General features: G+C 69.8%; 44 protein-coding genes and 1 pseudogene. 34 read left to right on the top strand and 11 right to left on the bottom strand.

The window, feature by feature from the left end; all coding sequences use genetic code 11:
• Nucleotides 1-379, top strand: a 379-nt coding sequence (locus tag OXN85_03455; protein ID MCY3599017.1) for a hypothetical protein, incomplete at its 5' end; no start/stop codon positions are given.
• Nucleotides 380-448: 69 nt separating this feature from the next.
• On the opposite strand, the gene OXN85_03450 is transcribed toward OXN85_03455, so the two are convergent.
• Genes OXN85_03450 through OXN85_03435 form a run of 4 tightly spaced genes read right to left on the bottom strand, consistent with a single transcriptional unit; the run spans nt 449 to nt 4,130 of the window.
• Nucleotides 449-1,330, bottom strand: coding sequence for an outer membrane beta-barrel protein (locus OXN85_03450; GenBank protein MCY3599016.1), 882 nt, complete (start codon nt 1,328-1,330; stop codon nt 449-451).
• Between the two features lie 27 nt (nt 1,331-1,357).
• Nucleotides 1,358-2,683, bottom strand: a complete 1,326-nt coding sequence (locus OXN85_03445; protein ID MCY3599015.1) for an SPFH domain-containing protein — start codon at nt 2,681-2,683, stop codon at nt 1,358-1,360.
• Between the two features lie 7 nt (nt 2,684-2,690).
• Nucleotides 2,691-3,257 (bottom strand): hypothetical protein, encoded by a 567-nt coding sequence (locus tag OXN85_03440; GenBank protein MCY3599014.1) that lies wholly within the window; start codon nt 3,255-3,257, stop codon nt 2,691-2,693.
• A gap of 12 nt (nt 3,258-3,269) precedes the next feature.
• The gene (locus OXN85_03435) at nt 3,270-4,130 is read right to left on the bottom strand and encodes an NmrA family NAD(P)-binding protein (GenBank protein ID MCY3599013.1); all 861 of its coding nucleotides are present in this window, start codon (nt 4,128-4,130) and stop codon (nt 3,270-3,272) included.
• A gap of 530 nt (nt 4,131-4,660) precedes the next feature.
• Between OXN85_03435 and OXN85_03430 the strand changes: the two genes are divergently transcribed.
• Together OXN85_03430 and OXN85_03425 are read left to right on the top strand one after the other, a co-directional pair.
• Nucleotides 4,661-5,920, top strand: coding sequence for a hypothetical protein (locus OXN85_03430; protein ID MCY3599012.1), 1,260 nt, complete (start codon nt 4,661-4,663; stop codon nt 5,918-5,920).
• Nucleotides 5,917-6,561: a thioredoxin domain-containing protein gene (locus OXN85_03425; GenBank protein ID MCY3599011.1), complete on the top strand. Its 645-nt coding sequence runs from the start codon at nt 5,917-5,919 to the stop codon at nt 6,559-6,561. Before OXN85_03430 ends, OXN85_03425 begins: the two co-directional genes overlap by 4 nt.
• 52 nt (nt 6,562-6,613) lie before the next feature.
• On the opposite strand, the gene OXN85_03420 is transcribed toward OXN85_03425, so the two are convergent.
• The 3 genes from OXN85_03420 to OXN85_03410 all read right to left on the bottom strand — a co-directional run bounded on the left by OXN85_03420 (nt 6,614) and on the right by OXN85_03410 (nt 8,704).
• Entirely contained in the window at nt 6,614-7,360 is a 747-nt protein-coding gene (locus tag OXN85_03420) for an MBL fold metallo-hydrolase (GenBank protein ID MCY3599010.1), read from the bottom strand.
• Nucleotides 7,357-8,235, bottom strand: a complete 879-nt coding sequence (locus OXN85_03415; GenBank protein ID MCY3599009.1) for an MBL fold metallo-hydrolase — start codon at nt 8,233-8,235, stop codon at nt 7,357-7,359. Before OXN85_03415 ends, OXN85_03420 begins: the two co-directional genes overlap by 4 nt.
• An 85-nt stretch (nt 8,236-8,320) precedes the next feature.
• The gene (locus tag OXN85_03410) at nt 8,321-8,704 is read right to left on the bottom strand and encodes a PIN domain-containing protein (protein MCY3599008.1); all 384 of its coding nucleotides are present in this window, start codon (nt 8,702-8,704) and stop codon (nt 8,321-8,323) included.
• Between the two features lie 429 nt (nt 8,705-9,133).
• Between OXN85_03410 and OXN85_03405 the strand changes: the two genes are divergently transcribed.
• Genes OXN85_03405 through OXN85_03380 form a run of 6 tightly spaced genes read left to right on the top strand, consistent with a single transcriptional unit; the run spans nt 9,134 to nt 15,946 of the window.
• Nucleotides 9,134-10,072, top strand: a complete 939-nt coding sequence (locus OXN85_03405; protein ID MCY3599007.1) for a tripartite tricarboxylate transporter substrate binding protein — start codon at nt 9,134-9,136, stop codon at nt 10,070-10,072.
• Nucleotides 10,065-10,580, top strand: coding sequence for a tripartite tricarboxylate transporter TctB family protein (locus OXN85_03400; protein MCY3599006.1), 516 nt, complete (start codon nt 10,065-10,067; stop codon nt 10,578-10,580). The genes OXN85_03405 and OXN85_03400 overlap by 8 nt, the downstream gene beginning before the upstream one ends.
• A gap of 10 nt (nt 10,581-10,590) precedes the next feature.
• Nucleotides 10,591-12,165 carry a tripartite tricarboxylate transporter permease gene (locus tag OXN85_03395; protein MCY3599005.1) on the top strand — a complete coding sequence of 525 codons (1,575 nt, stop codon included), beginning with the start codon at nt 10,591-10,593 and terminating at the stop codon, nt 12,163-12,165.
• A complete protein-coding gene (locus OXN85_03390) occupies nt 12,162-13,565 on the top strand; it encodes an MmgE/PrpD family protein (protein MCY3599004.1) in 1,404 nt (467 codons plus the stop codon). Before OXN85_03395 ends, OXN85_03390 begins: the two co-directional genes overlap by 4 nt.
• Nucleotides 13,562-15,538: a CocE/NonD family hydrolase gene (locus tag OXN85_03385; GenBank protein MCY3599003.1), complete on the top strand. Its 1,977-nt coding sequence runs from the start codon at nt 13,562-13,564 to the stop codon at nt 15,536-15,538. Before OXN85_03390 ends, OXN85_03385 begins: the two co-directional genes overlap by 4 nt.
• Nucleotides 15,539-15,541: 3 nt before the next feature.
• Nucleotides 15,542-15,946 (top strand): DUF1761 domain-containing protein, encoded by a 405-nt coding sequence (locus OXN85_03380; GenBank protein MCY3599002.1) that lies wholly within the window; start codon nt 15,542-15,544, stop codon nt 15,944-15,946.
• Between the two features lie 22 nt (nt 15,947-15,968).
• Here the strand turns inward: OXN85_03380 and OXN85_03375 are convergent, their stop codons facing one another.
• A complete protein-coding gene (locus tag OXN85_03375; protein ID MCY3599001.1) occupies nt 15,969-16,226 on the bottom strand; it encodes a hypothetical protein in 258 nt (85 codons plus the stop codon).
• 157 nt (nt 16,227-16,383) lie between these two features.
• On the opposite strand from OXN85_03375, the gene OXN85_03370 reads away from it, so the two are divergent.
• The 5 genes from OXN85_03370 (at nt 16,384) to OXN85_03350 (ending at nt 20,112) form a co-directional block, all read left to right on the top strand.
• On the top strand, nt 16,384-17,829 hold the full coding sequence (locus tag OXN85_03370; GenBank protein MCY3599000.1) for a M24 family metallopeptidase: 1,446 nt from the start codon (nt 16,384-16,386) through the stop codon (nt 17,827-17,829).
• A gap of 14 nt (nt 17,830-17,843) precedes the next feature.
• The gene (locus tag OXN85_03365; GenBank protein MCY3598999.1) at nt 17,844-18,473 is read left to right on the top strand and encodes a hypothetical protein; all 630 of its coding nucleotides are present in this window, start codon (nt 17,844-17,846) and stop codon (nt 18,471-18,473) included.
• A 31-nt stretch (nt 18,474-18,504) separates the two neighbouring features.
• Nucleotides 18,505-19,065: a TlpA disulfide reductase family protein gene (locus OXN85_03360; protein ID MCY3598998.1), complete on the top strand. Its 561-nt coding sequence runs from the start codon at nt 18,505-18,507 to the stop codon at nt 19,063-19,065.
• Nucleotides 19,066-19,123: 58 nt separating this feature from the next.
• Nucleotides 19,124-19,639, top strand: a complete 516-nt coding sequence (locus tag OXN85_03355; GenBank protein MCY3598997.1) for a GNAT family N-acetyltransferase — start codon at nt 19,124-19,126, stop codon at nt 19,637-19,639.
• Between the two features lie 263 nt (nt 19,640-19,902).
• A complete protein-coding gene (locus OXN85_03350) occupies nt 19,903-20,112 on the top strand; it encodes a cold shock domain-containing protein (protein ID MCY3598996.1) in 210 nt (69 codons plus the stop codon).
• Nucleotides 20,113-20,187: 75 nt separating this feature from the next.
• Here the strand turns inward: OXN85_03350 and OXN85_03345 are convergent, their stop codons facing one another.
• Nucleotides 20,188-20,631, bottom strand: a complete 444-nt coding sequence (locus tag OXN85_03345) for a hypothetical protein (protein ID MCY3598995.1) — start codon at nt 20,629-20,631, stop codon at nt 20,188-20,190.
• A gap of 220 nt (nt 20,632-20,851) precedes the next feature.
• Between OXN85_03345 and OXN85_03340 the strand changes: the two genes are divergently transcribed.
• The 3 genes and pseudogenes from OXN85_03340 (at nt 20,852) to OXN85_03330 (ending at nt 24,804) form a co-directional block, all read left to right on the top strand.
• Nucleotides 20,852-22,951, top strand: coding sequence for a S9 family peptidase (locus OXN85_03340; GenBank protein MCY3598994.1), 2,100 nt, complete (start codon nt 20,852-20,854; stop codon nt 22,949-22,951).
• A 125-nt stretch (nt 22,952-23,076) separates the two neighbouring features.
• Nucleotides 23,077-24,321: an FAD-dependent oxidoreductase gene (locus OXN85_03335; GenBank protein ID MCY3598993.1), complete on the top strand. Its 1,245-nt coding sequence runs from the start codon at nt 23,077-23,079 to the stop codon at nt 24,319-24,321.
• Nucleotides 24,322-24,414: 93 nt separating this feature from the next.
• Nucleotides 24,415-24,804: pseudogene (locus OXN85_03330) on the top strand (DUF4143 domain-containing protein).
• Here the strand turns inward: OXN85_03330 and OXN85_03325 are convergent.
• Nucleotides 24,801-25,430, bottom strand: coding sequence for a DUF2911 domain-containing protein (locus OXN85_03325; GenBank protein ID MCY3598992.1), 630 nt, complete (start codon nt 25,428-25,430; stop codon nt 24,801-24,803). The pseudogene OXN85_03330 and the gene OXN85_03325 overlap by 4 nt on opposite strands.
• Nucleotides 25,431-25,579: 149 nt before the next feature.
• On the opposite strand from OXN85_03325, the gene OXN85_03320 reads away from it, so the two are divergent.
• The 11 genes from OXN85_03320 to OXN85_03270 all read left to right on the top strand — a co-directional run bounded on the left by OXN85_03320 (nt 25,580) and on the right by OXN85_03270 (nt 33,444).
• Nucleotides 25,580-26,080: a nuclear transport factor 2 family protein gene (locus tag OXN85_03320; protein ID MCY3598991.1), complete on the top strand. Its 501-nt coding sequence runs from the start codon at nt 25,580-25,582 to the stop codon at nt 26,078-26,080.
• Nucleotides 26,081-26,105: 25 nt separating this feature from the next.
• Complete coding sequence (locus OXN85_03315; GenBank protein ID MCY3598990.1) at nt 26,106-27,299, top strand: aminotransferase class I/II-fold pyridoxal phosphate-dependent enzyme; 1,194 nt, start codon at nt 26,106-26,108, stop codon at nt 27,297-27,299.
• Nucleotides 27,296-28,246: a pyridoxal-phosphate dependent enzyme gene (locus OXN85_03310; protein ID MCY3598989.1), complete on the top strand. Its 951-nt coding sequence runs from the start codon at nt 27,296-27,298 to the stop codon at nt 28,244-28,246. The genes OXN85_03315 and OXN85_03310 overlap by 4 nt, the downstream gene beginning before the upstream one ends.
• A complete protein-coding gene (locus OXN85_03305; GenBank protein MCY3598988.1) occupies nt 28,243-28,887 on the top strand; it encodes a hypothetical protein in 645 nt (214 codons plus the stop codon). The genes OXN85_03310 and OXN85_03305 overlap by 4 nt, the downstream gene beginning before the upstream one ends.
• A gap of 3 nt (nt 28,888-28,890) precedes the next feature.
• Nucleotides 28,891-29,526, top strand: a complete 636-nt coding sequence (locus tag OXN85_03300; protein MCY3598987.1) for a hypothetical protein — start codon at nt 28,891-28,893, stop codon at nt 29,524-29,526.
• 1 nt (nt 29,527) lies between these two features.
• Nucleotides 29,528-29,650, top strand: coding sequence for a hypothetical protein (locus OXN85_03295; GenBank protein MCY3598986.1), 123 nt, complete (start codon nt 29,528-29,530; stop codon nt 29,648-29,650).
• Nucleotides 29,651-29,685: 35 nt separating this feature from the next.
• Nucleotides 29,686-30,525 carry a metallophosphoesterase gene (locus OXN85_03290; protein MCY3598985.1) on the top strand — a complete coding sequence of 280 codons (840 nt, stop codon included), beginning with the start codon at nt 29,686-29,688 and terminating at the stop codon, nt 30,523-30,525.
• A gap of 103 nt (nt 30,526-30,628) precedes the next feature.
• Entirely contained in the window at nt 30,629-31,303 is a 675-nt protein-coding gene (locus tag OXN85_03285) for a hypothetical protein (protein ID MCY3598984.1), read from the top strand.
• Nucleotides 31,296-31,766, top strand: a complete 471-nt coding sequence (locus OXN85_03280; protein ID MCY3598983.1) for a sulfurase — start codon at nt 31,296-31,298, stop codon at nt 31,764-31,766. The genes OXN85_03285 and OXN85_03280 overlap by 8 nt, the downstream gene beginning before the upstream one ends.
• Before the next feature lie 50 nt (nt 31,767-31,816).
• A complete protein-coding gene (locus tag OXN85_03275) occupies nt 31,817-32,731 on the top strand; it encodes an alpha/beta hydrolase (protein MCY3598982.1) in 915 nt (304 codons plus the stop codon).
• Complete coding sequence (locus OXN85_03270; protein ID MCY3598981.1) at nt 32,728-33,444, top strand: gamma-glutamylcyclotransferase; 717 nt, start codon at nt 32,728-32,730, stop codon at nt 33,442-33,444. The genes OXN85_03275 and OXN85_03270 overlap by 4 nt, the downstream gene beginning before the upstream one ends.
• A gap of 33 nt (nt 33,445-33,477) precedes the next feature.
• On the opposite strand, the gene mazG is transcribed toward OXN85_03270, so the two are convergent.
• Nucleotides 33,478-34,329, bottom strand: coding sequence for a nucleoside triphosphate pyrophosphohydrolase (gene mazG / locus OXN85_03265; protein MCY3598980.1), 852 nt, complete (start codon nt 34,327-34,329; stop codon nt 33,478-33,480).
• Nucleotides 34,330-34,394: 65 nt separating this feature from the next.
• Between mazG and alr the strand changes: the two genes are divergently transcribed.
• From alr to OXN85_03235, 6 genes are read left to right on the top strand one after another with little or no spacing between them, the layout of a single operon-like run.
• Entirely contained in the window at nt 34,395-35,567 is a 1,173-nt protein-coding gene (gene alr, locus OXN85_03260; GenBank protein ID MCY3598979.1) for an alanine racemase, read from the top strand.
• The gene (locus OXN85_03255) at nt 35,564-36,010 is read left to right on the top strand and encodes a cytidine deaminase (GenBank protein MCY3598978.1); all 447 of its coding nucleotides are present in this window, start codon (nt 35,564-35,566) and stop codon (nt 36,008-36,010) included. Before alr ends, OXN85_03255 begins: the two co-directional genes overlap by 4 nt.
• Entirely contained in the window at nt 36,007-37,239 is a 1,233-nt protein-coding gene (locus OXN85_03250; protein MCY3598977.1) for a hypothetical protein, read from the top strand. The genes OXN85_03255 and OXN85_03250 overlap by 4 nt, the downstream gene beginning before the upstream one ends.
• Nucleotides 37,239-38,432: a hypothetical protein gene (locus OXN85_03245; GenBank protein MCY3598976.1), complete on the top strand. Its 1,194-nt coding sequence runs from the start codon at nt 37,239-37,241 to the stop codon at nt 38,430-38,432. Before OXN85_03250 ends, OXN85_03245 begins: the two co-directional genes overlap by 1 nt.
• Nucleotides 38,433-38,439: 7 nt before the next feature.
• Entirely contained in the window at nt 38,440-39,849 is a 1,410-nt protein-coding gene (gene miaB / locus OXN85_03240) for a tRNA (N6-isopentenyl adenosine(37)-C2)-methylthiotransferase MiaB (protein MCY3598975.1), read from the top strand.
• Nucleotides 39,843-40,214 carry a hypothetical protein gene (locus OXN85_03235; protein MCY3598974.1) on the top strand — a complete coding sequence of 124 codons (372 nt, stop codon included), beginning with the start codon at nt 39,843-39,845 and terminating at the stop codon, nt 40,212-40,214. Before miaB ends, OXN85_03235 begins: the two co-directional genes overlap by 7 nt.
• Nucleotides 40,215-40,464 lie beyond the last annotated feature (250 nt).

Raw genomic sequence — 40,464 nt, 5'->3', positions numbered from 1 at the left:
GATCGGCGTCCCCCCGGCCACGTTCCAGCCGGTTCCCGTGTTTGAACCGGGCGCCTTCAACCCGGGCGCGTACCCCACGCAGATGCCGGAACTGCTCGGAGGGCGAGGCACGATCTCGCACATCGCCGTCGTGGATTCCCATCTCGTCGTGGTGCATGGTCGTTTCGGTTACCCGGAGGCCGGCGGACCCTTCGGGGCGTATCACTCCTCGTTGGACATCTACGACCGGCACACGGGCCGCAAGCTGGTCGAGAAGGTGCCGTTGCCGGAGGATTCGCGGGTGCTGGGGGGTGGCAGGCATCTGTATCTTCTCCTGAACAGCAGTTTCCCGCCGTGGCGCATCGCAAAACTCAGCCCGCGCGTGGAGAAGCCAGGTTGACACGCTCGACATCCCTTACGTCGTGCGCTACGAAATCGTGCGCTAGGGAGGCCGCGTCGGTGGCCGTGACTAGAGGTCGTATCTCAGGCTGAGGGTCACGGTGAACGCGCTCGTGTCGCGCGTTTCCACGGTGTATACGATGCGGGAACCGCGGCCCACGGTGGAGTCGTGGCTGCGGAGTTGGTCCCACTCGCGAGGGTCGCTCTCGAACGGGCCGAGCGCCTTCGCGTAGCGTATCCGGGTTCCGACCGTGAAGCGATCGGCGACGCGGTAGTCCACGCCCGCCAGCGCCTGGACGCCGAACATGGTGTCGTGGAGCACCGCTGAACCCAGCGTCGTGGTCCCGGCCAGCTTCGCGCGGAGCACAGGATCCTCGAACGTGGCGATCCGCGTCGGGTCGTTGTTTCGCTTCCACAGGCTGAAATAGTCGACGGCCATGCGCTGCACACCCGCGCCGACCCCCAGGTACGGCGTCAGCCGCGCACCGCCCGAGCCGAGATCGACGGCGAGGTTCGTGAACACGCCGTGTGCGCTCACGTCGCCGGCGCCGCCGATCGCCCGCTCCAGCTCCTGGTCGGCCTTCTGGGCGGTCACCACATCGCCGATCTCCGTCGGCGCATAGTCGTGATACGCCGCGGCGCGGTACCGGTACTCGGCCTCGACCCGGAACCTGCCGAACCGGTATCCGGCCGCGATTCCCGTCGCCATCCCCCTCGTGCCGCCTGATTCGTTCGCCCACTCGGTCGGGGGCGGCGGGGTGTCGCACTCCGATCCCGTCTCCACCCCATCGGGGTTGATGAGCAGGTCGCAGCGCGTGCCCCAGTCGTTGTCCGTGCCGACGAGCCGCATGGCCGGAGCGAGCGTGAAGCCCAACTCGGACCCGACGTACGGCTGCGCGGCGACCTCGCTGGCCGCCAAGGCGAGCGCCAGCGCAAGGATGGCTCCTCTCATGGATCGTCCCTCGTGAGGGTTCCGGGCCTAGGCGGGCGGAAGCTCGGGGGCTGAACCGTCGCCGCTGTCCGCGTCGCCGGAACCCACCGCGCGCTGGAGGACCTCCTGGATGTCGAGGCCCAGCACGGACGCGAGTCCCTCCATCGTTCCGTAGGCGCCGCGCACGCGCTGGTTTAGGGCGTTGGATACGCCCTCTCCCTTGCCGCCGTCCATGACGACGACGCGGTCGATGTCCACGCCTTCCACGGCGCCAACGGCGATCTCGAGCAGTTCGGGCAGCTTCTCGGCCATGAACACGGCGAAGGCGGCCTCGCCTCCGGTCTGGACCTCGGCGTAGAGCCGCTTCAGGACCTCGACCTGGGCCTTTCCGCGCTCCAGGATCGGGGCCGCCTCGGCCTCCGCCCGCGCGAACGCGGCCATCTTCTCGGCCTTGGCGGGCTCGATCACGTCCGCCCGCAGCCGCTGCTCCTCGCGCTCCACGCGCTTCATCTCGAGGATCTTCTCGGCCTCGACCTCGGCCTCCTGCGCCTTCACGCGCGCGATCTTCTCGGCCGTGTCGCCCTCGCGATGCAGTTCGGCCTTGCGCACCCGCAACTCGTTCTGGGCCTCGGCGACCTTGATCGAGGCCGCGGCCTCCCGCACCTCGGCGCGCCGCCTCGCCTCGGCCTGCGCCTCGCGCGTGTCCGCCTCCGCCTGCGCCTCGGCGATCTCCGCCTGCCGGATCGCCTCGGCCGACTTCTCGCGCCCGATCGCGTCGAGGTAGCCGCGCTCGTCGCTCACGTTCTGGATCTTGAGCACGTCGAGGTGGAAGCCGAGCGACGCCAGGTCCTCCCCCGCATCCTCCGCCAGCGCCTTGGCGAAGCCCAGCCGGTCTTCGTTCACGGCTTCCGGCGTGAGCGTGGCGAGCACGCCCCGCAGGTTCCCCGTGAGCGTGTCCTGGGCGAGTTCCCGAACTTCCTCCTCCGTCTTCCCGAGCAGGCGCTCGACCGAGTTGTTGAACACCCACTCGGGCTCCGAGGCGATCTTCACGTTGGCGATCGCCTCCACGCTGAGCGGGATGTTCCCCTTCGAGAAGGCGTTGTTGACGGAGACCTCGATGGGGATGGTCTCGAGGTTCATGTGCTGGACCGTCTCAATGATCGGGATCCGGATTGTGCGCCCGCCCGAGATGGAGCGGTAGCCGACGGCCTGGCCATCGGTCAGCATGCGGTTGCGGCCGGTGATGACGGCCGCGCGGTTGGGGGGAACGATCACGATCAGGTTTTTGATCGTGATGATCGCCACGAGTACGACGACGAAGAAGACGCCCGCCATGACGACGGGGGCGGCCAGGAGATTCAGAAAGTCTTGCATTTCGACCTCATTCCTCCAGTGTCATGTCCTCGGGGTCCATGGGCACGACATCCGCGATGCCGTCTGTCATGCGCACGACGACGACCGACTGTCCGGCGCGCAGCGGCAGGTCGTCCGGGCAGGTCGAGTCCATGCGGGCCCGCACCCTGAACCGGCGCTCGCCGCGCGACACCTTCACCGTACCCGCGCTGTCCGGCGCTATTTCCATCGTGACTTCGCCCGTCAATCCGGCCAGCGAACGCTCTCCGAGCGCGGTGCCGGCGCCCGAGCGCCTGATGTAGCGGAAAGCGGCGCCGATGAACGCCCCGGAGGCCAGTCCCGTGACGCCGGCGATGGCGGCCGTGACCGCGGGACTCGTGAACCAGTGCAGGATGGCGCCGGTCGCGCCGAACCCGAACATGGCGTAGACGATCGTCCGCAGCGAGAGGAGTCTCGCCACGTCGGCCGCGCCCCCCGCGTCCAGGTCCGCGTCAACATCCACGTCGATGTCCATGCCGTCCAGGAAGTCCCCGAACACCGACAGCGCGAGGAAGCCCCCGCCCACGAGAAGACTGAAGATGTATATCGTGAACATGTGTCGACCTCCTCAGCGCCAGGCGGCGACCGTCTCCCGCACGAAATCCTCGAACACGCGCGGCGCGTGGCCCAGCACGTGGCTCATCGTCGCGAAGTCCTCCTCCGTCGCGATGAGCCCGTCGGAGAGGAAGTACTCCGACATGGTCCGCAGGTCCCTCACGAGCCAGTCCGGCAGGCGCCGGGCCGCGCGCGCCTCCCACGCGTCGAGGTCGTCGCCTACGTACTCGATCTCGCGGTCGAGGTGTTCGCTCCACGTGCGGGCGACATCCGCGCTCGTCAGGAGTTCGGGTCCGACCACCGGATGCCGGATCCCCTCGTGGCCGTCGTCGAGGAGCGCGTTCACGGTGGCGTCGGCGATGTCGCGGACGTCGACCCGGTGCAGTCCCACGCCGCCGAGCGGTGCGGGGTAGACCCCGGCTTCGAGCGACCGCTTCAGCCACAAGTCGTTCTGGAAATAGTGGTTCGGTTCGATCGTCGCCCACGGCACGCTGGAGACCTCGAGCGCGGCCAGGATCTCCATCTTGCTCGCGAAGTGGGGGATGTGGGGCGCCGCATGCGCGCGGTGCGCGGAATGGAAGACGATCCGCTCGACGTCGGCCTCCGCGGCCGCACCGACGGCCCCGATGCCGAGTTGCGCCTCCCGCGGGTGGAGCGCCGTGAGGAGGTGCATGCGCGACACGCCTTCGAGCGCCGGCGCGAGCGTGTCGGGCCGCTCCAGATCTCCCTGCACGAACTCGACCCGTTCGTCCGACGTCCCGGCCCGGTCCGCCGAGCGCGTCAGGCACCGGACCGATACGCCGCGGGCCACCAGGCCCTCGACGACCCGACGCCCGACGGTCCCCGTCCCGCCTACGCAAAGCACATCCGCCATCCACGCCCTCCTGTCGTCCCGCGATTCCGTGAAGTTCCGACGATACGTGGCCTGCGGAGGGGAGGCGAGTGCCGTCCGGCGTGACTCCTGCCAGCCCCCGGCCGGCCCCCGGCCGCGAGCGAGTTGATAGCCCGTTGATAGCCGGCCGGACTCTGGAGGGTGAATCTCGGAAGGCACGGGACGGAGGGTCCGTCCCGGAGGGTCGCGACGAGCGCGCCAACGACCATGGCGGCCGCGATCCGGCCTTCCGGCGACCCGGGAATGGGAGGGGACGATGAAGACGACGAAAGCGGGACGCTGGGTACTCCTTGGCTTCAACCTCGTGCTGGCCACGGCCATCCTGGCGCAACCCGGCCGGGCCGCGTCCGCGCGCGCCGACGACTGCCAGACGGACTGTATTCGAGATTGGTCGGACTGCGTCCTGGACGGTGAGTGGGGCTGCAGTTACGAAGTCAACGAATGCCTGCGAGGATGCTTTTTCCCCACTTGGGGTCCTCCTTCGGATCCCCATCTCCTTTGAGGACGATGACATGAAACTCCGTGCAGCGGGGGCCGGGGCGCGGCCCCGGCACTGGACGACACTCGCGGCGGCGATGCTGGCCGCCGCATGTCTGGCAGAGGATCGCCGTACCGACACGGCCGCCTCGGCGGATCCGGGAACGGACTTCGGAGCGGACCCCGCGCACCTTCGCGCGGGGCCGCTCCGCCTGCGGCTCGGAAGCGCGTCCGGGGATGGGCGGACGGATTTCCACGACATCGCCGGCGTGGTCGTGGACCGGCCGGCCGGTGTGCTGGTCGTCGCGAACCGGGGCGACGCCACGCTGCGCACGTTCACGCTCGATGGGGCGTGGCGCGAGACCCGCGGCGGCGTGGGCGGCGGTCCGCGTGAGTTCGGCGAACTGACGGCGCTCTTCGGATACCGCGGCGATTCCGTGGTCGTCTACGACGAGGCGCGGGGGGGCGCGTCCGTCTGGCCGTACACCGGCGCGGGTGTGCGGCGCGTCGGGATCCCGATCCCTCCGGGGGACACCCTGCAATCCCCGCGCTTGCACGGCGCCTTGGATGACGGCCGGCTGGTGTGGGCGGTGGCGAGGCCCGACCGACGCGTCGACGAGATGGGCGAGTCCCATCCCCTGCAGATCGTCATCTTCCTGACGTCGGCGGCGGGGGCGGGCTTCGCCCCGGTCGCCGAGACCACGGGAACCCGCGTCTTCCGCTATCCCGGAGATTCGTACATTTCGGGCCGCATTCCGTTCTCGCCTCAGCCGTTTGTGCTGCCGCGCGATTCCGTCCTTCTGTTCGGGTCCACGGCGCGTCCGCGCGCGGAGCGGGTGACGAGTAGCGGCACGCCTGTGGCCGCGATCGATTTCTCCCTCCCATCGATGCCCGTGTCCGCGGCGGACCGGGACATGGCGCTGGCTCCCCTCCGCGCCGAGATGGATCGTCTCCTGCCGGCCCAACTGCAAACCCGCATGGCGGCCACGCTCGACGTGTGGGCGGTGCCCGACTCCTTCCCACCGCTGGGGAGCGTGATTGCGGGCGCCGACGGACGCGCCTGGGCGACCGGTTACCGGCCGCGAACGGACGCCCCGCGCGACGAAGACGAGATCTCGATCTGGAGCGTGTACGCCGGGCCGGGAAGCCCCGCCGTGAACGTCGAGTTTCCCGGCGGCTTCGATCTGCTCTGGGCCGACGAAACGGAGGCGGTCGGGGTGGTGCGGGACGAGCTGGATGTCGAACACGTCCTGATCGCGCCGCTGCCCGCGGGCGCGAGGGCACCGGGGACGTGAAGCGACCCGGGATCCACGACATCGGTCTGTGGGTGTGCTTCCTACTCCTCGCGGTGATCGCCTTCCGTCCGTCGGGGGTGGTCGGCGGCCGCCTGCGGGAGTGGGGGGCCGAGCGGCAGGTGCTCGCGCTCTATCGCGAGGAAGGGAGACAGGCCGCCGCGGGTCGAACAAGTGTGCTCGGCAGCGGCGATGCCCCGCAGACGATCTTCGAGTTCAGCGACTACCTGTGTCCCTTCTGTCGCTCATCGCACGAGACCGTGAACGGGTGGGTGGCGTCGGGTGAGGCCAGGGTCGTGCTCGTTCACGTGCCCCTCTCGGACCGTTCGGCCCAGGCGGCGCGCGCGGCGATCTGCGCGGAGAAGCAGGGAGCGTTCGCGCGCATGCACGACTACCTGATGATGAACGAAGCTTGGGAGACGGGAGACGTGGACTGGGAGTCGGTCGCGATCGCGGTGGACGTTCCCGCGGGAACGCGTCTCGTCCGCTGTCTGAACTCGACCGCGACCACCGAGCGCCTCGCCCGCGACGCCGCGCTCGCCGACCGCTGGCGGATCACCGCGACCCCGACATTCGTGTCGGAACACGCCCGAATCGTCGGCGCCGCCTCCGAGGGCGATTTGGAGAAGCTGCTCGACCGGTGAGAACGTGTGCGCGGAGGCTCGGTGAATCGGGAGGACGTCGCTCGACCCAGGCTTATTCCGATGATCCGCAGGAAGCTGCGATTCGGGTCAGGGCGTCGCTCAGGTCGGCCATGTAGCGGTCCACGTCCGCCTCGGCGATCGGTGGGCCGTGGATCGGCGCGATCCAGGCCGGGGGATGCCGCTCCAGCATCGCGTGCAACGCATCCATGACCCGGTTCGGGTCCGCATAGCGCAGCCAGGGCAGCGTCTGGGCGTGGAACTCGTGTACGCCCTCCGCGCGTCCGTCCTCCGGGATCCGGCCCCAGTCGATGTCGCAGGCGCCGGGGGGGTGGAGCGACCCGAAGCCGTCCGCCACGAACAGGGTGCGCGAGGATTCGTCGTAGACCCACGTCGTGTGGTTGCGGTCGGCGAGCGGGGGGTCGAGCACCACGAAACGCCGGCCGAGGACGTCGGTGACGTCACCGATCTTGGTGCGGCGCGCGTACGGGAGGCCCTGGAGGTCCGGGTCCCCGCAGGAGGCGACGATCTCGAAGTCGCCCCAGTCGCGGCGAAAGGCGGGAATGTTGCCCGAGTGGGGATAATCGGAGTGGGACAGGATGATGGCGCCGACGCCCCGCCCGGCGGTGGCGTCGCCGATCCGGTCCGAGAGGCGCTGCCGGTGGTGGAAGGAGCCGGAGTCCATGAGGATCGCCCCCTCCGGCGCCTCGACGAGGTAGACGGAGATGTGGATGTGGCCGTTGCTCTCCGCGAAGCACTCGTGGACCCAGGAGACGCCGTCGCCCAGGCTGATCGCACTCACAGGACGCCCCCGCGCCCGCTCGCGGCCACCCGCCGCACGACCTCGTTCATCCGCTCGTAGTACGGGGCCGCGTCCTCCCCCGGGATCGGGAGTCCGTGCGCCGGCGCGAGCCCGTATCCGGCGAACTGCACCGCGAGCGCGTCCGTCGCCGCCGTCACCTTCTCCGGAACGACGTACTGGAACCAGAACATGACCCGGCTGTGGAACTCCTCGAGGCGCCCCACGTCCACCACCGTGTCGATCTCGTCCGTGCGCCGCAGGGACTCGCCGCTCTGGTGCGGGAATCCCATCCAGTCGACCGTGAAGAGCGTGCGGGTCGTCTCCTCGCTCATCCACGTGTGGATCGCGGCGTCGAGGAAGGTCGCCTCCGGGAAGCGGACCCGGAGCCCGCCGAGATCGATCTCGTCCTCGGGTCCCACCTTCATCGCGTCGTCGAGGTGGTACAGCGCGTGCGTCTCGCCGGTCGCCGGCGCGACAAGGCGGCAGTCCGGATAGCGCCGCAACACCTGCATCGTATTCCCCGCGTGCGGTACGTCGGGATGCGAGAGGGCGAGGTAGTCGAGCGACCGCCCTTCGAGCAGTTCCTCGAGCGCCGGCAGAAGGATGTGGCCCGAGGCCGGTGAGAGCGTATCCCAGAGCAGCGTCCGCTCGCCGGTGAGGAGGTACGCGTTCTGCGGGACGTAAAGCTCGTTCCCGGGCCTGTACCAGTCCGCGCCGCTCTCCAGCACCGCGCGCGCGATCCCGGCCCGGTGCCCGCCGCACTCCTGGATCCAGTGGATCCCTGGCCACACGTCGCGCCGCCAGCCAGCCTCCGTTCTGGCGGCCGGTGTCGGGGCCGCAGTTGGCGTCATGGTGTCGCTTCCGGGTTCGCTCATGCGGGGCAGTCTACCGAACGCCTACCCGGCGCGACCAGCCCGCCCGGCGTCCCCAGCCCGTCCGTCGCCTGTGCGATGGCGCTGGCTAGTCGAGCCGAAACCCCAAGGACGCCGCGACCTCAGCTTGGCGCTGGTCAAGCGTGATGAAGGTCACATCCTCCGACTCCCGCGCCATGTACAGGGCACAGGCAACATGCCAGAGATCCGCGCCTCGGAGGTATCCCGCCCTCAGCACCGATCGCAGTTCAGTCGACAAGGCCCGGTTCGGCTGTACCCAGCGGAAGGCCGATACGACGCTCTCCGGGACTGGCCTACCCTCCCTTGTACAGGCGGACCGCAACTCGGCCTCCAGGAGATTCGACGAAGTGACGTAATCGAAGCCGTCGATTCGACGGGCAATGCCGTCCGAGCCCTCTTCGTCAAACGCGATGGCAATGATTGCGGAGGTGTCGACGTAGGCGGCCCTCATTCACCGCGGTCGGCCAGAAACCGCTCCAGCGCCCCCGGCACCCGTTTGCCGGGCTTCATGGGTTCCCGATGTTTGGGAGCCGGGGTTAGGGCTCCCTGCCTCTCCAGCTCCGCAAGGCGTTTCTCGAGACGCGTGGCCCGATCACGAAGGGGTCGGATCTCGGCCACCGGGTCTCCCCGGTAGGATATGGTCACGGTTCGGCCCTCCCTCACGTGGCGTAACACTTCGGAGAAACGGGCCTTCGCCTCATAGGTCGAGTAGAGCAGTTCCATCCGTTCAGAATAACTAGTCAGACCAGTTCCATCAATGGATTCCCGCCGCCCCGTGGCCCGTCCTCGATGAAGACCTCACATTCCCTCCATGAATGTCAGAGGATGGTCTACGCCATCATCCGGACGTCAACTCGCGTTTACCGCGGCGGGTCTGGCCGTGGCGTCGGTCGCAGCGGTCGGTTGTTCGACCTCCGGGGAGGAGGCGGCGTTTCCGAGCCGGACGATCGAGATCGTCTCGTGGGCGACGCCGGGCGGACCGACGGACCTCCTCTCGCGAGCGCTGGCCGAGGCTGCGCCCCCGCACTTCGATGGCCGGCGCGTCACCGTCATGACCCGGCAGGGCGGGGCGGGCGCGGCCGGCATGCAGTACCTGCAGGGACGGGAGGGCGACCCGCACGTGCTCGGCGTCTTCACGGCGAGCGGCACCGTGAACATGGCGACGGGGCGGATTCCGTTCGCTCCCGGGGACTTTACCCCCATCCTCCGCATCCAGATCGACCCCTTTCTGATCGCGGTGCGGGACGACAGCCCCTTCCACACGCTCGGCGACCTGTTCGAGGCGGCGCACGCCCGGCCGGGCGAGGTCTCGGTGTCGGGGTTCGGGGCGGCGTCGGCCCACTTCCTCGGGTTCGCCCGCTTGAGGGCCGCGGCGGAAGACCCCGACGTGCGATGGATCGCGTACGAGGGGTCGGCCGACGCCGTGGTGGCGGCGCTCGGCGGGCACACGGATGCGGCGCACACGAACTACAACATCGTGCGTGAGCACCTGAGGGCGGGGACGATGCGGGTGCTGGGCGTGGCGCTTCCGGTCGAGGCGCTCCCGGACACGCCGAGCTACGCGGAGCAGGGATACGACCTGGCGCCGGTCCACTGGCGCGGGGTCGTGGGCCCACCGGCGCTGGATCCCGAGGTGCGCGCGGAGCTGCGCGCGCGGCTGATGGCCGCGATCGAGGACCCGGGGTTCCGCGAATACATGGAGCGGGCCGCGCTGGAGTACGCGACGATGGTGGACGCGGACGCGTTCGGCGCCTGGATGGCCGAGGAGGTGGCGACGAGCCGCGACATACTGCGACGGCTGGGAATACTGGATGAGTAGTCCCTCCGCGGGCGGGGCCAGTATGCGACACTACGCCAGGTTGCGGCTGCTCGCGGAGGCCGGATTGCTTGCCGTCGTGGCGGCGGGGGTCCTGCTGGACTCGCGCTCCTACCCGGGGTCGCTGGCCGAGGGGGCGCCGGGTCCGGCCTTCTTCCCCCGGCTGCTCGCCATGCTGCTCATGGGCTGCGCGGCCTGGCTCGCGGTCCGGGCCGCGCGGCAGCCGCCGGAAGCGGACCCTGGACGTTCCCGCGGGAACGCTGTCGCGGGCCCGGCCGCCGGCCGCGCCGCCGTCCGCCTGGGGCTGGGGGCGGCGTGGATCGCCGTCTTCCTCCTCGCCTGGCCCCGGCTCGGGACCCTCGTGTCGGTTCCGCTCCTCGTCGCCGGGCTCATGTGGCTGACGGGCGAACGCTCGCGGCTCGCGCTCATCGCCGTGCCGCTCGCCTTCGCCGGCTTCATCTATCTCGTGTTCATGGTGGCGCTCGGCGTGCCGCTTCCCTCCGGCTTCTGATCGGCCGCCCGTGTCCGCGTTTCTCGACGGCCTGCTGACGGCGCTCCAGCCGGGCAACCTCGCGGCGCTCCTCGCGGGGAGCCTGCTCGGCGTGTTCGCGGGGGCGATGCCGGGGCTGAGTTCGACGGTGGGACTCGCGCTCGTCCTCCCCGTCACCTTCGCCCTCGACCCGACGCCGGCCCTCCTGATGATGGTCTCGATCTACATGGCGGCGGAGTATGGCGGGTCGATCACCGCGATCGCGATCGGCGTGCCGGGGAGTTCGCCCGCCCTCGCCACCACGTTCGACGGCTACGCCATGACGCAGCGCGGCGAGGCGGGACGCGCCCTCGGGATCTCCCTCTTCTCCAGCATGAGCGGCGGGCTCCTCGGCGCCGTCCTCCTCGTCCTGGCGTTGGGGCCGCTGTCGCGGGCGGCGATCGCGTTCGGGCCGGCGGAGTACTTCGGGCTCGGCGTGTTCGGGCTCTCCATCGTCGCGAACCTCGTGGGGAAGGATCCGTTCAAGGGGATCGTCAGCGCGCTCCTCGGGCTCCTCTTCTTCATCGTCGGGCTCGACGTGCTCACGGGGGCCCCGCGGCTCACGTTCGGCACGAACGCGCTCCTGGACGGTCTCGGGCTCGTCCCGATGCTGATCGGCTTCTTCGCGATCGCGGAGGCGCTGGAGGCGGTGACCGGCCGGCGCAGGTCGACGCCCCCCGGAGGCGGCATCGCCGGCGCCCTCCCGAGAGCCCGCGAGCTGTTCGGACTGTGGCGCACGATTCTGCGGGGATCCGCCATCGGGGGCCTGATCGGGGCCATACCCGGGGCCGGGGCGACGATCGCCTCCATCGTGGCGTGGAACGAGGAACGGCGCGTCTCGAAGGCGCCGGAGCGGTTCGGGACGGGTGTGCCGGCGGGCATCGCGGCGCCGGAAGCGGCGAACAACTCCTGCGTGGGGGCCGCGATGATCCCGCTCCTCGCGCTCGGGATCCCCGGGTCCGCCAGCGCCGCGGTCCTCCTCGGGGGCCTCACGGTGCAGGGCGTGGCGCCCGGCCCTCTGCTCATGACCGAGCGCTCCGAACTCGTCTACGCGCTGTACGCGGGATTCGTGGTGGCGGTGCTTCTCATGCTGGCCGTGGGGCGCCTCGGAATCCCCCTCTGGACGCGGGTGGTCCGGCTGCGGCCGTCGATCCTGATGCCGCTCGTCGTCGCGATCTCGCTCGTGGGTACCTTCTCCCTCCGCGGAAACGCGACGGATGCGTGGGCCGCCCTCTTCTTCGGGCTCGTCGGCTTCGCTATGCTGCGGGGCGGCTACCCGCTGGCGCCGGCCGTGCTCGGCCTCATCCTCGGCCCCATGATCGAGACGAACTATCGGCGGGCCTTGAGCCTGTCCTCGGGGTCGCACTCGATCTTCCTCGAGAGCCCGATCGGCCTGGTGCTGGTCCTGCTCGCGGCGGTGAGCTTCGCGGCCCCGGCGGTTCGCAGCCGCCTGATATCCGGGAGGACGCGAGCGCCCGAACCCGGACCCGACACAGACGACGGACCCGACACACACGGCGAACCCGACACACCCGACAACGAACCCCGGCAAGAGGAGCACGAGTGAGCGCGACGCGTGCGGTCATCGACTTCATACTCGAGACGAAGATGGACGACTTTCCGGAGCGGCTGCTGTCCGAGGGACGGCGCTGCGTCACCGATGGGACGGGTGTGATCCTCGCCGGATCGACGGATTCCTGTTCCCGCATCGTCCAGGACCAGATCGCGGTGCAGGGCGGGAACGCTCAGGCGACGATCATCGGCCCGCCGGACGCGCGCGCCCCGGCATCGCTCGCGGCGCGCGCCAACGGAACCGCGGGCCACGCGATGGACTTCGACGACACGCAGCTCTCGAACGCCCCCGACCGCATCTTCGGACTCCTCACGCACCCGACGGTCGCGCCGCTCGCGGCGGGATACGCGGTGGCGGAGAGGGAAGGGGCCACGGGGGCCGAGTTCCTGGAGGCCTTCCTCATCGGGTTCGAGGTCGAGTGCAAGATCGCCGAGGCGATCGACCCGCGGCACTACATGGAGGGCTTCCACTCGACGGCGACGATCGGCACGCTCGGCGCCTGCGCCACCGCCGCGAAACTCGCCGGGCTGCAGGCGGACGACCTCGCGATGGCGCTCGGGATCGCCGCCAGCCTCTCGTCGGGGATCCGGCTCGGGTTCGGCACGATGACGAAGCCGCTCCACGCGGGCCGGGCGGCGGAGAACGGCATCCTGGCGGTCGACCTCGCCGCCTGCGGCTTCACCGCCGGGCACGACGCGCTGGAGGCGCCGTGGGGCTTCTTCCGCGTCTTCGGCGGCGGCTTCGAGCCCGAGCGGCTGGTCGGCGCCCTGGGCTCCCCCTTCACGCTGCTCGACCCCGGCGTCTCCGTGAAGCCGTTCCCCTCGGGGAGCCTCGGCCATCCCAGCATGGCCGCCATGCTCGAACTCGTCACCGAGCACGACCTCGCCCCCGACGACGTCGCGCACATCACCTTCCGCGCCGGACACAACATCCTGAACCCCCTGCGATACCCCGTACCGCGCAACGAACTCGAGGCGAAGTTCTGCATCCCCTTCGTCCTCTCAAGCATCGTCCTGCGGCGGCGGGCCGGGATCCGCGAGTTCCACGACGACTTCGTCCTCTCCGACGAGGCGGCGGACATGATGCGCCGCGTGACCGTCCAGTTCGATGAAGAGATCGACGCCCGCGGCTACGACCGCATGCGGAGCGCCATCGACGTGCGGCTCCGCGACGGGACCGAGCTTCACACGGAGGCGGACACCTATCCCGGCGGGCCGGAGCGGCCGCTCACCCGCGAGGAGCTGCACGACAAGTTCCGCGACTGCGCGAGCCTCGTGATGGACCACGCGCGGATTGACGAGGCGCTGGCCAGGCTCGAACGCGTGGACGAACTCGCGCACATCGACGACCTCGTGGACGCCCTCTCGACGGCCCCGGCGGGAGTCCCGGCGTGAGGCGCACCGCCGAGGCCTGGGCCCTGCTGGGAGCGCTGTGGCTCGCGGCCTGCGGCGATGCGAGCCGCTCCGACGAGGCGGCGGAAGCCGCCCTGGATGCGGCGGCGGACGCGGCGGGGCGCGGCCCGTACGACGCCCTCCAGGTCGAGACGGATCTCATGGTGCAGATGCGCGACGGCATCCGCCTCGCGACCGACGTCTACCGCCCCTCCCGCGAGTACGAGCCCGTCGATGGGCCGTTTCCCGTCCTCCTCCACCGGACCCCGTACGACAAGACCTCGCGCGGACTCGTGGACCAGGCGCGCTGGTTCACCACGCACGGCTATGTCGTCGTGCTGCAGGACACGCGCGGGCTCTACGCCTCCGAGGGCACCTTCCAGAAGTACCACGAGTTCGACGCGCCCGACGGCTACGACACGATCGAGTGGATCGCGGGGCTCGACTACGCGGAACCCTCGGTCGGCATGTGGGGCACCTCCTACGGCGCCCACACGCAGGCGGACGCCGCCAAGCTGAACCCGCCCGGCCTCAGGACGCTCGTGCTCACCATGGGAGGCCTCTCCGACGCCTGGACGCACAAGGTCCGCAACCACGGCGCGCTCGAACTCGGCCAGCAACTCGGCTGGGCCCACCTCCAGCTCGCGGCGGTCGCGGACGACCCCGAGATCCGCCTCCGCCTCGCCGAGGAACCGCCGTCGGACTGGTTCCCGGACACGCCCTTCCGAAAGGGGGAGAACCCGCTCGCCGTCGCGCCGAATTTCGAGGCCTACTACCTCACGATGCAGAACCACGGCGACTATGACGACTATTTCCGCGGCATCGGCCGCAACTGGGTCGAGTACTACGACGAGACGTCGGACATCCCGATGCTGCACGTCGGCGGCTGGTACGACTCCTACGCCCCGGGCACGATCCAGAGCTTCGTCGAACTCTCGCGGCGGAAGTCGTCGCCCATGACGCTCCTCATGGGCCCGTGGACGCACGGCGGCAACAGCCGCTCCTACGCCGGCGACATCGAGTTCGGGGCCGAGGCCGCGGTGGAGGATTTCTCGCGCGAGTTCCACCTGCGCTGGTTCGACCGGAACCTCCGCGGGCAGCGCGCGAACGACCTGTTCGAGAGCGAGGACAGGCTGGCGGGCGAGGCCCCCGGCCCGGTCACGATCTTCGTCATGGGGGGCGGTGACGGCCGCCGCGACGAAAACGGCCGCCTCTTCCATGGCGGCGAGTGGCGCACCGCGCAGAGCTGGCCGCTCGAGGACACCGAAGCGATCCCCTTCCACCTCCGCGCGGGCGGCGGGCTCAGGCGCGAGCCGCCGGGCGGCGACGAAGGATCGACCGCCTACACCTACGATCCGGAGCACCCGGTCCCGACGATCGGCGGGGCCTTCTCCGGCGCGCTGAAGCGGGGCGGCTACGACCAGCGCGAGCGCGCCTTCCGGTCGCTGGCGGGCGGCTCGGAGAACGGCTTCTTCGCCTCCGAGGTCGACGGCCGCCGCACCGCCGACCGGCCCGACGTGCTCGTGTTCGAGACCGCGCCCCTGGCGGAGGACCTGGAGGTCATCGGTCCGGTCACGGTCACGTTGTGGGTCTCATCCAGCGCCCCCGACACCGACTTCACCGCCAAGCTCGTCGACGTCTATCCCCCGAACGACGACTATCCGGACGGGTTCGATCTCAATATCACGGACGGGATCCTCCGCGCCCGCTACCGGGACTCCCGTGAGCGCGAGACGTTGATGACGCCCGGAGAGGTCTACGAGATGGAGATTCGGCTCTTCCCGACCGCCAACCTGTTTCGGGCCGGCCACCGAATCCGGCTCGAGATCTCGAGTTCCAACTATCCCCGCTTCGACGTGAACCCCAACACGGGCGAACCGCTCGGGCGCCACACGCGCATGGTCCCGGCGGAGAACACGATTCATCACGCCGCCGCCCGTCCGTCGGCGATCCACCTCCCGCTCCAAAGGAGATAGACCGTGCAAGACGTCAACTGGCTCGCCATCCTGGTCGCCGGCATCGTTCCGCTGGTCGTCGGCTTTCTCTGGTACGGCCCCATCTTCGGCAAGCAGTGGCTCTCGCTCATGGAGACCACCGCCGAGGAGATCCAGAAGGACTTCAACCCGGTCAAGACGCACGGGGTGAGCTTCGTTCTCTCGCTCGTCACCGCCTACGTCCTGGCGCAGCTCATCGCCGTGATGGGCGGCTCCGGCGCCATGATCGGGGTCCATGTCGGGCTGCTGGTCACGATCGGGTTCGTGCTCAACGTCGGACACCAGGGCGTGGCCTACGAGAACCGCAAGCCCGGGATCTTCTTCCTGAGCCTCGGCTACAACGCCGTCGCCCTCATCGGACAGGCCGTCGTGCTCGCCGTCTGGCCCTGACAGTAATGGACGCCGGCCGGACCTAGGTCAGATCTTCCTCGGGGGCGCCGGATGATCGGGACGACTTTCGGGGCTTGAGGACGAAGCGGTAGATGAGGTAGCCGGCGACGCCGAGTACGAGGACGGTCGGAATCCAGCCCAGGAAACTGAAGATCGTGCCCGCGACGACGGCGGCCGCGACCCCCTCGATGCGGCCGACGATCCGGTGTCGCCGGCGGGCCTTGTCCAGTTCCTGCCGGGAGTACAGTTCGGGCAGGAGATCCGAATCCACGTCCTTCATCGGGCATCCCTCATCAGGCGTCCGTCCGGTGCGGGGCTGGAAGATCCTACGATGGCGGGGCGCGGGCCGTTTCCGCCACCGTCCCCTCCGGGCCCTCTCCCTCGCACGGGGGATTCCGTAGGTTCAGGCCCTTCGACATTCCCAAGGGAGATTCGAAATGCGCGCTTCGACACCACGCTCCCCGCGCCGCCGGGTGCAGCCGGCCGGTCTCCTCTCCGCCGGCCTCTTCCTCGTCCTGTCCGCGGCTCTCGATCCGCCGCAAGCGACGGCTCAGTCGGCCATGGTGCCGGAGGGCGGGTTCGCGGGCGCCCAGCGGACGGATGGAGCGATGCCGGTCATCCTCCCGCTGCGCGAGCGGGCCGCCGTCATCGATCGTTGGCTCGAAGGCCGGCTCGAGACGGTCGCGCCCGAGATCATGCGGCGCGAGGGCGTCGACCTCTGGATCGTCGCCGCCCGCGAATACAACGAGGACCCGGTGATCGAGACGATGCTGCCTTCCACGTACATGGCGGCCCGCCGGCGCACCGTCCTCATCCTCCACGACCGGGGTCCGGGGCAGCCGCTGGAACGGCTCGCCGTGGCCCGGTACGACATCGGTCCCTTCCCGCGCGCGTGGGACCCGGAAAGCGAGCCGGACCAGTGGGGACGGGTGGCGGAGGTCATCTCCGAGCGCGACCCGCAACGCATCGCCGTGCACCGCTCCTCGACCTTCGCACTCGCCGACGGGCTCACCGGAACCGAGTACGACGCGCTGATGGCCGCGCTCCCGGCGAAGTACCGCGAGCGCGTGTCCGGAACCGAGCGCCTCGCGATCGGATGGCTGGAGACGCGGACGCCCGAGGAGATGGAGGTCTATCCCCAGATCGTGCGGATTGCGCACCGGATCATCGCCGAAGGCTTCAGCGCGAAGGTGATTCAGCCCGGCGTGACGACGACCGAGGATGTCGTGTGGTGGTACCGCGAACGGATCCTCGACCTCAAGCTCGCGACCTGGTTCCAGCCCAGCGTCTCCGTGCAGCGCCATGAGAAGGCGGGCGGCGCGAGGGAAGGGGAGGGGGATTTCTCCGCACCTCCGGACGAGAACGTGATCCGCCCGGGCGACCTGCTGCACGTGGACCTGGGGATCAAGTACCTGCGCCTGAACACCGACACGCAGCAGCACGCCTACGTGCTGAGGCCGGGAGAGGACGCCGCCCCCGCGGGCCTCGTGCGCGCGTTCGCCGTCGGGAACCGCCTCCAGGACATCCTCACGGAGAACTTCGCGGCCGGGCGTTTGGGGAACGAGATCCTCGCCGGCGCGCTCGAGCAGGCGAAGGCCGAGGGGATCGACGCGACGATCTACACGCACCCCATCGGCTTCCACGGCCACGGTGCCGGACCCACGATCGGTCTCTGGGACAACCAGGGCGGCGTACCGGGGCGCGGCGACTATCCGCTCTTCCCGAACACGGCGCACGCGATCGAACTCAACGCGGCCGTCCCGGTCCCGGAATGGGACGGACAGAGCGTGCGCATCATGCTCGAAGAGGACGCGTTCTTCGACGGCGAGCGCACCTGGTACATCGACGGTCGCCAGGTCGATTTCTGGCTCATCCCGCGATGATCCGGAGATCCGCCGTGGGGGTGGTTCTCGCGCTCGGGGCCTTGGTCCCGGCGACCCACGCCGACCTCGACGCCCAGATGCCGGACGCGTGGGTCCTCGTCGGACAGGACGCGGAGAACTATCGCCTCAGGCTTGACCCCGAGGTGGCCCGTTCCGGGTCTTCCAGCATGCGGCTCGAGGCGCGCGGCAACCGGCGCCGCAGCCAGTGGGCCGCGAGCGTGCAGCTCGTCGACGCCACGTCATACCGCGGAAAGCGGATGCGCCTGCGCGGATTCCTGCGGGCCGACGACGTCGATTCCGGCGGCCTCTGGGTGCGGGTGGACGGCATCCTCGAAGGGAAGTACGCCATGCTCGCGCTGGACAACAGCGAGGACCGGCGTGTGGAGGGCACGCTGGATTGGGAGACGCGCGAGATCGTGGTGGACATCCCGCCGGAAGGCGTTACGATCCTCATCGGGGCGATGCTCACGGGCGATGGGGAACTGTGGGTGGACGACCTCTCCTTCGAGGCGGTCGCCGAAGATATGCCGCTCACGACGGAGCCGGAGGTCGTCATTACGGACCAGCCGTACGCTCGCCCGCCCGGTGTCTTCCCCGCACCCACGAACCTGGATTTTGAACGAGAGATGAAGAACGGGAGATGAAGAACGCGATGAAGCACCTGGAGACGGACCGATGAGGCGCGCGACGTTGGGCGCGCTGGCCCTTGCGGCCTTTGCGGCCGGGTGCGGCGGGGGTGAACGCGATGGAGCGGCCGCGGACGCCGCGCGGACCCCTGAGCCGGCAGAGGGGGCGCTCGCCTCGTACCGCCCTCTCCCCGCGCTCGAAGTGACACACCTGGACGGCCGGCCGGCGGACCTCGACCAGTTCCGGGGCCGGGTGGTCGTTCTGAACCTGTGGGCGACCTGGTGCATCCCCTGCCGCGACGAGATGCCGGAGTTGCAGCAGATGCACGCGAAGTACGCGGCGGATCCCTTCGAGGTCGTCGGGATCTCCATCGATGAAGGGGACGTTGCGCTCGTCGAGGGATTCCTGGAGGAGTTCGACATCACCTATCCAAACTTCCTCGGCGATGGTCCCGGCCTCACGCAGGCGCTCGACCTCTACCCCGGCGTGCCGCACACGCTGCTGGTGGATGCGGAGGGCCTCATCCGGGCGTACTGGGGCGGTCGCTTCCATCCCTTCGAACCGGCAACGGCGGCGCTCGTCGAGAGGGTCCTCTCCGAGGCGCAGTAGCCCACCGTGGTGAAGGCGCCCCCGCGTGAGACCGGCGAATGACCCGGATGATAGCGCGTTGACGGGCCCCGCCATCCTTGAGATCCGCTCGCTCGGTCCCGGGGACTGGAAAGCGGTGCGGAGGATCTACGAGGAGGGGATCGCGACGGGCGACGCCACCTTCGAAACGGAAGCGCCGGACTGGGAGTTGTGGGATGCGAATCACCTTGAGAGCTGTCGGCTCGTGGCGGAGCGAGAGGGGCGCATCGTCGGGTGGGCGGCCCTGGCTCCGGTCTCGGGGCGCTGCGTGTACGGCGGCGTGGCGGAGGTGAGCGTCTACGTCGACGGGTACGCGCGCGGGGGCGGCATCGGCCTCAGCCTCCTGACCGCGCTCGTCGAATCGTCCGAGCGGGCCGGGCTCTGGACGCTGCAGGCGGGGATCTTCCCGGAGAACGTCGCAAGTCTCCGCATCCACGAGCGAGCCGGCTTCCGCCGCGTGGGGCGGCGCGAGCGGCTGGGGAGGCTCGGCGGGCGATGGCGGGACGTGCTTCTGCTCGAACGGCGTAGCCCTGTCGTGGGGGGCGAAAGCGGCTGAGGTCGGTGCGCCCCTTGACGTTTGAGGTCCGAAGGGCGATCATTGCGCGCGTTCGGACGGCCCCGCGACGCCGGGTACGGCCGAACTGAGAAGGCAGGATCGCAGGATCGGGGGGGCCTCTCAACAACAGGTCGCCCCTTTTTCTTTAGTTTTCTGCGTGGCGGATGCCACGACCCTGGCGCGGGGGAGACCGCGTCGAACAGGTCAGCGGTCGGCAGCTACGGGTTTCCCGAACTCCGACATGACTAACGAAGGAGTAGGAAATGCGTACGAGAGGTACCGTGAAGTGGTTCAACGACCAGAAGGGCTTCGGGTTCATTACCCCGGAAGAGGGCGGCAAGGACTGCTTCGTACACCACACGGCGATTCAGGCGGATGGTTTTCGCACTCTGAAGGAGGGCGAGGCCGTCGAGTTCGACGTTACGGACGGGACGAAGGGCCCGGCTGCGGAGAACGTGACCCGCGTCGCGTGATTTGCCGACCGCCAGCAGGCGAACGGTGAGTTTAGAAGAGGGCCGCCCGGCGACGGGCGGCCCTTTTTTTCGGTCTCAGGGACCGGATTCCGGTCGGTAGACCTGCTGCAGCGTTATCGGTGTTGCGGTCTCCGAGTCCTGGCCCGTTAGAGTTCCGCTCATGGTTCGGCCACTTATCCGACCCTCGAACCGTCGGGGTTCGGCCCGCTGGCCTTCCGGCCACTCATAGGGCCGATCCAGCGTGAACGAGATATCCGGGTGATCGAACAAACCGAGACTGACGGTGCCCACCGATTCGAACTCGCTGTTCACCATGACCATCCAATCCCCTGCCAGTTGCTGGGTCCGGGCTTCAAATGCCTCATGTTCCAGACGCACGAAGAAACCCGAGCCGGAGTCGTCGCCCACGCTCAGCCATAGACCGGCGGCGCTGGGAGGCGGGATCTCAGGTTCTGCCGGCGTCTCCGATCCGCAACCCGCCAGCGACGCACCAACCAACACGATGTGCCAGAGTTTCATCGGTTTTTCTCTCCTGGTGCTCGGTTCAGGAACGCCCAACGGCCCGGGGTCGGCGTGGTGCCGACACGCGCGAGGCTCCAACCAAAGACTGGGAGTGCAGGCTCCGGGTCACATCCGGCGAGCGGGTGACGCTGTTCCGATACCGCCGTTTCCGGCTATGATCCGCAAGGTTGCCTCGCCGACGGCAACCCATCAAGGTCCGATCCACGGAGAGTGTCAGATGACCGCCCCGCTCAGCAGTGCCCGAATCTCCCTTTCGCTTCTTGCCGCCACCGCCCTTCTGTGCGTCGCCGTGCCGGCGGTTGCCCAGGCGGGGGCCGAGTCCGGCCCGCTTCGCATGGAGGACATCTTCGAGGTCGAGATCGCGGGGGATCCGCAGATCTCACCGGACGGGCGCTGGATCGTCTACGCCCGTCAGCGCGCCGATATCATGACGGACAGCCGCTTCTCGAACCTCTGGATCGTGGGGTCGGACGGGTTGGGGCACCGGCCGCTCACGACGGGGGACTATTCGGACAGCTCCCCGCGCTGGTCGCCCGACGGCACCCGGCTTGCCTTCGTCTCGAACCGGAGTGGCGACGCGCAGATCCATGTGCGCTGGATGGACTCCGGGGAGACCTCGACGATCACGAACGTGACCGAGCCGCCCCGGTCCTTCGAGTGGTCCCCCGACGGGACGCGGATCGCGTTCGGGAAGCTGGTGCCGAAGCCCGCGCCGATGATCGGCGGCATGCCGACCCCGCCGGAGGGCGCGCAGTGGGCTGAGCCCGCGCAGGTCGTCGAGCGGCTGGTATACCGCTTCGACCAACTCGGAGATCTTCCGCACGGGTTCGTGCACGTCTTCGTCGTCCCGGCGGAGGGCGGAACGGCCCGCCAGATCACCAGCGGCGACAACCACTGGGCGGGGAACGGGATCGGGGGTACGCACTTCTCCTGGACTCCGGACGGCACGGGCCTCGTCATGTCGCGCGATCCCCGCGGCGGCGACACGGAGAGCGTGTTCGTCGCGGACACGGAGGTGTTCGAGGTCTCGGTGGCCGACGGCGCGGCGACGCAGCTCACGGATCGCCGGGGGCCGGACGACGGGCCGATCGTCTCTCCCGACGGGCGGCACATCGCCTACTTCGGCATGGACGACCGCTTCCAGGGCTACCAGCTCACGCGGCTCTACGTCATGAACCGGGACGGGAGCGACCCGCGTTCGCTCTCGGAAGGACTCGACCGCGAGGTGTACGGCGCCACGTGGGCGCCCGACGGATCGGGGCTGTACGCGCTCTACGACGACGAGGGGATGACGAAGCTCGCCCACTTCCGGCTCGACGACGACGGGAGCGGCCACCGGGTGCTGACCGCCAACGTCGGCGGGGTCGCCCGGGCCTACGCCGGAGCGACGTACTCCGTGGCCGACGACGGCAGCTTCGCGATGAACTACACGACGCCGGCCGTCATCTCCGAAGTCGCAACAGGTCGCCCCGGGAGCGACGTCCGCGTGCTCACCGGGATCAACGACGACCTGATGGCCAAGCGGGAGATCGGCGAGGTCAAGGAGATCTGGTACGAGTCCTCCCACGACGGACGCCCGATCCACGGCTGGATCATCAAGCCGCCCGGCTTCGACCCGTCCCGCGAATATCCTCTCATCCTCGAGATCCACGGCGGCCCCTTCTCCAACTACGGCGCGCGCTTCGACCTCGAGAAGCAGCTCATGGCGGCGCAGGGCTACGTCGTCCTGTACACGAACCCGCGCGGCAGCACGAGCTACGGCGAGGACTTCGGGAACCTGATCCACCACGCGTACCCCGGCGACGACTTCTACGACCTCGTGTCCGGCGTCGACGCCGTGATCGACCAGGGGTACGTGGACGAGGAGCAGCTGTACGTCGTGGGCGGGAGCGGAGGCGGCGTCCTCACGGCCTGGCTCGTGGGCCGGACGGACCGCTTCCGCGCCGCGGTCTCGTGGTATCCCGTCATCAACTGGTACAGCTTCGTGCTCACGGCGGACATGGCGGCCTACGGCGTCAACTACTGGTTCCCGGGATTGCCGTGGGACCACGTGGAGCACTACGAATCGCGCTCGCTCCTGAGCGTGGTCGAGAACGTGACGACGCCGACGCGGATCGTGACGGGCGAGGAGGACTGGCGCACGCCGATGTCGGAATCCGAGCAGTACTTCAAGGCGCTCAAGCTGCTCGGTGTGGAGACGTCGCTCGTGCGCTTCCCCGGCGAGCCGCACGGCATCCGCCGCCGCCCGAGCCACCACATCGGGAAGATGCTGTCCACTCTGGAGTGGTTCCGCCGCTACGCCGCGACAACGTCCTGATCAGACGCGGGCGGCGCATCGGCCGCCGGAGGTTTCTGGAATTCTCCCTCCTTGCCTCGGGTCTGCCGCTGCTGCCCAGGCCGCGTGACGGGTCGGCCCGGACCCTGGCGGCCGGGCGCGCCATTGTGGTCGGCGCCGGTATTTCCGGGCTTGCGGCCGCCCGTGCCCTGGCCGATGCGGGTATCGATGTCGTCGTCCTCGAAGCGAAGGACCGGCCGGGCGGCCGGATTCACACGGACTTCAGCCTGGGGGCCCCGTTCGAATACGGGGCGGGCTGGGTGCACGGCCCGAGCGGCGACAACCCGATCATGGGCCTGGTCGAGGCGGTGAACGGACGGACGTTCGTTACGGACGACGAGAGCCTGGCGGTATTTGACGATTCCGGTATGCGCCTTCCCGAAGCTCGAGTCGATGCCATCGACCGGGGGTGGGAAGACGCGCTCGAACGAGCCAGAGATACCGCGCGCCTCGGGGATGGCATGAGTCTGCACGACGCGATCCGGCTGGCGGCGCCCGAGACGCTCGAAGATCCGGGGCTTGTATGGGCGTTGTCGGCCTATACCGAATTCTCGAAGGGAGGGGCGATCGAAGACCTCTCCGCCACCCTGCACGACGCGGATGAGGCGTTTCCCGGAGCAGACGTCGTCCTCACGACGGGGTACAGCGTCATCCTTGAGCCGTTGGCCGGAGATCTGGACCTTCGGCTCGATGCGGAGGTGGAGTCCATCACATATGGCGCGCAGGGTGTGACCGCGGTCGCGGGCGAACGCGAATGGACCGGCGACTACATCGTATGTTCGGCCCCGCTGGGTGCGTTGAAGGCGGGACGGATCCGCTTCGAGCCTCCGCTGCCTTCCGAATACCTGAAGGCCATCGAGTCACTCGGCTTTGGGAGTGTCACCAAGATTGCCCTGAAGTTCGATGCGCCGTTCTGGGATACGGATACCCAGTATTTCGGTGTGGTGACGAGGGAAAAGGGCCGGTGGTGCTATTGGGTGAACTATCGGACGTTCAGCACCGAGAACATCCTTCTCGGGTTGTCGCTGGGCGACTATGCCCTGGTGGCCGACCGAATGTCGGACGCCGAGATGCGCGAAGACGCCCTCCAGGTGCTACGGACCGTCTGGGGCGCCGAGGTCGGCACACCCGCAGAGGTGCGGACCACCCATTGGTCGACGGACCCCACTACCCTCGGCGCCTATACCTACCCGCGCCCAGGGACCGACAGGGCCGATTTCGATCTGCTCTCCGAGCCCGTCGACGATCGCCTGTTTCTGGTTGGTGAACACACGCTGTTCGATTTCGCGGGCACCACGCACGGGGCGCTCATGAGTGGTCGGCTGGCGGCCCGGCGCATCATCAACCATTAGGGCGATCCGCCGCGGGCTGTCCGAGGCTCCGGTGGTCGCTCTTCTGGGCGCACGCCAAGTCGGAAAAACGACGCTGGCCGAGCAGGTCGTCCGAAGGTCTTCATTCGCGACAGCGGCATCCTGCATTCCCTGCTCGGGATCGAGGAAATGACGGAGTTGGCCGTGAATCCCCGCTACGGCGCCAGTTGGGAGGGGTTCGCCCTTGAGCAGACGCTCCTCGAGCACGGAGAGCGCGAGGCCTATTTCTACGGAACCCAGCGGGGGGCGGAACTGGACCTCCTGCTCCTGCGGCGCGGACGGCGCTGGGGCTTCGAGTTCAAGTGCACGGAGGCGCCCCGGACCACGAAGTCGATGCACGTCGTGATCCGGGATCTGAACCTCGAGCGTCTATGGGTCGTCTATCCGGGGGATGTCGAATACCCGCTGACCGACACCATCACCGCCCTGCCGCTGAAGCGAATCGCGGATATCTGGCTACGTTAGCGGGCCACCTGGAAGGGGACGGTCGCGACCTGGTCGCCCCACCAGATCGTGAACACGCCGCCCTCCTGCGTCATGTCCATGAACGAGATGGTGAGCTGGTCGGCCGACATCATGATCGTGTCCACATCCATGCTCGTGCGCAGCACGTCGCGGTCGGGCGTGTAGCTGTACGCCCCCCACAGCGCATCGGGGTTCTCCTCGCGGAAGCTCTCCTTCGCGCCCCAGTTCGAGAAGATCAGCGTCCACTCGGCCTCGGTGAGTTCCGCGAACACACTGTATTCGCCGGCCGGCAGCCGCTCGCCGCCGAACATGAGGTCCGTCTCGGTCATGAGACGGGTGGACTGGTCCGCGCCGACGCGCCACACCGGCGCCCCGCGCAGGAACTGCTGGCCATACTCATCGCCCGAGCCGAACAGGTCGCGGCCGCGCAGGATCGGGCGCCCGTACGTGACGACGACCCAGGAGCCGCTGTAGCTCCCCTCGGCATCATAGCCGCCGCCGACCTGGGTCGCCGCCTCGCCACGCGGGCTCGCGCGACGGTCCTGGGCTTCCGCGGGCGCGGCGAAGGCAAGGGCGACTCCGAGGGCGATCGTCAGGCAGGGGACGGCGCGGAACATCTTCTTCATTCGTACCTCCAAGCAGGTTCAAGCGCGGCATCGCCGGCCGGCGATGCGCGGACAATCCTCAACAGCGACGGGCATCCTACGGCGGCGCGCGCGAACCCGAAAGCGGGGCGCGTCGCCGCGGCAGGCGGCCTCACATACAATATCGACCCATGAAGAGAACACGGCCTGCGAGCGGAACGTTTCGGTGCATCGTTGCGGCGGGCGGCTTGGCGGCGGCGGTGGCGGGCGGCCTGGTCGCGGCGGCGTGCTCAGGCCCGGGGCCGGAGGAGGGGGCGACCGCAGGGTCGGCCACCGTCGAGGAGGTGCGAGCGGAGATCGAGCGCGTCACGCGGCGCTGGGAAGCCGCGCTGATCGCGGGGGCGCCGGGCGAGGCCGTCGCCGAGGTCTTCACGCCGGACGCGGTGCGGCTGCCGTCCGGAGAGCCGGCGGTCCGGGGGCACGACGCCATCGCTCGCGCGCTGGCCGGCTCCGTCCCGCTGCGCGAGGCCCGGTTCACGATCGAGGAGATCGAGGTGGACGGGGAGCTGGCGTTCGCGAACGGGACGTACCGGGTGCGCGGCCCCGACGATATCGAACTCAACGGCAAGTTTCTCGAGGTGTGGAAGCGGCTCGAAACCGGGTGGCGCATCCACCGCGTGATGTGGGACTGAGTGATGTGGGACTGAAAGGAAAAACATGAAGAACTTCGGGAATGGGAGAAGGGCGGCGTCCACCGACGCCGTGCACGCGGGCGAGCAGGAGCCGAGGCCGGAGGGGGCCGTCGTCACGCCGATCTACCAGACGGCGAACTACGAGCTTCGGGGCGAGGACTACCACGACATCGGGTACATCCGGCTCAGCACGACGCCGAACCATCGCGTTCTCGGCGAGCGCATCGCGGCGCTCGAAGGGACGGAGGCGGCTCTCGCCCTCGGTAGCGGGATGGCGGCGATCTCCGGGTCGCTGCTGACGCTGCTGTCCGCCGGCGACCACGTGCTCGTGCAGGACACGCTGTACGGCGGCACGGCCGCGTTCCTGCAGCAGGATCTGCCGCGGTTCCGCATCGGACACACCGTGATCGACCCCCAGGACCCGTCGGGTTGGGCGGCCTCGCTGACGCCGACCACGCGCGCCATGTACGTCGAGACGCTCACGAATCCGCTCGTGCAGGTCGCAGATCTGGAGGCGGTCGTGGCCTTCGCGCGCGAGCACGGGCTCGTGACGCTGATCGACAACACGTTCGCGAGTCCGATCAACTTCAGGCCGGCGGAGATCGGCTTCGATCTCGTGCTCGAAAGCTGCACGAAGTACATGAACGGCCACAGCGACATCGTGGCCGGTAGCGTGGCCGGGCCGTCGGACCTCGTGCGCCGCGTGAAGGTGATGCAGGACCATCTCGGCGGCTCCCTCGACCCGCACGCGGCGTTCCTGCTCGAGCGCGGTCTGAAGACGCTGAGCGTACGCGTCCGCGAGCAGAACGGGTCGGCCGGGCGGCTCGCCGCGCGGCTCGAAGCGCACCCCGCCGTGTCCGTCGTGCACTATCCGGGGCTTGAGAGCCACGCGCAGCACGAGCGCGCCGCGCGTCTGTTCGACGGCTTCGGCGGGATGATGTCGTTCGAACTCGAGGGCGGGGTCGACGCGGCCGAGGCCTTCATCTCCGCGCTTGAGATTCCGATGGTCGCGGCCAGTCTCGGGGGCCCGGAGTCGCTCGTGGTGCGGCCCGCCGCCGCCGTGCACGCGGGCATGTCCGCCGAGGAGCGGGCGAAGGCGGGCATCCGGGACGCCCTCATCCGCTTCTCCACCGGACTGGAGGCGACGGAGGATCTCGCGGCCGATTTCGATCGGGCGCTGGCGAGCCTGCCGCGGGCGGTCGCGGGCCTGACGGCGTGAAGCCTCCCGGCCTGTCGGAGATCGAGGCGGCGCGCGACCGGGTCTACGCGGCGGCCCTCCGCTCGCCGCTCATCCGCCTCGGCATCGACGAGGGGCCCGAGATCTGGCTCAAGCTCGAAAACCTGCAGCCGATCGGCTCGTTCAAGATCCGCGGGGCGGCGAACGCGATCGGCCTGATCCCGCCCGAGGAGCTGGCGGCGGGAGTATGGACGGCGAGTGCGGGCAACATGGCGCAGGGCATCGCCTGGAACGCACGGCGCCTCGGCGTCCCGTGCTCGGTCGTCGTGCCGGAGACGGCGCCGCGGCTCAAACTGGACGCGATCGCCCGGCTCGGCGCGACAGCCATCAAGACCTCCGTCGCCTCCTGGTTCGAGGTCTTCCGCACGCAGCGCTTCGACGGGATGGAGGGCCGGTTCGTCCACGCCTTCATGGACCGCGATGTGATGGCGGGGAACGGCACCATCGCGCTCGAACTGATCGAGGACCTCCCCGATGTGGACGCCGTCGTCGTCCCCTTCGGGGGAGGCGGCCTCGCGTGCGGGATCGCGGCCGGCCTGCGGGCCGTTGCGCCGCATGTGCCCGTTCTGGCGTCCGAGGTCACGGGTCAGGCACCGCTCGCGGAGTCGCTGCGCGCCGGCCGGGCCGTCTCGATCGCCTATTCGCCCTCGTTCGTCGATGGCATCGGGGGCCCGCACGTGGAACCCGCCATGTGGGAACTGGCGCGGGACCTCCTCGCCGGCTCCGTCGAGATCACGCTCGACGACACCGCGGCGGCGATCCGGCTGCTCGCGACCCGCAACCGCGTCGTGGCCGAAGGGGCGGGCGCCTCCTCCGTCGCGGCCGCCCTGTCGGGCGCCGTGCGGGGGAACAAAATTGTCTGCATCGTGTCCGGAGGGAATCTGGATCCGTCCACCCTGGCCACCATCCTCGCGGGCGACGTGCCATGAGCGACATGACCGAGCCGCCGGCCCCCCGCGAACCGCCCGCCCACCACCCTCCCGCGACGCTCACCGCCGCCCAGGTTTCGCAGATCCTGAAGCGGGCGGCCGAGATCGACGCCCGCGGCGATTCGATGACCGTCGAGGAGTTGGAGCGCATCGCCGGCGAGGCGGGGATCGACCCGCGCGCGACGAGAACCGCGATCGCGGAAATGATCGCCGACGAGATGCCGGCTCCCGTCCCTGAGCTGCGACCTCCGGCGGCCCCCGCGGCGCCCACCGGCAACCCGGCCTCCCCCGCTCCCGGACGCATCATCGCGGGCGGGGCCGTCGGCGTGGCCTTCGGCTTCCTCTTCGCGGGCGGGCTCGGGGGCGCCATCGCGGGATCCGGCGCCACGGCGATCTATCTCATACTGCGCGCCGTACAGGCCATGAAGCGGGGCAGCCAGCTCGACTTTCAGCTCCAGAACTTCACCCTCTGGTTCGTGTCGACACTGATCATCGCGGCCGGATTCGGACCCGAGGGGTTCGCGTTGACCCTGCTCTGCTGGATCCTCACCTCGGTCATCGGCGGACTCCTCGTCCGCTTCGGCCCCCGCGAGGAGGAGCCGGAGGAAGAAATCCCACAGCTCGAATCCGGAGGCCGCTGACGCATGACAGAACCACCGCTGAAGCTCACCACGTCGCAGGTCTCCCTCATTCTTCAGCGCGCGGCCGAGATCGACGCCCGCGGCGACACCCTCAGCGTCGAGGAACTGGAGCGTGTCGCCGCCGAGGCGGGGATCGACGCGCGCGCAACGCGAACGGCGATCGCGGAATTCACCGCCGAGGGGATGCCTGCCGCCGATCCGGCACCCCGGGTTCACGCGGCCCCGGCCCGTCACGTTCCGGCCGGCCCCCCGGCGCGCACCCGCAAGTCGAGTTCGCCTTCTTCGCTGCGCATTCTCTCGGGCGGCGCCGTCGGTCTCGCGTTCGGGTTCATCCAGGCGATCTCCGAGTCGGCCGCGTTCCTGTTTTTCGGCGGTGCCGTGCTCTACCTCGTCCTGCGAGCGGTGCAGAGCATGAAGCGTGGAGACCAGCTCGACTTCCAACTCCAGAACTTCGCCCTCTGGCTCGGCACCCTGATGAGCACCCTCGCCGCGGGCGTCCTCGAGGCGGACGAGGTCACCGCAATCATCCTCTTCATCTGGCTGATCACGTCGTTCCTGGGCGGACTCCTCGTGCGCTTCGGCCCCCGCGAGGAGGAGCCGGAGGAAGAAGTCCCGCAGCTCGAGTCCGGAGGCCGCTGACGTGTCGTTGCGAAGGTCCGGCCACGATGTCGTGCTCCGGACCGGGTCCGTGCCCATGGTCGTGCTCGAAGGGCAGATCGATGCGTGGATCGGCCGGAGCGGGACCGCGGGCGGCGGGCGATAGCGCCGCGGCGACCGCGCTCCGGCTGGACGGGCTGGATGCTTCTCCTCCTCCTCGCGACCGCGGCCCTTCTCGCCGCGTGGGCGTTCTGGTGGGAGCCGGGCCGGCTGGTCCTCCGCCGCGCCGACCTCGAGGTGCCGGGGTGGCCCGAGGGGGAGGAGACCCGCATCGCGCTCATCGCCGACCTGCACGTGGGCTCGCCCCGAAACGGCCGGGACAACCTGCGCCGCGTCGTGCGCCGGGTGAACGAAACGCTCCCGGACCTGGTTCTCATCGCCGGCGACCTGACGATCGACAACGTCGTGGGCGGCCGCTTCGTGCCGCCCGAGGAGATCGCCGAGGACCTTGCCGCCCTCGACGCCCGCCACGGCGTGTTCGCGGTGCTCGGCAACCACGACCGCTGGCTGTCGGCCGAGCGCGTGGAAAAGGCGCTCTCCGGCGCGGGAATCACCGTGCTCGACAACCGGGGCCGGCGGGCGCGCGTGCGGGGCCACGACCTCTGGATCGCGGGCGTGGCGGACTTCTGGACGGGCCATCCGTCGATCGACGATGCTCTCGCCGGGGCCCGTCCCGGGGAGCCCGTGATCGTCGTCACGCACAACCCGGACATCTTCCCCGAGGTGCCGGCGCGGGCCTCCCTGACGCTGGCCGGACACACGCACGGCGGACAGGTGGTCATCCCGTTCGTGGGTCCCCGGATCACCCCCTCCCGCTTCGGGGACCGATACGCGGCGGGTCATGTGGTGGAGGACGGAAGACACCTCTTCGTGACGACCGGCGTGGGGACGAGCCGGCTCGGCGTGCGCTTCCTCGTGCCGCCCGAAGTCGTCGCGCTCCGGCTCACGCGCTGCGAGTCCTGCGAGTCGCCGCCGGAGTGACTATCATGCCGCCCACGCGGGCCTTGGCAGCCGGCTTCTGCCAGCGGCTGGCGGCCTGCGGCTGGAACCTCGAACCGGACCCGAAACCGGAGTGACGCCGAACATGCCGTCTCATTCGAACCTGCGCTTCCGCCGGGAGCGCGTCGGGGGCGCCGCGTGGCGTCTGGCCATCGCCGGCCTGGCCCTGCTTCCCCTCGCCGCTGCCGCCCAGGAGGACAAGCTGCCGCCGCCCGAGGGCTGGCTCGCCCGCACCGACCACGGAGGGGACGGGGTGGAAGCCCTCCAGGAGATGCCGCCCGGCTGGCACGTCACCACGGGGCCGGCCGGCATCTTCTACGATCCCGAAACCCGGGCCGACGGCGACTTTCGCGTCGAGTCGACCGTCTTTCTGTTCGACCCCGAAGGCCGGAACGAAGGGTTCGGCGTCTTCATCGGCGGCGCGGACCTGGAGGGAGACGGCCAGGCCTACACCTACCTCCTCATCCGGGCGGACGGGAGCGTGATCGTGAAGCGCCGGGACGGCGGCGAGACATCCACACTCCTCGACTGGACGAAGCACGAGGCGGTCGTCACCTGGGTGGCGCGGGGCGAGGGCGCGGCGACGGCGAAGAACATCCTCTTCGTGGAGTCCGCGGGCGACGACGTGATCTTCGGCGTGAACGAGCAGGAGGTGTTCCGGACGGCGAGAGCGGGGCAGCACGTCGACGGCGTCGTGGGACTGAGGGTGAACCACGGCCTCAACCTGCACTTCTCCTCGCTGGAGGTGACCGATGGCTGAGTCCACCGCGAGGTCCGCGGGCTCCGGCTCGGCGCGGCTCGAGGCGATCTGGCTCAAGTCGACGCGGAAGGGCCCCATGGAGCCGGTCCCGGAAGCCACCCTCGTCGCGGGGAAGGGACTGGAGGGGAACGTCGACCGCGGCGGCTACCGGCAGGTGACGCTCCTCGATGCGGACGCCTGGGAGACGGCGACGGGGGAGGTCGGCGTCGACCTGGCGCCGGATGCCCGCCGGGCCAACCTGCTCGTGCGGGGCGTCGACTTCTGCGAGACGGCGAACCGGGTGCTGCGGATCGCGGGCTGCCGCATCCGCATCCGGGGCGAGACGCTGCCCTGCGAGCGCATGGAGGACGCGGCGCCCGGGCTGAAGGCGGCGTTGGCGCCCGACTGGCGCGGTGGCGCATACGGGATGGTGATCGAGGGCGGTCCCCTCGCCCTCGGCGATGCGGTGGCCTGGGAATCCTGACCGGCCCCCGCGCGCCCGTCGGCTTCGGCCTTGCCGTCCTCGCAGCCCTCATGGCGGGGTGCGATGCTCCCGCCTCCGAAGCGGGCCCGCCGACCCGAGCGGGTTCGCTCTCCGTCTTCGAGGCGGAACTCTTCTACCAGACGGTGGGGGTCGGGGAGCCCGTCGTCGTCGTTCACGGCGGACCGGGCCTCGACCACTCCTACCTTCGTCCGTGGTTCGGACCGCTGTCCGAGACGCACCAGGTCGTCTTCTACGATCAGCGGGGCCTTGGGGCGTCGAGGGCCGTGGTGAACGCGGCGAGCCTCTCGATGGAGCGCTTCCTCACGGATATCGACCGGATCCGCGAACGCGTCGCGCAACGCGAGAAGATCACGCTGCTCGCGCACTCGTGGGGAGCGATTCCGGCCCTCCTCTACGCCATGGAGCGCCCCGAGCGGCTGGCGGCGCTCATCCTCGTTGCGCCCGTCGAGCCGGGCAGCCGGTTTCGCGAGCAGACCGACGAGAACCAGTTGGCCAGACGGGATTCGGCCGACCTCGCGGCCATCGACTCGATTCGGGCGACGCCGGAATTCGCGGCGCGGGAGGCGGAGGCCATCAGCCGCGTCTTCTTCCACGTCTTCCGCGGGACGTTCGCGGACGCCGGCGTGGCGGACAGCCTGCTTCGCCTCTCGCTGCACGAGAGGACGGCGAGCCAGGGCCAGCTCGTCGCGAGCCTCCTCATGGCGCCGCTCCAGGGCCTCGACTTCTGGGACCGTCTCGGTGAGATCGAGGTCCCGGTGCTCATCGTGCATGGCGCACAGGATCCGATCCCCATCGAAATGGTGCAGGCGATGAACGAAGCCCTGCCGGATAGTCATCTGGTTCCGGTCGACGGATCGGGACACTTCCCGTTCATCGAGAAGCCGGCGCTGTTCTGGCCCGGCGTTCACGCCTTCCTCCAGCAGCGGCCGCCGGAAGCACCGTGACCGCGGGCGGCCCGGTGCCGGACCCGATCTGCGACCCGGCTCCCCTCCGGGGCGCGCTCTCCCGCCTCAACGAAGCGCGGCTCGCGCCCGAAGGCAGTTCCGCCCGCCTCCGCGCCCTGCTGTCGGGGTTCGAGGAGCTTGCCGCCGTCCTGCCGGGCGAGGACCGCCGACCGGGCGAGGACCGCCGGCCGGGCGCGGCGGGAGCGCTGGCGGAACTCGAAGCGCTCCTGGCCGAACCGGGCGGGGAAGCCGGCGCCGCGGCGTTGCGGGAATACCTCGAACCGATCCTCGAACGGCTGATCGAGGCCCTGCTCGACCACCCGGAGCGGCGTCTGGCCGCGTACGGGTCCCTCCTCCCCGGCGAGAACAACCATCATCACGTGGCGACGCTCGTCGGGAGCTGGGAGGAAGGGACGGTCGAGGGCACGCTTCGCGACCGCGGCTGGGCGGCGCGACAGGGCTATCCCGGCTTCGTCGCCGGGAGCTCCGGGGATCGAGTCGCCGTGAAGGTGTTCGAAAGTCTCGCGCTGCCCGAGGCCTGGGACCGGCTCGATGCCTTCGAGGGCGAAGCCTATCGGAGGATCCTTGCCCCCGTCGAGATGAAGAACGTAGGGGCCGGGAGCGCGACCGTGTGGCGGGCCTGCAACATCTACGAACTCACGGACCGCGCCCGCCCGGCTCGCGCGTCGGATCGCGAGCGCGACCCCGCCTGAGCGGCGGCGAGCCGCGGCGGCCCCGGCAGGTTGCTATTCGCCGGCTTTCACTTCGTCCCACACGGCGTCGAGCGTGGCGAGTTCCGCGTTCTTCCAGTCGAGTCCGCGATTCTCGGCCAGCTCGATCATGCGCCGGCAGCGCCGCTCGAATTTCTCGACGGCGCCGAGAAGCGCGTTGGCCGGGTGCACGCCGGCCCACCGCGAAGCGTTCACCACCGCGAAGAGCAGATCTCCGACCTCCTCGACGACCTCCGGGCTCGCTTCCCCGATCCGGGGCGGCGCGGCCGAAGCGGGAGACCCGGACGCGTCTTCGGCGGCCGCGCGCTCGAGTTCCGCCGTCTCTTCGCGCACCTTTTCCACAGGTCCCGCGAGATCGGGCCAGTCGAACCCGAAACCGGCCATCCGCTCCTGCACGCGCGCCGCGCGGCTGAGCGGATCGAGTCCCCCCGGGACCCCGTGGAAGGGGTCATCCGGAGACTCGCGTTCCGCCGCCTTGAGCGACTCCCAGTCGGGCGGGGCGTCGGCATCGCCGTACACGTGCGGGTGACGAGCCTCCATCTTCGCCTCCAGCGCTTCGACGACGTCGGCGGCCGCGAAGGCGCCGCGCTCTTCGGCGAGCACGATCTGGAAGGCGACATTCAGGAGCAGATCGCCGAGTTCTCCCCGCAGGTCGGCGTCATCTCCCGCCCGGATCGCGTCCGCGACCTCGTGCGCCTCTTCGAGGAGGTACGGACGGAGCGTCTGCGGCGTCTGCTTCGCGTCCCAGGGACAGCGGAGGCGCAGGAAGCGGACCAGCGCGAGGGCGCGGGCGAGGGCATCATCCCCTTCGTGCGCTTCCTTCGCGTGGAGCGTCTCGACGTCGGCCGGTGCGGTTGGCTCTCGCATGACGGCGAAGGTATCATCCCGTGGCAGGACGCCGCTGCATTCGACCCCCGAACCCCCGGCGACGCTTGACCCGCAGGCGCGAAGACCCCCCGTACCGAGCGTGGCTCGAGGTCGATCTGGCCGCGCTGTCGCGGAACGCCCGGCGCATGGCGGAACATGCGGCTCCCGCCCGCTTCGTCCCCATGGTCAAGGCGGACGCCTACGGTCTCGGCGCGATCGAGGTCGCCCGCGCTCTCGACCGCCTGGAGCCCTACGCCTTCGGGGTGGCGACGCCGCCGGAAGGCGCCGAACTCCGGCGGGGCGGGATCGAGCGCCGCATCATCGTCTTCGCCCCCTCGGCCACCGCCGAGGTCTCGCAACTCATCGAGGCGCGGCTTGAGAGCGCGGTGCTGAGTCTGGCGTCGTTTGCGAAACTCGACGCCGGTGCGCGGGCGGCGTCCACTCGGATCCCCGCCCATCTCGAGATCGACACGGGCATGGGTCGCGCGGGCCTCCCGGCGGCCGAGGCCGCCGCGTGGGCGCCCGAGGTCGCGTCGATCCTCTCGCGCGGCGGCGTCTCACTGGCGAGCGTCTACACGCATTTCCATTCCGCCGGAACGGATCCCGACGCGACATCCCTTCAAGTGACCCGCTTGCGGCGAGCCGCATCGATCCTGGAGGCGGTGGGCGTCGAGGTCCCCTTCCTCCACGCGGCGAACAGCGATGCGGTGATGACGGATCCGCAGTATCATCTGGGGCTCGTCAGGCCGGGGATCTACCTGTACGGGGGACGGCGGGGGACGGGCTCCGCGGGCGCGCTGGCGGACCCGGAAAGTGTGGCGCGGGTACGCGCGAGGGTGCTGGAAGTCCGTGACCTGGCGCCGGGCTCGACCGTCAGCTACGGAGCCACCTACACGACGAGGCGCGGCGAACGCCTCGCCACTGTGGGAATGGGGTACGCGGATGGGTTGCCGTGGCGGCTGTCGAACCGGGGACAGGCGCTCATCCGCGGCATCCGCGTGCCGATCCGTGGCGGTGTCTGCATGGACGTGACGTCAGTGGACGTTTCCGGCGCGCCGGGTGTCGAAGCTGCGGACGTGGCCACGTTCCTGGGCCGTGACGAAGGGGAGGAGATCGCGCTGGCGGACTTTGCGGAGACCGCCGGGACGATCGAATACGAAGTGCTGACGGCGATCGGACGCCGTCTGCCCCGACACTACGTGGGCGGGCGGGCCGACGCTGCCGATGGAAGACGATGACCGAGACTCGAGTGACAGCCGGAGCACCGCTCTCATGGGAAGACCTTGCCGCGTACGCGAGGGAGGCCCGCGAGCGCGCGTACGCTCCGTATTCCCGTTTCCTCGTCGGCGCCGCGCTCGAGGCCGATGACGGCCGGGTCTTCGCCGGGTGCAACGTGGAGAACGCCTCGTACCCCGTGGGGACGTGCGCGGAACGCGTCGCGCTCGGGCACGCCGTCGTTTCGGGGGCGCGCGCCTTCTCCCGCATCGCCATCGTGACGAGCGGCGCCGCCCCGGCCCCGCCGTGCGGCATGTGTCGCCAGGCGCTCGCCGAGTTCGGCCGGGGACTCGAGGTCATGAGCATCGGAACGAACGGCGAGTCCGTCGTCTGGCGGTTGCGGGATCTGCTGCCGGCGAATTTCTCGCTCGAGCAGATGGCCGCGCTGGGGGAGACGGGCCCGTGAACGGACGCAGACTCGCGGCGCTCGTCACGACGGTCCTCCCGGTGTTGCTGGGCGCATGCGCGGAGGACCCGCTCTCCCTGGGCTCCGAGAACGTGCCGGGCGCCGGTGTGGAGACGCGGGACGTCACCATCTCCGTTTCCGATCTGCCGTCCTGGCGCGACACGACGCTGACCGGCTTCGCCCGGCCATCCACCGCGCCGTTCGTCTACGTCTCGGCCGGAACGGACGTGTCGAGTCGCGGACTCGCGCGCTTCAACGTCCCCGACACGATCCGGACATTCGTCGACACGCTGCCTGTTGCGAGGTTCGAGGAGGTTGAGTTCCTGCTCCGCCTGGACACGATCCGCTCGGAGTTCACGGAGTTTCCCGTCACAGTGAAACTCGTCGAACTGGGGGAGCGTTTCGAGCCTCATCGCGCGACGTGGCAGGAGGCGACCGCCGGGGTTCCGTGGACACAGCCCGGGGGCAGCCTCGGGGTCGAGATCGCGTCGGCGGTGCTGGAGGCGGTCTCGGATACGCTCCTCATGACGCCGGCCGTGGCGGAGGACTCGCTGATGAAGGCGTGGCAGAGGGAGGACGGGGGCAACGGCTTCGCCATCGTGCTGGACGGCCCCGAGACGAAACTCCGAGTCGCACAGATGGTCCTCCGGTACGATCCGACCCTGGTCGGGCGGACCCTCCCGGTTCCGCAGTCCCAGTTCTGGGAGGAGCACGCGTTCATCGTGGATCCGCCACAGCCTCCGACCGGCACGGAGCTTCGCGTCGGCGGTCTCCCCGCCTCGCGCATCTACTTCGAGTTCGTGCCGCCCGGCCTCCACGGGGAGGGGGGACTCGAGGGGGCGACGGTCAGCCAGGCCGAGGTCATCCTGCATCCGCTGGCCGCGCCCGATCTGCATGCGGCGGAGCGCACGATCGAGGCCCGAAAGGTGAGTCTGCTAGGCGACCCGTTCGAGACCGGCGAAAAGACCCCGATCGGGAGCGGGGACCTGGTCACGACAACGCTCGATCCCGCCCGACTCCGCGAGGGTGAGCCGGTTCGCCTCGACATCACGCGCCTGATGGCGGGGGCCGTCCTGGATTCGCTGAGGCGCATCCGGATCGGCTTCCGGGCGGATCCGGATGCGCAGGCGCTCGGCTACTGGGAGTTCGGTTCCGCCGAATCGCCGCCGGAATTCCAGCCGCAGATCCGCATCGTGTTCAGTTCGGCGCCGGACTTCACGGTACCGTGATGCCGGCCGCCCGAGGGTTCCGCGGATGGATCCGGGCCGGGTTCGCCCTGGCCGCGCTGGCGGCTTCGCCCGTTGCCGTCCTGGCGCAGACGCCGCTCACGGCGATCGGGCTCGGCTATCCGGTCGCGCCCGTGGATGGGCGGTCGGCCGCGCTCGGCGGATCGGGCTCCGGTTTGCTCGGCGGATCGTACAGTCTCACGAACCCGGCCGACCTTCTGCTCCACGCCGAACCCGGCTTCTCCGTCTCGCTGGCCACCGAGGGCGTGACCCTGGAGGGCGAGAGCAGGTCGATCGACACGGGCCGGGGACGCTTCACGACGATCCGCGCGCTCGTCCCGCAGAACGACTGGGCCTTCAGCCTGGCTTTCGGCGGCGAGTTCGATCAGGATTGGTCCAACATCCTGCAGGACACGTTGCGGCTGAACGACGGCGCGGTGCCCTACGAGGAGACGCGGGAACACAACGGCGGCATCAGCACGATCGACTTGTCGCTTGCGCGTCGCCTCGGGCCGCTGGGCGTCGGGATCTCGGCGCAGCGGCTGACCGGTTCGCTCCGGCAGTCGTTCTTCCGCCAGTTCGACGATCCGATCGGAGGGGCTCCCGTGCTCGGCGGCATTGTGGGGGCGAGGGAGCTGTCTTGGAGAGCCTGGCGCTTCCGGGCGGGCGGATCGATCCGTCTGGGGGACCGCGTCGTGGCGGGGGTGTCACTCGGGACGGGAGGGACACTGTACGCGACGCCCGAAGCGGCGGAGGAACCCGAGGCGGACTTCGACCTGCCGACCTCGATCGAACTCGGCGGCAGTGTGCTCGTGACGGACCAGCTCCTCGTCACCGCCGGCGGTGGCCGGGCCGGGTGGTCGGCCGTGGGGTCGCGCGCCGCGGCGGCCGGCTCCGCGTTCCAGTCCCACGATGTCGCTTGGCTGGGCGGGGGGATCGAATACGGCGCGCTCTCCCTGCTCGGCGGGCGGTTGCCGCTTCGGGCCGGATGGCGGCGGACGGGGCTCCCCTTCAGCCCGGGTGCCGAAGCGCTCGACGAATCCGCCTTCACCGCCGGCTTCGGCTGGGAGTTTCAGGAGGGACTGGCCGTATTCGACCTCGCCTTCGAGAGCGGGTCGCGCGGGGACGTCGCTACGGTCGGCTTCGCGGAGAACTTCCGGCGCGTCACCGTCTCCTTCTCCCTCAGGCAGCGCTGAGCCACCGATGGAAGGGACAAAGCTGGAAAGGACAAAGCCGGAAAGGACAAAGCTCGTCACCCTGAAGACGCCCGGCGCGGATCGGCCCCGCGACCCCCGTCCGCTCGGAGGGCGCGTCTACATCGAGACCTACGGGTGTCAGATGAACATCAACGACACCGAGTTGATGGAGGGGCTGCTCGTCGACGAGGGCTTCGTGAGCGTGGACGCGCCCGAGCGCGCCGATGTCATCCTCGTGAACACCTGCGCGATTCGCGAGCACGCGGAAAGGCGCGTCCGCGGCCGGATCGGCGAACTCCAACGCCACCGCAAGCGGCACGCCGGCCTCGTGCTGGGGGTGACGGGGTGCATGGCGCAGCGGCTGGGCCCGAGGCTCATCGAGGAGGCAGCGGGCGTGGACCTGGTGGCCGGGCCGGACGCCTACCGCGCTCTCCCGGCACTCATCGGTTCGATCCGGGCGAACGCGATCGAGCGCGGACAGACGCTGCTCGGACTCGACGCGGAAGAGAACTACGAGGGCGTGGACAGCGTGAGGCGGGAGGGCGTAAGCGCCTGGATCACGGTCCAGCGCGGCTGCGATCATCGCTGCACTTTCTGCATCGTCCCCTATGTGAGGGGACCCGAGAAGAACCGGACGCCCGAGGCGGTCCTCGCCGAAACCCGGCGCGCCGTGGAAGATGGGTTCACCGAAGTCGTGCTCCTCGGACAGACCGTGAACTCGTACACGTCCGGAGACTGGAACTTCGCGACGCTGCTGCGGGCCGTGAGCCGCGTGGACGGCATTCGCCGTGTCCGATTCACCTCCCCCCATCCCAACGATGTGACGCCGGAACTGCTCAAGGTAATGGCGGGGGAGCCGACGATCTGCCGCCAGCTCCACCTGCCCGTGCAGTCGGGCTCCGATCGCATCCTCAAGCGCATGGTCCGGCGCTACACGAGCGAGGGGTTCCTCGAGAAGGTCGAGGCCGCCCGCCGCGACGTGCCCGGCATCGCGCTCTCCACGGATGTGATCGTCGGCTTCCCGGGGGAGACGGAGGCGGATTTCGAGGCCACGCTGGAGCTGATGCGGGGGGTGCGGTTCGACGATGCGTATCTGTACAAGTACTCGCTGCGCGAAGGGACGCCGGCCACTCGCTTCCCGGCCCCGGATTTCGTGCCGGACGAGGTGGGCTCGAAGCGACTGGAATGCCTGATCGGCGAGCACCGCGCGATCCAGCGCGAGATCAACGAATCCGAGGTGGGTTCGCGGCGCGAGGTGCTGATCGAGCGCTCCGCGCGTTCGCCGGGCGACGTGCTCGGCAGGACGGAGCAGAACAAGGTCGTCGCCTTCCCCGGAGACCCCTGCCGGATCGGTACGTACGCGCAGGTGCGGCTCACGGGGACGACCGGCGCGACCTTCATGGGGCAGCCTTGCTGATGCGCTTCGTGACGCGGCTCCTCGCCTTCGTCGTCGTCATCCTCGCGGCGTTCTGGTTTTCGGTGCGGAACGGCAACGAAGTCGTGAACGTCGTGCTGCCCTTCCTCCGCATCCGCGCGCCGCTCTCACTCGTCGTCTTCGCCTGCATCCTCGGGGGGATGGGTCTCTCGAGTCTGCTCGCGTGGCGGGCCGAGCGCCGGGCCCGTCGCCTCGCGAACCGGGCGGCGTCGGCGCGCCTCGCATACGAGCCGCCGGTCGCGTCGGAGCCCCCGGCTGACATGGAGTCTCCGGCTGACGTGGAGTCTCCGGCCGGGGCGGAGCTCCCGGGCCCGCCGGACCGATCGGAGCCGAGTCCCCTCCTTTGAGTTGATGGACGGTTGACGCCCGCTCCGAGCGTAGGGCCGTACCCTGCGCCCGGAGGCTGATCGACGTCCCGCTCCCTGTCGCCCCTGCTTCTGACGGCTCTGGCGCTCGCCGCCGGGGATGTGGCCGGGCTCGCGCTCGCCCGTGCCGACGCCGTCGCCCTTCACGCTCCCGCGGCGATCGCGGCGGGGCTGCTCTGCGTCATCGCCGGCCGGGCCGCGCTCCGGGCCGGCGGCCGGGCGCGCCCCGGCC

The sequence above is a fragment of the Candidatus Palauibacter australiensis genome (assembly GCA_026705295.1).
Taxonomy (GTDB): Bacteria; Gemmatimonadota; Gemmatimonadetes; order Palauibacterales; family Palauibacteraceae; genus Palauibacter; species Palauibacter australiensis.
This window is presented reverse-complemented; position numbering and strand designations above follow the sequence as displayed.

Bases quoted from the DNA above. Each gene is read 5' to 3' on its own strand.
- OXN85_03450 (MCY3599016.1), bottom strand. From the start codon at position 1,330: ATGAGAGGAGCCATCCTTGCGCTGGCGCTCGCCTTGGCGGCCAGCGAG.
- OXN85_03445 (MCY3599015.1), bottom strand. From the start codon at position 2,683: ATGCAAGACTTTCTGAATCTCCTGGCCGCCCCCGTCGTCATGGCGGGC.
- OXN85_03440 (MCY3599014.1), bottom strand. From the start codon at position 3,257: ATGTTCACGATATACATCTTCAGTCTTCTCGTGGGCGGGGGCTTCCTC.
- OXN85_03435 (MCY3599013.1), bottom strand. From the start codon at position 4,130: ATGGCGGATGTGCTTTGCGTAGGCGGGACGGGGACCGTCGGGCGTCGG.
- OXN85_03430 (MCY3599012.1), top strand. From the start codon at position 4,661: ATGAAACTCCGTGCAGCGGGGGCCGGGGCGCGGCCCCGGCACTGGACG.
- OXN85_03415 (MCY3599009.1), bottom strand. From the start codon at position 8,235: ATGAGCGAACCCGGAAGCGACACCATGACGCCAACTGCGGCCCCGACA.
- OXN85_03410 (MCY3599008.1), bottom strand. From the start codon at position 8,704: ATGAGGGCCGCCTACGTCGACACCTCCGCAATCATTGCCATCGCGTTT.
- OXN85_03400 (MCY3599006.1), top strand. From the start codon at position 10,065: ATGAGTAGTCCCTCCGCGGGCGGGGCCAGTATGCGACACTACGCCAGG.
- OXN85_03375 (MCY3599001.1), bottom strand. From the start codon at position 16,226: ATGAAGGACGTGGATTCGGATCTCCTGCCCGAACTGTACTCCCGGCAG.
- OXN85_03370 (MCY3599000.1), top strand. From the start codon at position 16,384: ATGCGCGCTTCGACACCACGCTCCCCGCGCCGCCGGGTGCAGCCGGCC.
- OXN85_03360 (MCY3598998.1), top strand. From the start codon at position 18,505: ATGAGGCGCGCGACGTTGGGCGCGCTGGCCCTTGCGGCCTTTGCGGCC.
- OXN85_03350 (MCY3598996.1), top strand. From the start codon at position 19,903: ATGCGTACGAGAGGTACCGTGAAGTGGTTCAACGACCAGAAGGGCTTC.
- OXN85_03345 (MCY3598995.1), bottom strand. From the start codon at position 20,631: ATGAAACTCTGGCACATCGTGTTGGTTGGTGCGTCGCTGGCGGGTTGC.
- OXN85_03340 (MCY3598994.1), top strand. From the start codon at position 20,852: ATGACCGCCCCGCTCAGCAGTGCCCGAATCTCCCTTTCGCTTCTTGCC.
- OXN85_03325 (MCY3598992.1), bottom strand. From the start codon at position 25,430: ATGAAGAAGATGTTCCGCGCCGTCCCCTGCCTGACGATCGCCCTCGGA.
- OXN85_03320 (MCY3598991.1), top strand. From the start codon at position 25,580: ATGAAGAGAACACGGCCTGCGAGCGGAACGTTTCGGTGCATCGTTGCG.
- OXN85_03315 (MCY3598990.1), top strand. From the start codon at position 26,106: ATGAAGAACTTCGGGAATGGGAGAAGGGCGGCGTCCACCGACGCCGTG.
- OXN85_03305 (MCY3598988.1), top strand. From the start codon at position 28,243: ATGAGCGACATGACCGAGCCGCCGGCCCCCCGCGAACCGCCCGCCCAC.
- OXN85_03300 (MCY3598987.1), top strand. From the start codon at position 28,891: ATGACAGAACCACCGCTGAAGCTCACCACGTCGCAGGTCTCCCTCATT.
- OXN85_03290 (MCY3598985.1), top strand. From the start codon at position 29,686: ATGCTTCTCCTCCTCCTCGCGACCGCGGCCCTTCTCGCCGCGTGGGCG.
- OXN85_03285 (MCY3598984.1), top strand. From the start codon at position 30,629: ATGCCGTCTCATTCGAACCTGCGCTTCCGCCGGGAGCGCGTCGGGGGC.
- OXN85_03280 (MCY3598983.1), top strand. From the start codon at position 31,296: ATGGCTGAGTCCACCGCGAGGTCCGCGGGCTCCGGCTCGGCGCGGCTC.
- OXN85_03275 (MCY3598982.1), top strand. From the start codon at position 31,817: ATGGCGGGGTGCGATGCTCCCGCCTCCGAAGCGGGCCCGCCGACCCGA.
- mazG (MCY3598980.1), bottom strand. From the start codon at position 34,329: ATGCGAGAGCCAACCGCACCGGCCGACGTCGAGACGCTCCACGCGAAG.
- OXN85_03255 (MCY3598978.1), top strand. From the start codon at position 35,564: ATGACCGAGACTCGAGTGACAGCCGGAGCACCGCTCTCATGGGAAGAC.
- OXN85_03245 (MCY3598976.1), top strand. From the start codon at position 37,239: ATGCCGGCCGCCCGAGGGTTCCGCGGATGGATCCGGGCCGGGTTCGCC.
- miaB (MCY3598975.1), top strand. From the start codon at position 38,440: ATGGAAGGGACAAAGCTGGAAAGGACAAAGCCGGAAAGGACAAAGCTC.